This window comes from Hymenobacter segetis (assembly GCF_038448715.1).
Lineage (GTDB): Bacteria > Bacteroidota > Bacteroidia > Cytophagales > Hymenobacteraceae > Hymenobacter > Hymenobacter segetis.
Genome location: NZ_JBCEVZ010000001.1, coordinates 169,443 through 225,690 on the forward strand (window position 1 = coordinate 169,443; position 56,248 = coordinate 225,690).

Below are 56,248 nucleotides of genomic sequence, written 5' to 3' on the forward strand. Positions count from 1 at the left end.
CAATGGTCTGAATCAGCAGGGTTTTGGCCAAGCCGGGCACGCCTACCAGCAGGCTGTGGCCCTGCGAAAACACGGCGGTAAGCACCAGCCGCACCACCTCGTCTTGCCCCACGATGACCTTGCCGATTTCCTGGCGCAGCTTCTGGAAGGAGGCGGCCAGGGCATCGGCAGCTTCTTTGTCGTTTTGGAATTGAGCCATTCGGGATTTTAAGAGGAAGGAGGAAAATCAGTCATCCTGAGCGGAGCGAAGGACCTTATCACGTTTGCATCGATTGGTTTACTACAAACCGTTCAGTGGTGATAAGGCCCTTCGCTCCGCTCAGGATGACAGTGGAAACAAGACGAAGGTTATTTCTCCACCGCGTCCAGCACCTTGCACTGGGCGTATTCCGGCTCTACTTCGAGGTACACCGTGCCACGGTTTTTGGCAAACCACTCGTCCAGCGCCTTCGTCTTTTTCTCGTTGAGGGCGGCGGCGGCAATCTTCTGGTAGTCGTCCTGCAGGTTGGCCTGGTGGGGCGGGGTGTTCGATTTCAGCCACAGGATGCGCATGGCGTCCTTGCCGTCGTCGGTGCGGTAGGCCATCGGCGGGGTGATGTGGCCCACCTTCATCGTATCAATCGTGAAGAAGATGGCCGGGTCAAGCTTATCAAGCGGCAGGCGCGAGCCGCCGTCCTGGCGGTTGGCGAGCAGGCCGCCGTTGCTACTGCTGGTTTTATCCGAGGAGTTGTCCTTGGCCGCTTTGGCAAAAGTGATGCTGTCGGACAGAATCTGGCGGCGCAGCCGGGTCAGCAGCTTGGCCGAGGCACTGATATCGGATGAGCCAGTCTCTGGCTTCAGCAGGATGTGGCGCGTCGAATACGTGTTGCCCTTGCGCTCAATGAACTGAATAAGGTGGAAGCCGAACTGCGACTGCACCACCGGCGACATCTGGCCTGGCTCCAGCTTCATCGAAGCCGCCTCATATTCCGGCACCAGCTCGCCGCGCTTGAAAAAGCCCAGATATCCGCCTTCCTTGGCCGAGCCCGGGTCTTCCGAATTGGCCTTAGCGAGGGTAGCAAAATCAGCCCCGGCCAGCACCTGCGCCCGCAGGTCATTGAGCTTGGCGATGGCGGCCTGCTTGGCCTTGTCGTTCACCTGGGCCGGCACCACAATCTGGCCCACTTCCACCTCAGTGCTGAAGTATGGCAGGCTGTCCTTCGGAATGCGGGTAAAATACTGGGCTACTTCGCGCGGCGTCACCGCCACCTTGCCGGTGATGGTTTCCTGCATTTTCTGCTGCGTGAGCTGGTCCTTAATCTGGGGCCGCAGGTCGTCTTTCAGCGATTTGATGGACTTGCCGTACTGCTCCTCGAGGCGCTTCTCGGAGCCAATCTGCTGCGCGAAATAGGCCATGCGGCGGTCTACTTCGCTGTTCACCTGCTTGTCCTCCACCGTCACGGAGTCGACGTCGGCGCGGGCCAGCATCAGCTTGTTCAGCACCAGGCTTTGCAGGATTTTGCATTTCAAATCCGGTGCCACGGGCTTGCCTTCGGCCCGGGCCACCTCCTGGGCGTAAATGAGCTCCACCTCGGAGCGCAGCACAATCTGGTTGTCCACCTTCACAATGATGCCATCGAGCAGCTGCTGGCCCTTGGGCCGGCTGATGCCCAACTGGGCCTGGGAAGCGGGCACAAAGCCCAGTAGCAGCAATAGCGTAAGCAGGGCCGGCGCTATGGCGCGGTTCACATTAACAAGCATAAAGTCGTATTGAAAAGCCGGTGGACAGGTGCCCCGGCCTGGTCCGTGCGGGGCTAACACCCAAACGGGCCCACAAATTTCACCATAAATCCGTTGGCAGACAAAAACAAGGAGCCGAAGCCCGCCCGGAAGGTTGCAGTTAGGTACTGAGTGAATGAGGGAATGGCTGAATGAGCGAATGTTTAGTGGTCATTCACCCATTCAGCCATTCCCTCATTCACTCAATCATTACTTCGTTACCAGCTTGCTCACTTCGGCCTCGTTCACTTTCACGGGGCGGGCGGCGCGCATCTGGGCAATCCATTCTTTTTCTAGGTAGGTCTGGTAGTCCGACGTGGCCTGGCCACGAGCTTCAGCCAGGGTTTTGGGGCCGGCGGGCAGCGTGCGGTCGATGGTGACAGCGTAGTAGCGGCCATCCTTCTGCACGTTGTAGGTGCCGGGGCCTTTGGTCATCAGTTCGTCCATCACCTTGTTGTCGCCTTTCTGGAACACCTTCTGGGTGATTTGCACCGACAGCGGGTTCTGGTCGTTCATCTCCGACTCGATAGCAACCGGATTACCGCTGAATAGCGCCACCTGCGCCGCAGTGGTCGTGCCTGGCGTGGCCTGTACCGCTTTGCGAATGCGGCTGGCGGCCACGCCCCGGCGGCGGAGCTGGCGCACCGTCGAATCGGCGCGGGCGCTGGCCAGGCTGGCCTTTTCACCCTTCTTCACGCGGCCGGTGATGGTCACCTGCATGGTGGTGTCCTGGACCATGCGCTTGCTGATGTCATCCAGCGTCATGTTTCCTACTTTGCTTAGCGTGGTGCCAAAGTTGAAGGCCACGCCCTGGGGCACGTTGCGGGTGAGCGGGAAGCGGCCGGTTTTCATTTCCTTCTGCACGCGGGCCAGTAGGGCGGGGGTGGCGGCGCTTACTACGGTGCCCTGCACGCGCTGGTCCCACTGGTACTTGGCCTGGTTGTCGGCGAAGTATTTTTTCAGGCCCACGGTGTCCTCAATGGCCTTGCTCCACACCTTCTCGTCCATCAATTGGAAGAGCAGGATGCCGTCGCGGTACTCCTTCACCAGCATGCGGTAGTCCTCATACTTGGTGTCGAGGCTGTTTTTTTCGAAGTCGGTCAGGCTTTGCTCCACGTACTGGTCGTAGAGCTGCTGCATAGCAAAAGCCGGCTGCGCGCCCGTGCGGGGGCGCTGGTTTTGCTGCACGTAGGCCAGGAAATCCTTCACCAGATAAGGCTTGCCCTTGATGCTGAACAGGGTCGAGTTATCATTGGCAGTGCCTTTGGCGGCCTTCATCGTAGCAGCCGGAGCCGTGTACTTGAAGCGGCCGGCCACCAGCGCCGTATCGGCTTTGGCGAAAGCGTAAGTCTTAGCCGAAGCCACTTCTGAGAACTGGTCTTCCTGGCGCACGCGCTTCAGGAAAGCGGCTTTGTTGAGCTCCGAGCGGGAATCCTTGGCCACTTTGCTTTTCAGGCTGGGCTCCATGTCGGCGAACTTGGCCAGGGGCTGGCGCTCAATCAGCTTGATGATGTGCCAGCCGTAGGGCGTCTGAACCGGGGGAGCGAGGTCGCCGGGCTTTTGCAGCTTGAAGGCGGCATCCTCGAACGAGGGAATCATGCGGCCGGTGCCGAAGGGCGGCAGCTCGCCGCCATTGGCAGCCGAGCCGGCATCTTCCGAAAACTGGGCCACGAGCTTGTCCCAGTTCTCGCCCTTTTTCAGGCGGCTGTAGAGCTCGTCGATTTTCTTCTTGGCGGTGAGCGAGTCGGCCTTGGCGGCGTTGGCGTTCATGCGAATCATGAGGTGAGCCACCTTGATTTCGCCCTGCGCCGTGCGCTTGTCATTCACCTTAATAATGTGGTAGCCGAAGCGCGTGCGAATGGGCTGCGACACCTGCCCCACAGGCGTTTTGTAGGCCGCCGACTCAAACGGGTACACCATCTGCATGGCCGTGAAGTAGCCCAGCTTGCCGCCGTTCTCCTTCGCCGAAGGGTCTTCGCTGTTGGCGCGGGCCAGCTGGCCGAAATCGGTGCCGGACAGGGCCTGCTGGCGCAGCTTCTCAATCTTCTGATATGCCGTTAGCGTGTCCTGCGGTGTGGCATCGGGGGCCACGCGCACGAGGATGTGCGAGGCGTTCACCTCCTGGCTCATGCGGTCGTAGGCCTCGCGCACCAGCTGGTCGGTCACGCTCTTCTCGGTGAGGTAGGGCTGGGCCAGCTGCTGGCGGTAGCCCTCCAACTCGCGCTTGAAGGCCTGCGTGGTGTCGAGGCCCTTCTGCTCGGCTTCCAGCACTTTCAGGCGGAAGTTGGTGTAGAGGTCCAGGTAGTCGCTCACGCTCTGGCGGGTGCCATAGTCGGGGGCCGAGCTGTTGTTTTTCCGGTAGACGTAGGCAAACTCATTGGCTGGCACCGGGTACGTGCCCAGCGTTTCGACGGCCGGGCCGGTAGCAGTAGAACCCGTGGTAGCCGATGCGGCCGGTTTGGAAGTTTGGCAACCAGCCAGCAGCGTGACAACGGCCGCGCCGGCGTACAAAATGCGTTTATGCATAGGAAAAGTTAGAAGACAAAAGCGCTAAGCGAGTAGTAAGTAGCGGCGCGGGCATAAAATTACCGGTGCGAAATTAACTAATTTCCGGGGGGAATGGCGCAAGTTCTTCGCCGGATGAGCCGGATAAAAAAAAGACCGTCGTGTGGGGCACAACGGTCTCAAAAATAAGGTCTGAAAGTGTGGCTCAGGCCAGGTGCTTGCTGAGGTGGCACACGGTATGGTTGCCGCGTGTGAAAAACTCCACGCGGTCCATAAGTCGGTTCACCAGCGTCATGCCCATGCCGCCTTTGCGGCCCTGCTGGATATAGGCGTGGAAATCGGGACTGGTCGTGGGGCCAGGCAGGAAGATGGTGTCGCCGTTGTCGGCAATCTCCACGTTCAGGTCGTGCTGGTCAAAAGCCAGGGTGAGGTCCAGAAACTGGGTTTCGTCCTCGCCATTGGCGTGGATGATGAAGTTAGCCACTACCTCATCTACGGCCAGCACCACTTGGTTTACCGTCACTTCGGAAAGCGGCCGGGTGTTGAGGTAATTCCGCACGAAGTCGCGCACCTGTTGCAGGTGGGCACGCGAGCAGGCAATGCGGAGGGCAGACTTCATCAGTGAATGAGTGAATGAGTGAATGAGTAGGGTGAGCAGAAGGGTAAAGAATCGTCTAAGCAGTCAATTCTTTACTCATTCACTCATTCACTCATTTACTCATTGAAAACTAGGCGGCTTCGGCTTCGGCGAGGCTTGGAACGATGGTCATCAGCGCATCCAGGCCCAGGATTTCAAATACGTTGAACACTTTCTCCTGCATGTTGAAGAAAACCAGCTTCACGTTGGCATCCTGAAAGCGCTGGAGGTGCGAGATGAAAACTCCTAGGCCAGCCGAAGAAATGTAGCTTAGTTTGGCGCAGTCAATCAGGACTTTGCGGTAATTGAGGATGTCGGGTTTAGCCAGCTCAGTGTCAAGAACGATGGCGGAGCTGGCATCCAGCTCACCATCGAGCAACAGGGTAAGGGTATCAGCGGAGGGTTGTGCGGTAACTTTCATAATGAGGGCGATACGTCAGGCCTACGGCAGGGGTTGGGCCGACTTGAATTTAATCACGAGCAGGGTCTGGTCGTCGTGGATGGGGAAGCCGTGGGTAAAGCTGTTGAGGTCGTCGAGAATGAAGTTTTTAATGTCCTCAGCCTCCTGAAAATAACTTTCCTCCAGGCGCAGTTTGAGGCGGTCTTCGCCATATTCGTCGGTGCCGGAGCCGCCGCGTGCCTCCACAATGCCATCGGTGTAAATCACCATCACATCGCCGGGGCTGTAGTCGTAGAACTGGTTTTTGATGTGCTTCTCGTAGCTCTCGTTGCGGATGATGCCGAGGCCGAGGCCGGCGGAATCGAAGTAAAAAACCTCCTCGCGCAGGGCGTGATAATAGAGGGTATGGCAATGCCCGGCGCGGGCAAATACAAAACCACCCTGCTCATAGTCAATGATGTAGAGCGAGGAAGTGATGAACGACGACTTTTCCAGACAGTGGATGAGGGCGGTATTGGCCTGGGCCATAAACTTGCTAGGCACCGGGAATTTGTCGCGCTCGTTTTTGGCCAGCGGGTTTTCCTGCATCAGCGAGTGGAAAATCCCCTTCATCTGGGCCATGTGGAAGGCGGCAGTGACGCCCTTGCCGCTCACGTCGCCGATGATGACGGCCAGGCGCCGGCCCGGCAGGTGCAGGAAATCGTAGAAATCGCCGCCCACTTCCTTGGCCGCCAGCGAGTGCGAGCTGATTTCGAACCAGTTATCAGTCGGCAGGTTTTTCGGAATGAGGCTGTCCTGAACCTGCGAGGCAATTTTTAGCTCCTCCTGAGTGCGCTGGTTGGCCAGCGAAGTGCGCATCAGCTCCAGGTTTTCGATGCTGAGCACGGCCTGGCCGGTGAAGGTCTGGAGAATGCTAAGGTCTTCGCGGTTAAAAGTATTGGGCTCTGCTTTCAGCAAATACAGCGTGCCATAATTGAAGTGCAGGCCGTGCAGCGGCAGTTGAATGAGCGAGCGAAATGCCTGCGAGGTGCCCAGAAAGGCGGAATGCCGGTTCAGGTCGTTGGTCATGTACTCGCCCTCTACGGCGGGGTGGGCGCGGAGACCCTTGCGCAGGATATCGGCCTGCTCAGGCGTGAGGTTGTAGTACTGGGTAGCGTTGGTGTCGTCAGTGCCGGTGTGGTTGGGGTCGAGGTCAATCCAGGCAGCATCGGCCCGCACTGTTTCCACAGCCGACTCCAGCAACACACTATATACCTCGGTAGAGGTCTGGCCCCGCTGGACAATCTGGGCCAGGCGTTGTAAACTCAGCATTTCGCTCTCGCGGAGTGCGGCAGGGATTACATTGCTGGACGCAACTGGTGCTCGGAAAAATAGCTTGAACAGCACCGCAAGGGTGCCCAGGTCGGCCAGCAACAGTAACCAGATGGCCCACGACGCCGTCCCGGTGCCGCCGTCAGTCAGCAAGTTGCCAACGGCCAGCGCTCCGCTTAGCAGCGCTAATAGAAAACCAATGTACAGTAACGGATGACGCACAGACAGAACCTAGGAATAACACAAGCACACCAGCCCGCCGCGCCGTAGCCGACGCTCAACCGGCGTGCAAGATACAATCGGCTATCCGAAAAGGCTCCATCCGATATAAGGCATAAAAAATGGGCAATGCCGGCCGTAACCAGCATTGCCCATTGTGATTCAGCGCGCTACTTGGCCTTTGGCAAAGTAGCTGCCTGGCTAGCGGCTCGAATAATTCGGTGCCTCGCGGGTAATCTGCACGTCGTGCGGGTGCGACTCGCGCAGGCCGGCCCCGGTGATGCGCACGAACTGCGCCGCCTGCAGGGCTTCGATGTTGGCCGCGCCCACGTAGCCCATGCCGGCCCGCAGGCCGCCCGCCAGCTGGTAAATGACCTCCGAAACATTGCCTTTGAAGGGCACGCGGCCCACAATGCCCTCGGGTACGAGTTTCTTCACGTCGTCCTCGGCATCCTGGAAGTACCGGTCCTTGCTGCCGTCTTCCATCGCCTCTACCGAGCCCATGCCACGGTAGGACTTGTACTTGCGGCCTTCGTAGATAATGAGGTCGCCGGGGGCTTCCTCGGTGCCGGCCAGCAGCGAGCCCACCATCACGGCTGCCGCGCCGCCGGCCAGGGCCTTCACGAGGTCGCCCGAGAATTTGATGCCACCGTCGGCTACCAGCGTCACGCCGGTACCTTCCAAGCCCTTGGCGGCTTCGAGTACGGCGGAGAGTTGCGGTACGCCAATGCCAGCGATGATGCGCGTGGTGCAGATGGAACCCGGGCCTACGCCCACTTTCACGCAGTCGGCCCCGGCATCGGCCAGGGCGCGGGCCCCGGCGGCGGTGGCCACGTTGCCGGCCATCACGTCCAGCTTGGGGTAGGCGGCTTTGATGGCGCGCACGGCATCCATCACGCCTTTGGAGTGGCCGTGGGCGGTGTCGAGGCTCACGATGTCCACGCCAGCTTCGACCAAAGCGGCCACGCGCTGAAGCAGGTCGGGTGTGACACCCACAGCGGCGCCCACGCGCAGGCGGCCGAGGTGGTCCTTGCTGGCGTGCGGCGAGCGGCGGCGCTTGCGAATGTCCTTATAAGTCATCAGGCCGGCGAGGCGGCCTTCGCTGTCAACCAGCGGTAGCTTGTCGACTTTGCTATCGGTGAGCAGGGCTTCGGCGGCGGCCTGGTCGATGCCGGCGGGGGCGGTGACGAGGCGGGAGAGGGGCACCATCACTGTGGTGACGGGCTGGCTCATGTCTTTCTCGAAGCGCAGGTCGCGGCTGGTGAGGATGCCTTCGAGGACGTGGCCGCCATTCACCACGGGAATGCCGCCGATGTTGTGCTTGCGCATGAGCTGGCGGGCGTCGGCCAGGGTGGCGGTGGGCGGCAGAGTGAAGGGGTCCTGAATCAGGGCCGACTCGCTGCGCTTCACGCGGCGCACCTGCTCGGCCTGGGCCTTGATGGACATATTCTTATGAATGATGCCCAGGCCGCCTTCCTGCGCCAGCGCAATGGCCATGTCCGACTCCGTAACGGTGTCCATGGCCGCCGAAATAAGCGGGGTTTGCAGCCGGATGTTGGGGGTGAGGCGGGTGCCGGTGTCGCAGTCGCGGGGCAAAACCTCGGAGTACGCTGGGAGCAGCAGTACGTCGTCGTAGGTGAGGGCCTCGAAGGCAATTTTGGGGGTTGCGGAATCCGCCATGGCAAAAGGGGTTGGGGGTTGGTGCCTTTTGCCAGTCAAAGGTACGGCGGGAAGTTGGGTTGGACGCCCGCCGTACCGATGAAGACCGGATTATTCTTTGGTGAATTTGCTGGTGCCCACCGCGCTGCCGGCCGTGAGGCGCGACAAGTACAGACCCGAAGCCAGGCGGCTCACGTCCACGTTCTGGCCGTTGCGCACGCGGGTGCGCAGCACGGCCCGGCCCCGCGCATCACTGATTTCGAGCAACGCGTCGCCGGCCAGATTGGCGGGCAGCGACACGCGCAACTCGCGGGCGGCAGGGTTAGGGTAGAGGCTCACGGCGAGGGTTTGGGACGGGCGCGTCGCCGTGGCCGTGGCAGGCGCGTACAGCCAGGAGTAGCCGGCCGGAAACTCGCGCTTCCAGAACCATTCGGCGTGCTGGCCGTCGGCGCGGGTGTTGAAGTTGAGGTTGGTGGCCGGCACGCCGCCGCTCTGGAGCGAATCGCGCAGGGCCTGCATCTGGGGCACCATGGTGGTGCTTTCGGTGGTGCCGCTCACGAAGTAGAAGCGGGTGTTGGGGTTGGCCGGGTGCTGGTGGGCGTAGGCCGCCAACTGCGGGTAGGCAAACCAATATGCAGGCGAAAACGAGGCCACTTTGCCAAACACCGAAGGCTCGCGCAGGGCCGCGTAGGTGGCAATGAGCCCGCCCATGCTGGAGCCGCCGATGCCGGTGTTGGCGCGGTCGGGCAGGGTGCGGTAGTTGGTATCGATGTAGGGCTTGAGGGTTTGCACCAGGAAATCAATGTACAAATCGCCTTGGCCGCCGCCGTAGGCCGGGTTGTTCCAAGGCGAGTATTCATCGAGGCGGTTGGCGCTGTTATCGATGGCCACCACGATGCAGCCGGTCGGGTCCTGGCCGTTGGCGGCCAACAGATTCAGGGCCTCGTCCACGCCCCACTCGCCGGCAAAGGAGGTGGCGGCGTCGAACACATTCTGGCCGTCCTGCATATAGAGTACGGGGTAGCGGCGGCCGCTGGTAGCATAGCCGGGCGGCAAATACAGCCACACGCGGCGGGTACGGCCCAGCTGCGGCATGGCGAACGTGGTCGAAATCACGCTCACGTTGGCTGCTGCCGTGGAGGTTGGACCGCCGCCGCCGGGGCCGGCGAGGTCTTCCCAGTTCAGCACCTGGCACAGCACGGTGGCCGCGCCGGTGCCAAAAGTGTAGGTGCGATTGGGCACCGAACCGTTCGAAGCATTGGTTTCGACGGCGGCCCAGGAGCCGCGCGTAAACTTGTATTCCATGGTGCCGGTGGCGGCGGGCAGCGTGATTTGGTAGCTGCCGTCGGCGTTGTGGGTGAGGGCGTGAGCCGTGCTGCCAGGATTCCAGCTATTGAAAGTGCCGGCGATGTAGAGCGTGGCGTTGGCCGGCGTGTTAGCCGGCACGGCCGTGATTTTAAAGGTGACCTGGGCTTGGGCGGTGAAGCCAATGAGCGCCAGTAGCAGCGAGAAAAGCTTTTTCATAGGAAGTGGGTGGGATTGGATGGAAGTGAAAAATCGGGCCGCGAAGGTACGACGGGGGGGACGCGGGTAGAAAGAACGTCATGCTGAGCGCAGTCGAAGCATGACGTTCTGAGTGACGCTTCAACAGCCGTCGGCAAACAATTCGCCTCTCCAACCCGTCTTAGCACCTACCATTTCAACGAATGACTCCTTATGTCTGATTCCACTGCCAAAACCTGGTTTATCACCGGGGCCTCGTCCGGCTTCGGCGAAGCCCTGGCCGACTACGTGCTCGAAAAAGGCGACCGCGTGGCCGCCACCTTCCGCAAGCCTGAACAGGCCGACGAATTCACCAAAAAAGCCGAAGGACGCACCCTCGGCCTGGTGTGCGACGTGACCGATGAGGCCACCGTCAAAACCGCCATTGCCGATGCAATTGCCAAATTCAACCAGCTCGATGTTATTGTAAACAACGCCGGCTACGGCTCGATGGGCAGTATTGAAGAAGTGCCTGCCGAGGAAGTGCAGCGCCAGTTCGACGTGAACGTGTTCGGTGCGCTTCACGTGTTGCGGGCCGTGCTACCGCAGTTGCGCAAGCAGCGTTCAGGCCACGTCCTCAACATCACCAGCATCGGCGGGCTGAAAACCTTTCCCGGCGTGGGCATTTATAATGCTTCGAAATTTGCCTTGGAGGCCATTGGCGAGAGCCTGAGCCAGCAGGTAGGGCCGCTTGGCATTAAGGTGACGAACATCGAGCCCAGCGGTTTTCGCACGAAGTGGGCGGGCGAGTCGGCCACCATCGCCGATACCAAAATTGATGATTACCAAGCCACGGTGGGCGAAAACCTGCGCGGCATCCAGGGCTACAGCGGCCGGCAGCCCGGCGACCCGGTGCGCGCCGCCAAAGCCATGTACGACGTGGTGCAGCTTGAAAACCCACCGCTGCATTTGCCGCTGGGCAAAGCGGCCGTGAAGGGCGCCCGCGAGAAGTTTGCCGGTATCGCCAAGGAACTGGAGCAATATGCCGCAGTGGGCGACGCAGCCGATTTCCCGGCTGGCGAATAATTCTTGATTTCTTAAACTGAAAAAGCCCCGGGCTGCTCAGAAATGAGCGGTTTTCGGGGCTTTTTCGGTAGCTAACGCCTGCGGCCCGGCGTATCTTCGCCCCATGTCTCTTTCTGCCAACGACTACGAAGCCACCTCCTGGGAAGACCTCCAACGGCTGCTTTTCCAGGATACCTGGGATGCGCGCATTGGGCGGTTCCGGTCGCCGTTTGTGTACCGGGGCGGCCGCTCGCGCCACTTTCAGCTCGAAACCAGTTTGCAGCGTCTCGGCGGCGAGTACCAGAATCTGGAGCATCACTTGCTGCGCAATTTCCGCAAGTACGCCCGCGAAACGGGTATGCCTGCCGCCGCCGCCAGCACCTGGGACTGGCTGGCCTTGGCCCAGCACCACGGCCTGCCCACCCGCCTGCTCGACTGGACGTACTCGCCCTACGTGGCCCTGCACTTCGCCACCGACGACATCGCGGCCTACCACGAAGACGGCATTATCTGGGCGCTGAACTACGTGAAGGCCGCCGAGCACCTGCCCCAGCGCCTGCGCCAGGCCCTGCAAGCCGAAGGCTCCAACGTCTTCACCTCCGAACTGCTGCTGCCCGTGAGCAGCAGCCTGCGCGAGCTTGAGGAATTACAGGCCGAGCCCTACGTGCTGTTTCTGGAACCGCCCAGCCTCGATGCACGCATCGTGCACCAGTACGCGTTATTTTCCCTGATGAGCACGGCCCAGAGCGTGCTGCACGACTGGCTGGCCGACCGCCCGGAGCTGTATTTCCGCATTATCATTCCGGCCCGCCTCAAGTGGGAAGTGCGCGATAAGCTCGACCAGGCCAACATCACCGAGCGGGTTCTGCTACCGGGCCTCGGTGGCCTCAGCCGCTGGCTGCACCGCCACTACTCGCCCCGGGCTGATGGTAAGAACTTCCTGGATGAGAACGAGATGCGCTAACGTTCGCGGCTAGTCCTGCCAGGGCCAGTGCCAGCGGAAGCGGTGCTCTTTGGCGCGGTCCCGCTGGGTATGGTCGTGGCCCACGACCTGCACGTCCCACACCAGGCCCACGGCCCGCAGGCCCGCCAGCAGGTACCAGCCCAAGTCGAGTTCGTACCATTCGGTGCTCATTTTGGCCGAGCTGGGGTGGGCGTGGTGGTTGTTGTGGAAGCCCTCGCCGAAGGAAAGCGCGCCCAGCACCCAGCTGTTGTAGCCGTGCTCGGTGGCATCGTCGATGTCGTAGCGGGCGTAGCCGTATTTGTGCGTCATGAAGCCCACAAACCAGTGCCCCAGCATGCTCACGCTGACCCGCACCGGCACACAGATTATCATGGCCTCAAACCCAAAAAAGACCCAGATGAAGCCAGCGAGGCCGATAACGTGCAGGTACCAGGTTTTTTCCAGGAAAACGAGCCAGGGGTCGTACAGGTCCTCGGCGGGAATGTGGTAGCGGCTGAGGTCGCCGGGAACTAGGTCGAAGTGCAGGTTCCAGTAGTAGTCGCGGGCCAGGGAGTGGTCGTAGCGGAAGTAGGGCGGGCAGTCGAGGCGGTTCTGCCAGTAGTCGCGGAAGTAATGCACCCGCAGCCAGGATATTGGCCCACCCAGCCCCGATAATACTGCCAGATAGGCCAGCACGCCCCGCGTAATCCGCCCGCACCGGTAGGCGTGGTGGATGATGCCCCGGTGCAGCCCAATAGAGTGCCCCAGCCCCACCGTGAGCACCACCAGCCCCGCCGAAGCCAGTCCGCGCGGCCCCGACCAGCTCGACCAGCCCCAGCCTAAGGCGGCCGCCAGCATCAGGTACAGCCAGGTGTTGTGGAGCCAGCCGGGCGTGAGCCGGTCGCCGGCAATAACCGGCGCTTCGGAAGGAGCGGTAGAAGCCATGTAACAGTGGAAAAGGCCTGATTTTCTACGAAGTTACATGGCCGCCGGCCAACGCGAAAATGGTTTTTGGAGCTGCCGCGCACGCTTCTGCCGTGCTGTTTTTTGGCCGGGCGGCCCGAGGTGCCTGCGGCCCGTTTACTGCCCCAGCCGCTTCTTCGTCAGCCTAGTCGGGATATGCTCCATCGGCTTATCGGGCCAGGGATGACGGGGGTAGCGGCCCTTCAAATCCTTGCGCACCTCGAAGTAGCCCTTCTCCCAGAAGCTGCGCAAATCGCGCGTTACCTGCGCCGGCCGGCCGCCGGGCGACAGCAGATGCAGCAGCAGCGGCACGCGGCCGGCCGCCACGGTGGGCGTTTCGGTGAGGCCGAAGAGCTCCTGCAACTTCACGGCCAGTACGGGGGCGGTGGGGTCGCTGTAATCCAGGGTAATGTGCGAGCCGCTGGGCACTTCCAGTGCGGCGGGGGCAAGGCGGTCCAACTCCTGGCGCTGGCTCCAGCCGCCGGGCAGGCGCGCCAGTAGCGGTTCGTAGAGGTCGAGGCGCTGCACCTGGTCGAGGGTTTTGAGGCCGGTGAGGTGCGGGCCGAGCCAGTCAGGTAACTCTCGGGCTAGTGTGGCATCATCGAAAGCCGGCCACGGTTCCGAAGATTCAGTCGCGGGGAAGTGCTGCCGTAGGAACTCCAGCCGCTGCTGTAGCTGGCGGGCGGCGGGCGTCCAGTTCAGCTTGCTCACGCCGGCTTCCTGCAAATAGTCGAGCAAGGCCCGCGCCACCAGCGCCGCATCGGGCTGGCCGATGATTTTTTCATCAAGCAGCAATGCCCCCAGGCGGCGCACGCGGCGGCCGGTCACGCGCTGGGTGGCGGCATCGTAGCGCACTTCGTCGGTGGTCGTAATCTGGTCGGCAAAGGCCAGCTCTAACTCGTCCTGCCCGAGCGGGGCAGCCAATGTAGCGCGCGGGGCCGAGGCCGTGCCCGCTAAGTGAGCCACCGCGAAAAACGTGGCCTGCGGGTCCACGTCGGTGGTGTTCAGGCTCACGCGTTGGCCAGTCACGAGGCGCAGGCGGTCGTGGGTTTCGCGCTGGGCCAGCCGGTCGGGGTAAGCCAGGGCGGTGAGCAAGCCAATGGGTGAATGAGTGATTGAGTGAATGGGTGAATTTGCCGATTTGCCCATGCGGCCGGTGAGGTTGCGGGCCACGTCGCGCACCCGTTGCAGCGTGGCGTGGTGCAGGGCCAGGCCGGGCAGGGGCGGACGGCCGCTGGCCAGTGCTTCGAGGCGCAGGCGCAGGTCGGGTGGGGCGGGGCGGGTGTCGGTGGGGGCAGCCCAGCGCAGCAGGTCGCGCTCGGCCAGCAGGGCGGCTAGTGAGGCGGCGGCGGGGCCGTGGCCCAGTTCCTGCCCGCGCACTACGAGGTGGCCCAGGCGCGGCGGCAGGCCCAGCGCAGCCAGCTGCCGGCCGTGCGGTGTGGGTTGTGCTCCCGATTTATGTTCAACCAAAGCTCCCAACCGCAGCAACAAATCAGTAGCCTGAGCAAACGCCGCAACCGGCGGCACGTCTAGCCAGCGCAGGCTAGTAGGTTCGGCCACGCCCCACAGGGCCAGCTCCAAGGCAAGACTGCTGAGGTCGGCGGTGTGGATTTCGGGTGGGCGGTGGGTCGGTAGGTTGTGGTGCTCGGCTTCGGTCCAGAGGCGGTAGCAGGTGCCGGGGGCGAGGCGGCCGGCGCGGCCCCGGCGCTGGTCGGCGGCGGCGCGGGCCACGGGCACGGTTTCGAGGGTAGTGAAGCCGGTGCGCGGCACAAAGCGCGGCACCCGCGCAAAGCCGCCGTCAATCACCACCCGCACGCCCTCGATGGTGAGGCTGGTTTCGGCAATGCTGGTGGCCAGAATGACCTTGCGCCGGCCGCCGCCCACCGGACGCAAGGCCGCATCCTGCGCTTCGAGCGGCAATTCGCCGTGCAGCAGGTGCAGGTCGACGTGGTCGGGCAGGGCATCCTGGAGCTTGCGGGCGCTGCGCTGCAAGTCGCCCACGCCGGGCAGGAAAACGAGGATGTCGCCTTCGGGGTGCGCGTTTAAAGCCGCCTTTACCTGCGCTGGCACCAGCTCGGCCAGCCGCTCATTGGGCTTGTTGGGCAGGGCCGAGGCCCGGCGTGGGTCGAGGTAGTGCGTGTCAATCGGAAACAGAAAACCGGCCGATGACACCACCGGCGCGGGCAGCCACTGGCCCAGTCGCTGCGCCTCCAGCGTGGCGCTCATGATGAGAATGCGCAGCTCGGGCCGCAGCACGGCCTGTGCATCCAGCGCCAGCGCCAGGCCCAAATCCGCATTCAAACTCCGCTCGTGAAACTCATCAAACACCACAGCCGCTATGCCTTCCAGCGCCGGGTCGTCCTGAATCATGCGCGTGAGAATGCCTTCGGTGATGACTTCCACGCGGGTTTCCTGGCTCACTTTGCTATCCAGCCGCACGCGGTAACCGATGGTGCGGCCCACGGGCTCGCCCAGCAGCTGGGCCAAGCGGGCGGCGGCCCCGCGCACGGCCAGCTGGCGCGGTTCCAGCACCAGGATTTTATCGTCGGGGTTGCGCCACTCGGCGGCCAGCAGCTCCAGCGGCACCACCGTGGTTTTGCCCGCGCCGGGCGGTGCCTCCAGCACCACGCGGCTGTGGGCAGCCAGGGCGGCCCGCAGTTCGGGCAGCGCCGCGATGATGGGCAGGCTGGGGAGGGGCGGCAGGACGAAGGCGTTGGGCATTGGGCCAAAATTACGGCCTGAACCGGGGGCAGTGGTTTACTCCACTACCAAGCGCCGCACTTGCCCGCCACCGCACACCAGGTACAGGCCAGCCGATAGCTTTTCGGGCAGCACAAGGCGGGCCGTGCCATCTGCTTCCGAAGTAATGGCAAGCAGAACACGGCCCAATGGGTCAAGGACTTGGACAGGAGCGTGTGGCGCCAGCCCACTGAGCATAGAGCTGCCGTGGGAGGGGTTGGGCCAGAGCGATACACCGGTGCTGGAATACCCCCGGGCCGTTGCCAGGGCTGTGCTGCCGTTGAGCATGATGCTTACCGAGCGCCCCGGGCTGTTATTGGTCACCAAATCGAGGTCGCCATCCCCATCCGCATCACCGGCGAATACCTGGTCGGCAAAGTTGCCCACCGCAATGTCCTGACTGCCGCTAAACAGGCCGCTGCCGTTATTAATCCGCACGCTCAGTGTGCTGCTGCCAAGGCCGTTGGTGGTGGCCAGGTCGAGGTCGCCATCGCCATCTACATCAATTGCTGCCACGCTGACAGGGTGCGGGCCAACGCTTACTTCCTGCGTGCCGCTGAAGTTACCATTGCCATCGTTTAAGCGCACGCTAACGGTATTCAGCGACAGATTGGGGGCCAATAAATCGAGGTCGCCATCGCCGTCTACATCGCCTGCGGTGATGTGGTAAGCCGTTCCCGTTGCCACTTGCTGCGTGCCGGTGAAGTTGCCGCTGCCGTCGTTCAGACGTATAATAACGGTGTTCGCTGCGCCGGTAGCCAATACATCGAGGTCACCATCGCCGTCTACATCGCCGAGCAGGATGCTGTGGGCACTGCCCGCCTCCACTTCCCGCGTGCCGCTGAAAGTGCCCGTGCCGTCGTTCAGGCGCACCGCAATGTTGGTGGGGCCACCCGGGCGAGTAAAAAGCAGGTCGAGGTCGCCATCGCCGTCCACATCGCCCAGGGCCGCATCGTTGGCAGCACTGCTTGATGATACGAGCGGGATTTGCCGGCTGTCGCTGAAGACTCCGGCCCCATCATTCAGGTGCACACTGATACGGTACGGGCTGGAATTGACCATGTCGAGGTCGCCATCGCCATCCACGTCGCCAAGCAGCAAGGACGTGCCCGTTAGCACGGCTACTTCTGTGTTGCCCGCAAAATGGCCACGGCCGTCGTTCAGGCGCACACTCACGGTGGTACTCTGAGTAGCCACCAGTAGGTCGAGGTCGCCGTCGCCGTCTACGTCGCCCATGGCTCCACCATTGGCGAAGCCGCCTACCGTTGGGGCAGAGCCGAGACTAAAAATGCCGGTACCGGTGCCGCCCGCCACTGTAAACTGGCCAACCCGCGCTCGCCCGAGGGCCCCGCCCAGGCCGGCTGCTGCGGTCGTAACCGTGTATTGAACTGTTTCGCCGGGCATAAACGGATAGGCCGTGGGCGCAAAATTGAGCGTGCTGCCACTTACTGTAGCCGGCGCGGCCGCAGTGCGCCGCCCGCCCCGCTGGTTGCTGAACACCTGCAGTGCCCCCGCCGAAGCGGCCGTGAGCGGCTGGCTGAAGCTAACCGTGACCGGCCCGGTGCGTGTAGCCGCCAGGGCGTTAGCCATCGGAGTGGCGGTGGTAATGACAGGTGCCTGAGCCAGTGCGGCCCCTGCCGGGGCCAGTAGCAAGCCCGAGCGCAGGGCCAAACGAAAACGAACGGAAGAGTAGAAAAAATGCATAGCCGAGAATGATTAGTGGAAAGGAAAAGCAGGCTGGCTGGCCCGGCCAAAGATAGGTGGTTTCCCCAAGCGATATGGCTTTTTGGTGATAATATATATCGCTGACAGTCAGGGACATGTTTTTTTGAAAAAGCTATTGCCCCGTTCTGTGCTAAGTTTAAAAAAATGAACCCCTCATCATTGCCTTATGCCTTTCAAACTGCCTTCTTCGCGCCACCACTCGCCCCTGGCAGCCCTCGCCCACCTGCCCGCCATGCGGCAGTTTCTGGCCGAAATCGGCATCCCAACCCAGGAAGTCGAGCTCACTACTGACACCTTTCTGCCCGGCATCCTCATCGAAAATGGCGGCCTGCTGATTGACCCGGCCAAGCTGCTCTACCCTGGCGACATCCTCCACGAGGCGGGCCATCTGGCCGTGACGCCCGCCGCCGAGCGCATCCAGCTGGCCGGCAACGTGATGGCTGGCAAGCCCGACCAGCACGGCACCGATGGCGAGGAAATCGTGGCCATGCTGTGGTCGTACGCTGCGGCGCAGGCCATTGGAGTGCCGCCCGAAGTCGTGTTTCACCCTGCCGGCTACCGCAACTCCAGCAAATGGATGCTAAATAATTTCAGCCAAGGCATCTACCTCGGCCTGCCCTTGCTGGTCTGGATGGAGATGACGACAACCGAAGGCTTCCCCCAAATGACCCGCTGGCTGCGCGAATAGCGCCGCTCGCTACACCTGCTGCATGGGCCACAGCTCCACGCTTACGGGGCTGCCGGCGTGCACCACGGGCTTGCCGGACGGCGTGGGCAGGCCGTGGCCCTCAATTAGGTTCGATTCCAGATGCAGCACCTGGGCGGTGCTGAGCGGCCACGGCGCGTGGGCCACCCGGCCTCGGTAAAGCTTGGTTTGGGCCTTGTTGCTGGTGTAGAGCGCGTACCGCTCAGTGAGGAAAAATGCCAGCGAGCCCGGCTCTGAAGGTGGCAGCGGCGCGCCAATTTTCCAGGTGGCGCGGAAGCTGGCAGGCGGGGCCCCGCCGTGGGTGCGGGTGGCCGTGAACTGCCGCAAATCGGCGCTGGGCCGCTCCAGGCGCATGTCGGCACGCAAATAAGGCAGCCGGAAAAACGTGCGCGCCACCCACACGGCCAGCGCGTTGGTGGCATCGAGGGAGAAAAACCACACGCCCGGCACGCCGTCCAGATGCACGTAGGTGCGCACGTTCAGCTCCAAGAAGGCATTGGTGCCCGGCATTTCCGGCGTGAGGCGGGTGCGCACCTTGCTCATCTGAAACGGCACGACGGCCAGCCACGCCATGCCATCGTGAGTGTCGATTTTGAGGCGGGGCGGCAGATGCGGCTGTAGCAATTCGGCCGGCACTGCCCAGTGCAGAAACAGCAGCTCGCTCCACTGCTGGCGCAACAGGGGCTGGCCCATGGGCCGCTCGCGCAGGGCCAGCCGGTCCGAGAGGGTAGGAGCGAGGGGAGTAGGAACGGGGCTGGTGGGCAGCGGGAAATCGGGCATGAATAGCGGCAGCGGTTGGCAGGGATAACAACGAACCCCGGCAAGTGGCGGCCGCGGCTGGCCCTAATACGTGGGAAAAGCCGGGTCGACTCGTTCGGCCCAGGCGTCCACGCCGCCGCGCAGGTTGATGACGTTGGTGCGACCCAGGCGCTGGCGCAGGTAGCTCAGGGCGTGGGCCGAGCGCACCCCGTGGTGACAAATGACCACCACCGGCCCCTCGGTGCGGATTTCGGCGGCGCGGCGCGGCAGCTCGTCCAGGGGCAGCAGGAGGCTGCCGGGCAGGTGACAATACTCGAATTCCATTTCCTCGCGCACGTCGATGAGCTGAATATCGTCGCCGGCTTGCAGGCGGCGGTGCAGGTCTTCGGGGCTGATTTCTAGGGAGAAGCTGGACATGGAGCGGGGTTGAGGCCACAAAAATAGGCTCGCCGCGTTCTACCTTGCGGCTTCATACCAGGCCGTGCCCGCGTGTTTGCTTCTTTGTTGCTCGATATTCCGACCTCGTTTGTGCAGTATTGGCACGCTACCACCGTGCTGGAGCTGGTGGCCGTGGTCACGGGATTTGCCTGCGTGTGGCTGGCCGCGCGCGAGTCCATCTGGAACTTCCCGGTGGCCATCATCAGCTGCCTGCTCTACGTTTTCGTCTACTACCGGGCGCGGCTTTATTCCGACTGCTACCTCCAGGTCCTGTTCATTGCCCTGAGCATTTACGGCTGGTACGAGTGGCTGTATGGCGGGCGCAACGATACCGAATTGGGCGTGACGCACGCCACCCGCCGCGAATGGCTGGCCGGCGCGGCCTTCGCCCTGGCCTTCACGCTGGGCTTCGGCTACTATCTGCATTATAATACCGATGCCTCGCTGCCGCACCTCGACAGCTTCACCACCGCCGGCAGCATCGTGGCCCAATACCTGCTCACTCGCAAGCGCCTCGAAAACTGGCTTATCTGGATACTGGTCGACCTGATTTACGTGCCTGTGCTCTGGTACAAAGACCTTTACCCCACCAGCTTGCTCTACGCACTCTACTTGGGCCTGGCTGCCTACGGCTACTGGCAGTGGCGGCGCGAGATGGCCCGGCCCGTTTCCGCACTACCGGAACCGGCCAGCGTTTGAGCGGTTTTATAATGCCATCAAGTTGACTTGTTGCGCCGGGAGGCACCCGCATTATCCCCCAGATGATGACTTCCGGCTCTTGCTTACCCCTCGTTTCGTTTCTTCACTGCGTCCGTCCCCACCCCTTTTAAGTTGCTCCGCGTTTCCCTCACCGGCCCCGAGTCCACGGGCAAATCGACGCTGGCCGCCCAGCTGGCGGCGCACTACGGCACCTCGTTCGCCCCCGAGTTTGCCCGCGAATACCTCGCCCAGTCCGGCCCGCACTACACCCCCGAAGACCTGGAGGAAATAGCCCGCGGCCAGCTCGCGGCCGAAATCGCCGCCGCCGCCCGCGCCAGTAACGGCCTGTTTTTCTGCGACAGCGACCTGCTGGTGATAAAAATCTGGGCCGAGCATTCCTTCGGCTCCTGCCCCGAATGGATTCTGCGCACCATCGACCAGCAGCAGTACGACTTGGCCCTGCTCATGGGCATCGACCTGCCCTGGGAGCCCGACCCGCTGCGCGAACACCCGCACCTGCGCCAGCATTTCTACGACCTCTACCGCCGCGAGCTAAGCGAGCGGATGGCCAACTTTGCCGAAATTTCCGGCTCCGATGACCGCCGTTTTGCCCAGGCCCGCTTTCTGGTCGATGAGCTGCTGCGCACGGCTGTCCAGCCCACTACTTCCGTTTTAGAAGAACCCCGCATGGCCTACCACCCCACCCACTACACCCTCAACACGCTGGCCTGCCAGGCCACCTTTGCCGCCCACGGGGCCGAGCTTACCAGTCTGCGCACTACCGCCGACGACCTCGAATACATCTGGCCCGCCGACCCGGCAGTATGGGCCCGGCACGCGCCCGTGCTGTTCCCGCTGGTGGGCCGCCTGCCCGAGGATGCGTACTCCTACGAGGGCCGCGCCTACAAGCTGCCGCAGCACGGCTTCGCCCGCGACCAGGAGTTTGCCGTGGTGCGCCAAACTGCCACCGAGCTGGTGTTCCGGCTGCAGCACGACGAAACTACCCGCGCCGTCTTCCCTTTCGCCTTCGAACTCACCATCACCTACACTCTGCGCGACACCGAGCTCACCGTGCGCTGGGACGTGCGCAACCCCGCCGCCGATGCGCCGCTGCTCTTCAGCATCGGGGCGCACCCGGCCGTGCGCTGCCCCCTAATGCCCGATGAAAAATTCGAGGACTACTACTTCGAGTTCGACCACCCCGTGACCCTGGAGCGCCACCTGCTGCAGGGCGGCCTGCTCACGGGCCAGACGGCCCCCGTCCTCACCGAACAACAGGAATTGCCCTTGAGCTACGACCTGTTTGCCGATGACGCCCTGGTGTTCAAGCACTACGATTTCAGCGGCCTCACACTGCGCTCGCGCAAGTCGGCTCACTTCGTGCGCTTCCAGTTCGACGGCTTTCCCTACCTCGGCCTCTGGACCAAAGGTCCGGGGGCCAGTTTCGTGTGCGTCGAGCCCTGGCACGGCATCGCCAGCGCGGCCGGCAAGCCCGGCGACCTCAGCGAGAAAGAAGGCATCCTGACCCTGGAGCCCGGCCAGGTTTTCACCGCCGCCTACACCATTACCGTCGGCTGATTCGGTTTCAATTAGTAGCCAATGCCTGCCCCTTTTGACATTCGCTCCATCCGGCCCGAGGATACTTACGCCCTGCGCCATCAGGTGCTGTGGCCCGATAAGCCGCTGGATTATGTCAAAATCGAGGATGACGACGTGGGAAACCACTTCGGCGCTTTCCGTCACGATGAGCTGGTGGCGGTAATCTCCTTATTCGTAGAAAACCGGACGGCCCGTTTCCGCAAGTTTGCCACCCGGCCCAACTGCCAAGGGCAAGGCATAGGCAGCGCCTTGCTTCGGCACGTTTTCAGCGAGGCCCGGCGGCTGGGCGCTACCTGCATCTGGTGCGATGCCCGGCAGGACAGCGCCGGTTTTTACGCCCGGTTCGGCCTGCGGCCCGAGGGCGAAACGTTCTACAAAGGGCCTATTGCTTATGTGCGTATGGCCGTGGCGCTATGAGCAAAGGATAAACAAAGAGGAGCTAAAAGGCTAAATCCGCGTTTGACGGGGCTTTGGCCTTTCAACTCCTCTGTTCTTAAATCAACTGCCTAAATCTCCACCCGGCGGCGGTTGTAGTCGGGCTCCCAGTCGTTGATGGGGCGCGAGATGCCGGGGGGCAGGTCGAGGTCGGGCAGGCCGGGGTCGTGGGGTTCGCCACCATCGTCGTCGCCATCGCTGGGCGGGGGCGGGGGCACTACGCGGCGGCGGCGCGGCAGCACCAGGACGAACAGGAAAAAGGCGCAAAGAGCAACGGCGTAGACTAGGCTTAACATGGCGAAAGCGGCTAAAACGGTGCGGAACCTATAACATAGGCTCCCGGCCCTGCGTTCCGCCGGCCGACGTGCCTAAATTAACTGACAGTCAGCAAACCGCCACTGACCTAACCACCGAATAATAAAAAAAGATATGGGCCAGCGCGGCGGGCTATATCTTTGCGGCATGTTTAGGGGTGCTGATGTTGTGCACGACATCGGCTGAGATGATACCCATCGAACCTGAACCGGGTAATGCCGGCGAAGGGAATAAACAATCCACGGACGATTCCGCGGCCGCTCCGACCCCTGGGGCGACGGCGCGTTCCACTTTTTATACCACCCTTTTTTGAAAACTGTACTCCTTGCGGGGGCGGCGCTGTGTGCGCTGGCCGCCGCGCCGGCGTGGGCGCAAGTCCCCGTGTCCGGCACCGTGCCCAATGATACGACCATTGCCCGCCGCATCCTCACGCCCGGGGCAATCGTGACGGCCACCCGCGCCACCGACAAAACCGGCACCACCTACCAGAATGTGAGCCGTGAGCAGCTGCAAGCGCGTAATTTCGGCCAGGACATTCCCTACCTGCTCGACCAGACGCCGAGCGTGGTCACGACCTCCGACGCGGGCACCGGCGTGGGCTACACCGGCATCCGCATTCGCGGTACGGACGGCACCCGCATCAACGTGACGCTGAACGGCGTACCGGTGAACGAAGCCGAAAGCCACGGCGTGTTCTTCGTCGATTTGCCGGATTTGGCCTCGTCTACCCAGAGCATTCAGGTGCAGCGCGGGGCCGGGCCCAGCACCAACGGCGCAGGCGCTTTCGGGGCCAGCCTGAACGTGGAAACCCTCGGCCTGCGGCCCAAAGCCTACGCGGAGGTGAACAACTCGGCGGGCTCGTTTGGTACCTGGAAAAGCACGATTATGGCTGGTACGGGGCTGATAAACGGCCATTTTACGGTTGATGCCCGCGCCTCGCGGGTGCAGAGCGAGGGATATATTGACCGGGGCTGGTCGCGGCTGAAAAGCCTGTATCTGGCCGGCACGTATTCCGATGAGAAGACCCTGCTGCGCGCCCTCGTCCTCACCGGCTACGAAACCACTTACCAAAGCTGGTACGGCCTAGCCGATTCGCTGCTGCACAAAAACCGCCGCTACAACGAAGCCGGCACCGACGCCGGCCAGCACCCGTCGGCCTATAAAAACCAGACCGACAACTACCAGCAGGACTACTACCAATTCCTCATCTCGCGCCAGCTCACCAGTACGCTCAACCTGAGCGTGACGCCCTTCTGGACGCGCGGCGGCGGCTACTACGAGGAGTATAAGGCCAACCAGGGCTTCGCCAAGTACGGCATCAGCGGGCCTGTTTTTCAGCCCAATGCCAGTGGCAGCCTCGATACGCTCACGAGCACCGACGTTATCCGCCGTCGCTGGCTGAAAACTGATTTGTACGGCGCAACCTATGCCTTGCAGCTCCGGCCCACCGCCGGTCGCGTGACCGAGGCCACGCTGGGCGGGGCTTTCGTGGGCTACCGGGGCCAGCATTTTGATGAGCTCACCTGGGCCCAGCGCGGCACATTTATCCCCGAAACCGGCACCCGCTACTACGACGAGCCCAACGCCCACAAGACGGATTTCAACGTCTACGCCCGCGCCAACGTGAGCCTGACCGATGCGCTAGGCATCTTCGGCGACCTGCAGTACCGCACCGTGCGCTACGAGCTGTTTGCGCCCGATGGCCGCCCCGACGGTGCCAAGAGCCAGCAAGTCATCAACTTCAATTTCCTGAATCCGAAGGCCGGCCTCACCTACCAGCTCACGGGCAGCACGCAGGCCTACGCCTCGTTTGCCGTGGCGCAGCGCGAGCCCACCCGCACCGACTACACCGACACGCCCGCCGAGCGCCGCCCCACCGCCGAAACCCTCTTCAACTACGAAGCTGGCCTGCGTCGCACCGCCGGCAAGGTGCAGGCCAGCCTGAACGGCTACTACATGCGCTACCGCAACCAGCTCGTGCTTTCGGGCCACCTCGACGACGTGGGCAACCCTATCCACACCAACGTGGCCGACTCGTACCGCGCCGGGGTGGAGGGCCAGATTGCCTGGCAGCCGGTGTCCAAACTCACGCTCACGGCCACGGCCACGGCCAGCCGCAATAAAATCGACAACTACACCGATTACCTGGCCGACTATGACAAGGGCGGCGAAAAGGCCACGTATTTCAAGCAGACCAACATCGCCTTTTCGCCCGACCTCACCGCTGCCTACACCGCCGAGGTAGAGCCCGTGGCCGGCCTGAAGCTGGCGGCGCTGGCCCGCTACGCCGGCCGCCAGTACCTCGACAACACCAGCACCGAGAGCCGCAGCATCGCACCCTACTACGTGCAGGATGTGCGCCTGCGCTACCTCTGGCACCCAACGGCCTTCGCTGGCCTGCGCGAAGTAGAAATGGCGGTGCTGGTCAACAACGTTTTCGCCACCGAGTACGTGAACAACGGCTACACCTACGGCTACGTGTACGGCGGTCAGACGCAGTATTTCAACTACGTTTACCCGCAGGCCAAAACCAATTTCCTGGCCTCGCTGAATCTACGTTTCTAGACCACGGATTCGCTCGGATTTTTCGGATTAATCGGATTTTGTGGACGACTCAGAAGCCACATTCCCAAACAAAAAGGCCGCTCATTGAGCGGCCTTTTTTGTTGATGCTGTCCGGGTTTGCCGCTACACAGCGCTGTCCACAAAATCCGATTAATCCGAAAAATCCGAGCGAATCCGTGGTCAGATGATGAGCCGCACCCCGCCCAATTCCGAAATCTGGTACGGAAACCGGTCCCCCGGCGAGCCGATGAACATGAAGTTTTTGGGGATATTCCACCGCTTTGAGAGCTCCTCAATCAGGTCCGGGCCGAAGTGGCCTTCCATGGTCACGAAGTCTACTTCAATCTGCTCGTAGGCGCGGTCCAGCACTTTGATATCGTTCAGCAGCTCCTCGGGGAATTTCTCGCCGGGTTTGAGCAAGGTCACGATTTTCAGGCGGTTGGTAAACTCATTCTCCACCACGTAGGTCATCACCTTGTTGAGGTTGGCCACGTTGTCGCCTTTGGTGAAAAACACGAATTCCTGTCGGGCCAGCTCGCGCAGGTGGCGCTGGATTTTAAGGCGGGCCAGGCGCGCCACCCGTGGCAGGTGCTGCACCAGCCACTCGGCCGCCAGTAGCAGCAGCCGCAGAATGGCCATGCGATTGAGCATGATGGACACCACCGCCATGGCCGGCAGGAAGTATTCGAGGAACACAATCAGGTATTCGGGGTGAATCTTGACGTTGCCGAACAGGGCCAGCAGTACACCCACCAGCGCCAGCGTGACGGTGAGAATGCCCGCGTACACCGGCCGCGGCAGATTAGGCCGTTTGCCCTTCAGCAGGAAATTGCCGAGGGCGAAGAAGGCCATCACCGACAGAAACGAAATGGTGTACACGCCCGCCAGCGGCCCCAGTTGCCCGTTGGTGATGAGCAGCACCGAAATGCACAGCAGAAAAAAAGCGCTTAGGATGAGGTAATTGCTGCCCCGGCTGTTTTCCTTGAGGAAAAACTGCGGCAGAATCCGGTCCAGGGTCATGCGCTTCATCAGGCCGCTCACGCCCACGAAGGATGTGAGCACGGCCCCGCTCAGCACGGCCACGGCATCGACCGAAATGGCCGTGCCCAGCCAGCTGCCCCCCGTGACGGTGCCCAGGTACGAGAGCAGCGTTTCGGTGTGCTGGCCCACCGCCACCAGCGGCAGCACGGCCACGGCCAGAAACGCAATGAGCGGGTTGAACACCGTGACCACCACCCACATGTTGCGCAATGTTTTCTGAAACACACCCTGGGCCTGCTCCTCCACGAAGTTGGCCGAGCTTTCGAACCCCGAAATGCCCAGCATGGCCGCGCTAAACCCAAAAAACAGCGCATTCAGGATGCTGCCGCCCTTCACGGGCAGCGCAAAGTTGAGAGACAAATTGTGCAGGCCGTGGGTAGCTAGGTACCACCCCGCCACGCCCACCAGCAGCGTGAGCGAGGCCAGGTGCGTGATGAAAATGATGACCGCCACAATCGCCGATTCGGACATGCCCAGAATGGTGAGGGCCAGAAACAGCCCCAGCAGCCCCATGGTGGCCCCGATGATGGGCAGCCCGTGCCACAGCGTGTGCAGGTAGTGCATGGCCTCGTTGGCCGAGAGCACGGCCGTGGCCATGTACGACAGGATGGTGAGCGAGGCGGCCAGCGCGGCGTTGCGCTTGCTTGTGGTGTTCAGCAGCACGTTGTAGGCCCCGCCGTTCAGGGGCAGGGCACCCACTACTTCGCCGTAGATTTTGCGGAATAGGAACAGCACCGCGCCCACTATCAGCAGGGCCAGCCAGGCGTATTGCCCGGCGTAGGAAATGGCCAGCGCCGACACGTACAGGCACGACGAGGAAATGTCGTTGCCGCAAATGGCGGTAGCTTCCAGCTCGCTGAGCTTGGGCGGGTGGTGGGTGGGTATCGGGTTGGGCATAGCGCGGCGGGCAGAAAGACGGGCAGTTGGCTTTAAACGAAGTTGGCGAACGGGAAGCCGTGCGGCAGCCCGGCAAAGGTGGCGAAATGTAAGGCGCCCGTTCCGGCCTCGCCCGTCGCGCCAACTCCCGGCGGCTCCGGCCCGCCTGTTATCTTTACCCGCACATTCCCACCCCTCACCCCAATCCCCGCCCCATGTCATCCGAAGCCGACGTTCTCTCCCCCCAGTCGAAAGCCCACACTGCCCAGAAAGGCAGCACCAACGCCAACGGCTTCACCGATTATTTTGACCTCGACGGCCTGCTGACCGAGGAGCACCTGCTCATCCGCCAGTCCATCCGCGACTTCGTAAAAAAGGAAATCAGCCCCAGCATCGAGAAATGGGCGCAGGACGCGCACTTCCCGAGCGAAATCGTGAAGAAGTTTGGCGACGTAGGCGCGTTCGGTCCCACCATCCCGCAGGAGTACGGCGGCGGCGGCCTCGACTACATCAGCTACGGCCTCATCATGCAGGAAATTGAGCGCGGCGATTCCGGCATGCGCTCCACGGCCTCGGTGCAGGGCTCGCTGGTGATGTTCCCGATTTACGCCTACGGCTCCGAGGAGCAGCGCAAAAAATACCTGCCCAAGCTGGCCTCCGGCGAGTGGCTGGGCTGCTTCGGCCTCACCGAGCCCGACCACGGCTCTAACCCCGGCGGCATGACCACCAACATCAAGGACATGGGCGACCATTACCTGCTGAACGGGGCCAAGCTCTGGATTTCGAACTCGCCCGAGTGCCAGGTGGCCGTTGTCTGGGCCAAAAACGAGCAGGGCCGCATCAAAGGCGTCATCGTGGAGCGCGGCATGGAAGGCTTCAGCACCCCCGAAATTCACAACAAGTGGAGCCTGCGCGCCTCCTGCACCGGCGAGCTGGTGTTTGAGGACGTGAAAATCCCCAAAGAGAACATCCTGCCCAACGTCGACGGCCTCAAAGGCCCGCTCTCCTGCCTCGATTCGGCCCGCTTCGGCATTGCCTGGGGGGCCATCGGCGCGGCCATTGATTGCTACGAGTCGGCCCTGAAATACTCCCTGCAGCGCGAGCAGTTCGGCCAGCCCATCGGCGGCTTCCAGCTCCAGCAGAAGAAGCTGGCCGAGATGATTACCGAAATCACCAAAGCCCAGCTCATGGCCTGGCGCTTAGGCGTGCTCAAAAACGAAGGCAAAGCCACCAGCGCCCAAATCTCCATGGCCAAGCGCAACAGCGTCGACATGGCCCTGCACGTAGCCCGCGAAGCCCGTCAAATCCACGGCGGCATGGGCATTACCGGCGAGTACCCTATCATGCGCCACATGATGAACCTCGAATCGGTGATTACCTACGAAGGCACGCACGACATTCACCTGCTCATCACGGGCGCGGATATCACCGGCATCCAGGCCTTCAAGTAAGCCCCTGTAGCACATGCTTTAGCTTGTGCCCCGCAACAACGAAAAACGGCCGCTCCAGCAATGGAACGGCCGTTTTTGTTAGCAAAAGAAGCCCTTACCGCCGCTCCATCATGTACACGGTTTCGGTGGTGGCCCCGACGCCTACGGTGCTTTGGGCCACGCTCACTAGCCGCCAGCCTTTGGCGGCCAGGGCATTTACCTGGAGCAGTTCGGCGTGGTGCAGGGCCACGGCCACGTCGGTACTGGTGCGGTCGGTGCCGACTCTTACATTGGTCAGGCGCTGCACCTGCTGCTTGCCATCGGGCTGAATGGTAATGATTTCGGGTACGTAGGATTCATTGCCCGGGCGGCCGCTGCCCACCACCATCAGGTAGCCGGTGGTGGCGGGGGCCGCATTGGGGTAAAACGCCCAGGAGCCGGCCACGGCCAGTGACAACGAAGTCAGGAGAAGGAATTTCTTCATAAAAAGGGAGCTGAAATGAATGCCCCCGCAACTTACGCAGCGTCAGGATTCCGCTCGCTACTCCACCACCAGGCGGCGCACCTGCCCGCCGCTGCGCACCAGGTACACGCCGGCCGGCAGTCCGGCGGGCAGGGCCAGCCGGGCCGTGCCGGCGGCATCGGCGGTGGCGGTGAGCAGCACCCGGCCCAGGGCATCGAGCACGGTGAGGGGGGCATTGGGCACCGCCCCGGTGAGGGTGGTCGGGCCGTGCCCGGCAGGGGCGGGGTTGGGGGACAGGGCCAGGGCCGGGGCGGCGGGGCGGCCGGCGGCGGCGGCCAGGGCGGTGCCGCCGTTCAGGCGCACGGTCACGGTGTTGGACGAGCCATTGGTCGCCATCGCGTCCACGTCGCCGTCGCCGTCCACATCGCCGACGGCGAGGCCGCTGGGCAGCGCGCCCATGTCGGAGTTGGCGTTGGTGGCGGGGGGCGTGAAGAGGCCCTGGCCGTTGTTGAGGCGGACACACAGCAGGCCGTACTGATACGGGAAGCCAGCATTTTGCCGGGTGGCCAGCAAGTCGAGGTCGCCGTCGCTGTCCACATCGCTCAGCGCGATGGCAGTCGTAACGCTGCCGACTCCCACTGCTAGTTGGTTCGGATTGGTGGGCGGGCTGGTGAAATTGCCCAGGCCGTCGTTCATCCGGATGCTGATGGTGTAGTCCGACATAGCCAGCAAATCCAAGTCCCCGTCGCCGTCGATATCGCCCAGGGCTACGTGGATGGGGAGGGAGGCTACGCTTGGATTCGGATTGGAGCCGGCCGCCGTGAACGTGCCGTTCCCGTTATTGAAACGGACACTGACGGTGGCGTTGTTGCCGTTGGCCGTGATAACGTCCAGGTCGCCATCGCCATCGATATCGCCGACGGTTAGCCCGTAGGGCATGTCGCCCACGGCAATGTCCGGCGTGGTGGCGGAGGCGGCAAAGACCGCGGCCCCGTTGTTGAGGCGGATGCTCACCAAGTTGTTGCCGGTGGTGGTACACAGCAGGTCGAGGTCGCCATCGCCGTCCACATCGCATAAGGCGGCGGTGGCCGCCATCGTGCCCACCGCTATTTCCGGGCCGGTGCCGGGCGCGGTGAACGTGCCGGAGCCATCGTTCAGCCGCACGCTGACGGTGCCGCCCTCGCGGTTGACGGCCGCAAAATCGAGGTCGCCGTCGCCATCCATATCGCCCAGCACGAGGCTGCTGACATTGCCCACCACATTGCCCACCGCCACCAACGAACTTCGGGTAAAGGCGCCGCTGCCATCGTTCCGAAGCACGGCTATCGCATTGTAGTAATTCGTGGTAATCAAATCGAGGTCCCCATCGCCATCCACATCCCCAATGGCAATGCTTTTGGGACTGCCGACGTTGGTGTTAGGAGGGGTGGCCGGGAGCACAAAGTCCCCGCGGCCCGCGCCGCCCGTGGCCGTGGTGAACTGCCCCACCCGGCCTTGCGCCAGCACCCCGCCGGTGCCGGCCGCCGCCGTGGTCGCGGTGTACTGCACCGTCTCGCCGGGCATAAACGGATAAGCCGAAGGTGCAAAGCTGAGCGCACTCCCGCTCGCCACGGCCGGCGTGGTGCCGCGCGAGCGCAGCCCGCCGCGCTGGGCCGAGAAGACCTTGAGCGCCCCCGCCGAGGCGGCCGTGAGCGGCTGATTGAACGTGACCGTGACCGGGCTGTTGCGGGCCGCCGCCCGGGCATTGGCCATCGGAATAACGGAGCTGATGACGGGGGCCTGGGCCAGGGCGGCCCCGAGGGGGGCCAGGAGCAGGGCGGCGGGCAGCGCCCAGAGGGCGCGGGAGTAGGAATGGGGCATGGGAGGTTGGAAAAGAAGGGGGGAAAAGAGTTAAGGATTTAACGATTTCACGCAGTGTTTCGCAGGGTTAAAACCCCAGTGTCCCGCAGTGCTGTTCTGGGACAACACTGCGGAACACTGCGGTTTTAACCCTGCGAAACACTGCGTGAAAGCAGAAAAGGGCGGCGCTACCCGCGCACGCGCCAGCCGCCGGCGGCCAGCTCGCTGGTTTGCAGCACCAGCAGGTAGGGCTCGGTGGCGGCCGTGCCGAGGGTTGAATAGTCGCTCAGGGCCACTTTCTTGCCGTTTTTCACCAGCACGCCCTGGCCGGGGCGGGGGCGGCTGGTGGGCGTGGCGCCGAGGTAAAACACCACGTCGTGGCCGCGCCCGCCGGTGTTGTAGAGGTTGGGGGTGGGCACGCTCTCGTCCAGGATATTGAACACCAGTTGGGGCTCGTTGTAGGGCGTGAGGCCCTTGGCCCGGAACTGGTGGGTGGCCGGGGTTTTGGGCAGGCGGCGCAGGGCCTCGTACTGCGTCACGAGGCCGGCATAGGCAAAGCGCTGGGCGTTCACCAGCTTGTCCAGGCGCAGCAGGGTGGCGTCGATGCCGGCAAAAAGCGGGGGCAGGCCGTCGGTGACGGCCTTGGTGCCGGCTTGCAGCAGCACGGCCTGGCCGTCGGTATCGGCCAGGGCTTTCAGGTCCTTGGCGAGGATGTCCAGTACCTCGGGCTGGTAGCCGGCATCGGCCAGGTCTTCGGCCTGGATGGTGCCCACGGCCTCGGCAATTTTTTGGGCGTAGGCCAGGAAGGCCGTATCGGGGCTGTAGAGGTAGCTGCCCACGGTTTTGGCCAGGGCGGCGGCCAGCACATCGTCGGAGGTGAGCACCAGCACGAGGCCGCGCAGCACTTCGGCCTTTTCGGCGGCTTCCTTCTTCACTTCGGTGCGGGTGCGCGTCACGCCCGTGGTGGGGGCCAGCTGCAGGGCGGCTTGGGCATCGAGGCCGGCCACGGCCGTGGTCACCTCGCCTACCAGCGTATTTATCAGCTTTATTTTTAGCAGCGGCGTGCCCGCGTGCCCGTACCAGGCCAGCACGTTGCCATACATCTTGCGATGATTTTTTTGTTCTTGATTCATGAAAAAAGTGGGGTGGAAGGAAAGGCCGCTGAAAACCAGCGGGTATTGCCGCTTGAAATATAAGAGAAGAAAACAATACCGGATTGCATCGGGCACCCGCCTAGCCCTGCCGAATCGGTACTTGGTGCCACCAAGCAGCTGCTTGGGGCCATCGAATGACCATTTGGCCCCATCGAGCAGCTACTTGGGTCCCCCGAGGAATCATTTGGCCCCCCCGAGCGGCCACTTGGGGTGCCCGAGCAGCCATTTGGGTATCCCGAGCAGCCATTTGGGTATCCCGAGCAGCCATTTGGGTATCCCGAGCAGCCATTTGGGGTGCCCGAGCAGCCATTTGGGGTGCCCGAGCGGCCATTTGGGTACCCCAAGTCACTACATGTCGCTGGAAACGGCCTTTTTCGGCCGCCGCTTACTCGGCCAGCAGCGCGGCCAGGCGTGAGATTTCGGCTTTGGCTTCGGCCACTTCCTCGTCGTCGGGGTGGTTCACTTCCACCACTTCCACGAAGCCGCCCATCATGGCCAGCATCACTTCGCGGGCGTGGTGGGCCATCGCGGCCATTTCCTCCGGGGTTTCCTCGTCGTCGGCCGCCGCGTCGCGCATCACGTCTTCGAGGCTGCCGGTGGCCAGCACGTCGGTCACGGTGCTCAGAGCGCACACCTGCGCCGCCTGGTAGAGGCGCAGCAGCTCGGAGCGGCTCAGGCTGAAGGGCTCCTCGGCGCTGGAGGCGGCCAGGCGGGCGGCCAGGCGCTCCAGGGCCTTGCGGCGCAGGCGGCGCACGCCGCCCAGGGCGCGGCCAAAAGGCGTTTCGGCCAGCTCGGCCAGGATGTAGGGCAGGCGCAGGGCGGTGCCCAGCGTCACGCGCTGGCCTTCGTTGAAGGTGACGTGCACGGCGGGCTCCTCCGCGTCCTCGGCCTCGTCGGCAGCATCCATCGACTCGGCTTGGATTTCCTCGGGCGAGTGGCCAGGCGGGTAAAACGGCCGCAGCGTGTCATCGAGGCGGGCAAAGATGCTTTCGGTTTGCAGCCGGCGCAGGCGCAGCTCCTCGGCCAGGTCGGCATCGCCGGCGGCCAGGTATTGGGCAATGTTTTCGAGCAATGACTCGCCAAAGGTGAGCATGTACTCGCGCGGCCCGGTAAAATCTGCTTCGGCGGCCTTGTTGCGGCCCAGGTAGGCCTGCAGGGGCTCGTTGATAGCGCTTTCGTACACCAGCCGGCCCACCACCACAAAGTCGAACAGCTGGAGGGTGTGGGCGGCCATCACGCGGGCCAGGCTGGGGTTGTCGGTCACGCCGGTTATCACTTTCAGCGTGTCGAGGTCGTAGCCCAGCAGCTCTTTCAGGGCCAGGGGCACGGGGTCTTCGTCGTGGCCCAGCAGCATGTAGTTGGCCACGCTGCCCAGCAGCAGCAGCGGCTGCATGGTTTGGTATAGCTCGGGCGGGAGCAGGGCAATCTGGCGCTGCAATTCGGCTTCGAACTGCGCGGCCTGCGCGGCATCGTCGTTTTCTTCTTCGGAATTGGTGTCCGGGTCGTCGTCCTCAAAATCGGCCATGGGAAGGAGGGCTAGGCTGCCACGCACGATGGCCGCGGTAAATTGGGAAAGAAAACCTGAAAACGCATCCGGCCCGGCCATGCCGGCGCGGCAAAACCGCTAGCCGTGCCGTAGTTTTACCCTTTGGGACGCCGCGTTAGGCGCGCAAAACCCTCATCACAAGCTTTCCCCCGCCGGGCCTGATGGCCCGGTCATCCCGCGCCATCAGGCCCGGCCACCGCCACCCTACCCCGTGGCCGGCCGCCCATTCTACCCAACCATTTAACCCAGGCGGGCGCAGTCCCGCCCCCCGCGCCTTCATGATTAAACCGCTCACCTCGCTCCGGTTTTTGTTTGCCCTCATGGTGTTTTGCAGCCACCTGCAGTTCGTGGATGGCAACGAATACCCCACTTTCAAGGATGTCACGGGCGAAGGCTTTATCGGCGTCAGCTTCTTCTTTATTCTGAGCGGGTTCATCCTGTCGCTGAACTACGACGACAAATTGCTGGACCGACGGGTAACCTTCCGCGAGTTCTGGGTGGCCCGCATTGCCCGCGTGTATCCCCTGCACCTCGTGACGCTGCTGCTGGCCGTGGGCCTGGTCATCGACTGGGCCCCGGGCTGGAGCGAATTCTTCGTGGACCCGGCCGCTTCCACCGTCATGTTTCTGAGCAACGCCACGCTCATCCACGCCTTCATTCCCGTCAACGACTACTTTTTCTCCTACAATTCCCCTTCCTGGAGCATCTCCGATGAGATGTTCTTCTACTTCGCGTTCCCGTTCATCATAACCCTGTTTGTGCGCAACAAGGCGCTGCTGCGCTACGGCTGGCTCCTGTTTCTAGCCGTGCCGGTGGTGATGAACCTTTCCCACGACGACGGTTACCACCGCTTCATGTACATCAATCCCTTCTTCCGGATTGTTGATTTTGTGGTGGGCATTACGCTGCACCAGGTCTACAAGCGCGGCTACCTCCGGGGCTTGTATAAGTCGAAGCTCGGGGCCACGCTCATGGAGCTGCTGGCGTTTGGCGTGTTCGGCGTGGCGGTCTACTTCCGGGGCGAGGTGGCGATGGGGTACCGGTATTCGGCCTACTACTGGCTGCCCATGGTGCTGATAATTTTCTCGTTTGCGCACCAGAACGGTTACTTATCGGCGGTGTTTTCGACCCGCATCTGGGTCTGGCTGGGCGAAATCAGCTTCAGCTTCTACCTCATTCACCAGCTGATAATCCGGTACCTGCTCACGCTCAATGACCGGCACGCCCTCGGGGCCAGCAACTGGGTGCTGGGCATTACGATGTTCGTGCTGTCGCTGGGCCTGAGCTACCTGCTGCACCGGTTTGTGGAGCTGCCCGGCAACCGCTACATCAAGGCCCGGTACAAGCAGAGCCGTTTCGCGCCGGGCGCGCCGCTGAGCGTGCCAGCCGTAGCCGCCGTGCCGGTTGTGGCTGCCGTGCCGGTAGCAGAAGCCATCCCGGTGCCGTAATTTGGCCCCATGATGAAAATCGTCCCCTCGTCCGAACCCCTCGTGCTGCTCGAATGCCTCGTGGCCGGCACCTCGCACCGCCCCAACCTGGAGAAGTACGAGCCCAAGCTGAAGGTCGGCCAGGCCCTGCACCTGAGCCGCGAAGCCGACAACCACTACGACGACTGGGCCGTGCAAGTGCACACCGCTCCCGCCACCGACCCCGCCAACGTCTGGCTTGGCTACCTGCCCGAGGGCCGCAACGAAACCGTGGCCCGGCTCCTCGATGCCGGCAAGCACCTCTCCGCCCGCCTCAACCACAAATCCTGGGAAACCGACTGGCTGCACTTGGATATCGAAGTGCTGCTGCACGAGTAGGAGCTTTTTGAGAACAGAAAAGGCCGTCATGCTGAGCGAAGTCGAAGCATCTCTACCGCAATAGTAAATAATTACTGCTGCGGTAGAGATGCTTCGACTTCGCTCAGCATGACGTTCTTTGTGTAAAGCTGTTTTTTCTACTCCCCACGGAGCTTTTTTGCGCCCCCAACCGTTACTCATCCGCTTAGCAAGCGCCGACCAATCATTTTAGCAATATCATTATGCGCGAAGCCTATCTCTCCGGCGGCACCGACGGATTCGATGCCACCGACAAGGACATCGACAAAGCCCTCCGTCCGCTCAGTTTCGACGATTTCACGGGCCAGGACAAGATTCTGGAAAACCTGAAAGTCTTCGTGGCAGCCGCCAAGATGCGGGGCGATGCCCTCGACCACGTCCTGCTGCACGGTCCTCCCGGCCTGGGCAAAACCACGCTCTCGCACATTATTGCCAACGAGTTGGGCTCGGGCATCAAGATGACCAGCGGTCCGGTACTGGATAAGCCCAGCGACCTCGCCGGCCTGCTCACCAACTTGGAGCCGCACGATGTGCTGTTCATCGACGAAATCCACCGCCTCAACCCCGTGGTGGAGGAATACCTCTACTCGGCGATGGAGGACTACCGCATCGACATCATGCTCGATTCGGGCCCGAATGCCCGCTCGGTGCAGATTTCGCTGTCGCCCTTCACGCTCGTGGGCGCTACCACGCGCTCGGGGATGCTCACGGCGCCGCTGCGCGCCCGTTTCGGCATCTCGGCCCGGTTGGAATACTATGATTCCAAGCTGCTGACCACGATTGTGCTGCGCTCGGCCGAAATCCTGGGCACGCCCATCCACGAGGATGCGGCCTACGAAATTGCCCGCCGCTCGCGCGGTACGCCCCGCATTGCCAACAACCTGCTGCGCCGCACCCGCGACTTTGCCCAAATCAAAGGCGACGGCACCATCACGGTCGAAATCGCCCAGTTCGCCCTCAATGCCCTCGACGTAGACGCCCGCGGCCTTGATGACATGGACAAGCGCATCCTTACCACCATCATCGACAAGTTCAAGGGCGGCCCGGTGGGCATCAGCACCATCGCCACCGCCTGCGGCGAGGAAGGCGAAACCATCGAAGAAGTGTACGAGCCGTTCCTGATTCAGGAAGGCTACATCAAGCGCACCTCGCGTGGCCGCGAGGCCACGGAAGCCGCGTACCAGCACCTGGGCCGGTTATTGCCGCAGAATATGCGTGGCAACTCGGGCAGCTTGTTCGATGAGATAACGTCGTAGAAATGTAGCGCGGACTTTGTAGTCCGCGTGTGCTTCGCACATACACGGACTACAAAGTCCGCGCTACAACCCCACGGAACGCGCCGCCCCCAGCGGCGCGTTTCCTGTTTCTTTGCAGCTCAGTTACTCCGTTGCCCATGCTTCCCCAGTCCCAATGGGCCCCCTTCATCAAGCGCCGCGCCGCCGAGCTCGGCTTCATGGCCTGTGGCATTTCCAAGGCGGAATTCCTGGAAGAAGAAGCCCCGCGCCTCGAAACCTGGCTCACGCGCCGCATGAACGGCAAGATGGGCTACATGGAAAACCACTTCGACAAGCGCCTCGACCCGCGCCTGCTGGTGGACGGCGCGAAATCGGTGATTTCGCTGCTCCTCAACTATTACCCCGCCCCCGAAACCCAGCAGCCCGACGACACCCTCAAAATCAGCAAATACGCCTACGGCCGCGACTACCACTTCGTCATCAAAGACAAGCTGAAAACGCTGCTGGCTGATATGGAAGCCGAAATAGGAGCCATCAGCGGGCGCTGCTTCGTCGATTCCGCACCGGTGCTGGACAAGGCCTGGGCTAAGAAATCCGGCCTCGGCTGGGTGGGTAAGAATTCCAACCTCATCACGCCCGGCAACGGCTCGTTTTACTTCATCGCCGAGCTGATTGTGGACGTGGAGCTGCCCGCCGACGGCCCCATCCGCGACTACTGCGGCACCTGCACCAAGTGCGTGGACGCCTGTCCCACCCAGGCCATCACCGAGCCCTACGTAGTGGACGGCAGCAAGTGCATCAGTTACTTCACCATCGAACTCAAGGACCAGATTCCGACCGAAGTATCCGGCCAGTTCGGCAACTGGGTCTTCGGCTGCGACATATGCCAGGACGTGTGCCCCTGGAACCGCTTCTCGAAGCCGCATAACGAGCCGCAGTTCAACCCCGCGCCCGGCCTCAAGGACCTGACGCCCGGCGACTGGCGCGAAATCACCCACGAATTATTTACGGAGCTGTTCCGTCAGTCGGCCGTGAAGCGCACGGGGTACGAAGGGCTGAAACGCAACATCAGGTTTGTGGCCGAGTAGCGCCGGCCCACGCGAGGGCTGCCTTATGCCAGGCCGATTTCCGGCGTGGTGCTGGCAAATACCCGTTTCAGTACCCGGCGGTAGAGGCGGGCAAACTGCCGGTAGCACCAAGTGCGGAAATCGGGCAGCTCGACGGGCTTAATCATCTTCAGTGCTTTACGCAATTCTTTCTCGAACAGGGCTTTGTTGAAGCTGACCTTGGTCAGAATCATTTTCATGTAATCTAGCATAGAGCAGGGAAAAAGGATGGTGAAATAGTAAGCGCGAAAAACAGCAAGTTTAATAGTTTGGCTTAGCTGTTGGATATTAAAGATACTATATATACTTAAGATTTTCACAATCCATAAGGCTTCCGAAGGGGAGCATTAGCTGGCCGAATACGCAAAAAGAGCAGCCAGGGCCACTCTTTTTGGATGAAAAGCCAAAATTTTATAACTGCGATTACACGAACAAATTCAGGGCGGTCTGGGCTACTGCGCTGCTTACCGGCTCATCGAAGGATTCGGCCAGGGCCGGGTCGTGAATGGCCGTGTTGCTACTGATGAGCAGGAAGGAGGCGAACGGTACCGGCACGCCCGGCGTCACGTACTGCACGCCGTTTTCCTCGCCGCCAGTGGCGGCTGCGGTCAGGGCCTGCGCGGCAGTAGGGCGCACAATAGCGGCATCTTCCTCGCTGGGCCAGTTTTGCACCACTGCCCCCCGGCCCTTACGTAGCCCGCGGATGTGGGCCGAATGCTGGGCCTCAACGGCGTGAATGCGCAGGGCGGCCCGGAACAGCTGCGGGTCGTTGATGTTAACGGTCTGGGTCTGGTAGAGGCGCACGCTCAGGTCTTCCAGCTGCTGGGCCACGGCTAGGAAGGCATCGTAGTTCGTGAGCACGTTGGGAAACAGCTCCGGGTTGGCGGCCACGTTGTGCTTGCCGCTGAAATCGAACTGAGGCAGGGCGGGCACAAGGGCTCCAGCATCCTGAAGGGCTTTGAGGAGCAGGGCGGCGTGCTGGGTCTGGTGGGCCAGCAGGCGCTGGAAGTCGGCGGTTTGGGCTACCGGGATGAGGCCGGCCGCGGCCAGGGCCTGGGTGTAGAGTGCTACCTGCGTGCGCTCGAGCTGGAGCAGCTGCGTCACGGCATCAAATGAGGTATCGGCCGGGGCGGCGGCGGCGGGCAGGGCGACACCCAGCGGCAGGGCCGCCACGGCAGCCCGGCCCAGCTGGGCCAGCAGGGCGCGGCGGGGGGCCGGCGCGGCAATAGCGGGCGTGGCCGCCAGCTGGTCAAGAATGGAAATCAGCTTCATACAGGAACAGCCAGGCTGGCCACGGAAATAACGTAAGGGGCGAAGTAGGGGGCCAGGGCCGTTATCACTTCGGTAGGGGTTTTGGTGAGCAGCTGGCCGTTGCTGCCCACCACGTCGCTGTTGGCAAACGAGCCGGGCGTGAGCATGTCGCGCACGGCCGCGGCCTGGCGGGCCTGCACCGACGACATCTTGAGCAGGATGGTGCGCTGCGGCGCGCTGCTGCTCGTGAACAAAGGCAGCAGCACCGGATAAGCGGCGGCCACGAGGTCGGCAATCTGCTGAGACGCGGCCAGCACGCCGGCGCGGGTGGTTAGCGTGAACTTGCTGAGGCTGAACGCGAAATCGGTGGGAGCCAGCTGGGTAGCGCCCGTCGGGTCGATGAGGTAGGCGATGGTTTTCTGGTGCACCACCTCATGGTCGCGCAGGTCGGCGAAAACGGCCCGCTCGGTGGTGGTCAGGTCCGTGGGCGGGGCATCTACTACTTTCTGGTAGAGCGTTACCTGGGCCAGGGCCATCAGGTAGGCGTAGTACAGCAGGCCCGAGTCGCCGGCCGGCAGGGCCAGCTGGTAGGGGTCGGCGGCAGTGGGCGTGGTGGTAGTACCCGAGCAGCCGGCCGCAATCAGGGCCACTGAGGCGGCCGAAGCGGCCGAAACCCGTAAAAACACGCGTCGCCCCAGCGACTGCTCCCGCCAGGCGGGTAAAAAGGTGTGGTCAGACATTCGTAAAGTATTCAAGCCAGCCCGCTAACCCGAGAAGCCGGGCCCCAGCCATTACAAAGGTACTCGCTACCCATCCATTGGTTGCAAAGCCCTAAAAAACAAAGCCGGTCCTGCGCGGGGGCAGAACCGGCTCGCGGCCGAAAGAGTGCCGCTCATACCTTGTCATTCCGACGCAGGAGGAATCTGGATAAAACCGTTGGACTGCTTTTCTCAGATTCCTCCTGCGTCGGAATGACCAAGCTACGCCAGCAGCCCCCCGGCGCGGGAAGAGTCCAGTACCTCGGCAGCCTGCAGGGGCTCGTCGAAGGCGGCAGCGGCATCGTCGGGCAGATACGTGGTGGCCCCGATGCCCGCCGTGATGAGCACGGCGGCGTTTTTGCCGGCAGCCCCCTGCTGCTGGTTGCTTTCCGGCGGGCTGGGCTGGGCCGGGTTATAGGCCGGAATGCCGTAGGTGGTGCCCCCAAGGGCAACGACGGTCTTCGTGCTGCTGGCCACGCCGCTGGTGTAGGCTGCTTTGTATAGCGGGTCGGTGGCCAGGTCGTCGCCGAGGCTCACCCAAGGCTGCTGGGCGCGCATGGTGCGAATATGCGCCGCGTGGCGGGCTTCGATGGAGTGAATCTGGAGCACCGGCGTGAGCAAATCGGTGCCAATCAGCTCGGCGGCGCGGCCCTTGTAGGCGCGCACGCCGGTATCTTCCAGCACCTGGGCGTATTTCAGCTGGTCGGCGTAGGTGGCGGGTAGCAGGTTGGGGTTGAAGCGGATGCCGGTTGTGTTCGAGCCCGCGACCGGTGTGCCCCCCATCTTAATGATGGCATCGTGCAGGTAGGTTACGTGCGCGTCCTCGTGGGTTTTGATGAGGGTGATGGCGTCGCGGGCCGCACCGGCCGGAATCTGGCCGGCGGCGAGAAACTGGCGGTAAAAGTCGGCTTCGAGCAGCTCCAGCGTGAGGGCGTAGTTGAGAATATCGGTGGGCACCGAAGCCGTGCCGGCGTAGGCTTTCTGGAACAAAGCCCCCAGAAAGAGGGGCGAGGTGGCCAGGGCTGCGCGCTGGGCCACGGTGCCCAGCGAGTTGAACACGGCGCGGCGCGAGCTGAAACGGTCCAGTACGTCGGGGTCAGCTTCCGCCAGCAGGTCGATGATGTTGAAAAAATTCATGGCAAAAAAGAAGTCGGAAGAAGAAGGTTACTGGCCGATGGTGCTGCCGTTGAGCGTTTGCTCCACGAAAGTCTGGGCGATGGCAAGCACGGCGGTCGGGGCCAGCTGGCGGTCGAAGCCGAGCACGTCGGTGCCCTCGTTGGTGGCGAAGGAGCCGGGCGTAATCAGGTCGCGCACGTAGGCCGCGTGCCGCGCCTCAACCGACACAATCTGGCCCGCGATGCCCAGGTACACCGCACTTTTGAACAGCTTGGCCGCGCCATTGTAGGCGGCCACGCCCAGGTCCTCGAAGGCCTTGGCGGCATCGAGAATGCCCAGCTTGGTATCGGTGGTGGCCTTCACGCGCTTGGTGAAGTCGATGCTGTCGAACTTCGGCGTAAGGTCGGGGATGAGGGTGCCGCTGAAGTCGCGGTTGATGGCCGTGCGCAGGAAGTCGCGGTGAATGGCTTCGTGGATGGCCACTTTGGCGAAGTACGGAATTTCGGCGGGCAGCAGGGGCGAGGTGGTGAGAGCTACCACTTTGGCGTAGAAAGCGGCTTCGAGCTGCTCCAGGGCGTAGGCGTAGTTGAGCAAGCTGGCATCGCCGGTGCCGAAGCTCACGGCGCTGGTGGCGGCGGTGTCGGGCGTGGTTTCGTCCTTCGAGCAGCCGGCCAGGGCCAGCGCCGTGACCCCAGCCGTAGCGCCGGCATACATAAAGAAGGACCGGCGCTTGATGCGTGCCAGCAGGGGCTGCCCCGGCTGCGGGCTTTGAGAGTCGGTGGGCCGAAGCGTATCGGACATAAATAACGAGTGTTTGATGAGCAAAAGAAGGGGCAACTACGAAAGCCGGCGGCCCGGGCCGGGCCAGTGCGAAACCCGCGACCAGCTCACTACCCCCGAATACCGAAGCGGATTCCACAGGAAGATGCCGATACAAAGCTAACTCGTTGCAAAGCCCGGAAACGAAACCCCGGCCCCGGCGGGCATTATAAACAGCAAAGCCGGCCCCGCGTGTGCGGAACCGGCTTTGCAACAACCCCATTGCGGGGCCAAACGGAATTACTTCTTGAACACCGAAGCCAGCGTGGTAACGGTAGCCGAATCCAGGGGCTCATCGAATGCCTCGGAAGCCTGGGCGGCCGTGACGTTGGGCGTGGAGTTGGTGATAATGGGGACCATGGCCTGAGTGGTGAGGTCTTCGCCGGCGTAGTAGCCCGACGTTTTCGTCGGGTCCGGGCCGCCGCCGTCGGTGCCTGAAATCCAGCTCTTGGGCGAGGCGCTGAGGCTGGGCGTGCCGGCTATGCCACCGGCCAGGGCGCGGCGCATGGTGCGGATGTGCGAGGCGTGACGAGCTTCGACTGAGTGAATGTTCAGGGCTGCGGTCAGAATGTCCGGGCTCACTTTCAGGGCCGGGGCACCGCCTTTGTAGGCGCGCACGCCGGTGTCTTCCAGCGTTTGGGCTACTGCCAGAAAAGTGGCGTAGTCGGTGAATACGGTGGGGAATACTGGGGCCTGTGCCCCACCCTTGGCACCGGTGAAGTCGAATGGAGCCGCGCCCATGTCGGCCGGGGCTACTGTTGGACCGCCCAGCGCCGTGCGCAGGAAGTTCTTATGAGCCGCCTCGTGGCCCTGAATGGTGGTAATGGCCTTCAGGCCGTCGACACTAAGCGCGTTTTTGATAGCCGTAGCGGCCAATGCCTGGGTGTAGAACTGGTACTCCAGGTCCTCAAGGCCCAGAGCAAATTCTAACACGCCCTTAACGGCAGCAGGCAAGGTGCTGGTCTGGCCGTAGGCTTTGCTGAACAGGGCCGACAGGGCCAGCGGAGCAGTAGCCAGGGTAAGTTTCTGACCGATGCCGCGCAGGGAGTTGAACACTGCCCGGCGGGAATCGAGGCGGTCGTACACTTCCGGGTCAACCTTCTCGATTTCTTCGATGATTTGGAAAAAATTCATGATGCGATATTTTAGAAAGAAAGAAAAAGAGGAAGGCCGTTAGACCAGTTTCGTAGCACTGATTTTCGAACCGTCTTTCAGGTAAGCATTCACGGCCGTGGCCACATCCTGCGGCTTGGCCGATTTCTCCAGGCCATCGGCGGTGAGGTCATCGGCGAAAGTGCCGTTCGAAATCAGGTCGCGGATAAGCGCCGCGTGCCGGGCTTCTACCGAAACAATTTTTCCCGCCAGCGTCAAATAGGCATCAGTGGTGATGTAGCGGGCGGCCCCGTTGTAGGCCGAAACGCCGGTGTCCTCGAACAGCTTGGCCGCGCCCAGTACCGATGTTTTGTCGCCGAAGTTGATTTTAGAAAAATCAGGCTCCAGTGCCTTGATTATTTGCGTAGGAGCGGCGCCAGTCAGGGCCGTCTTGAAGAAATCAGCGTGGATTTTCTCGTGGGCGGCAATGTCCGAGAAAATGTTTTTTATATCTGTTGTCGCACTAGCGTAGTAAGCGCCGGCCAGCACTTGCGCATAGAAAGCCGATTCCAGCTGTTCTAGGGCGTATGCGTAGTTGAGCACGCCCACATCGCCAGCGCCCACGTCAATCAGGTTGGCGGAGGGAGTGGTGTTGTCGCTGTCTTTCGAGCAACCAGCCAGCACGAGGGCCGTGGCCCCGGCCGTAGCACCGGCATACATGAAGAACGAACGGCGTTTGATGGGAGTGTACAGCGGCTGGGCGAACGAAGTATCGTCGGCACCGCGGGGCTGGAGGTTATCAGACATGAGAGTGAAGTAGTTAGGTGGAAATTGAAACCTGCGGAGAAGGCAATGCAATTCCGGACAGCGCCAGAAGCCTGTCAGTAAGTGGAAAACCGCAACCGTATAGGTGGTGTGTGAGCAGATACGGCATTAACTGGGGATAGGGATTGATTATGCCCTAATTTTTTGTTATAACCCCGGCCGAGGGCAGGGAAATGCTGAAGTATGGTTTTCGCTGGAATGACTGAATCCAGCGTTTTGAGCTACTTTTAGCGGGTGATAATGCGCTAGTGACTATGGGAGGACTTTTTTGGGTATTGGGGCTGCTGCCGGGGCTATTGCAGGCCGGTCCGGGCCAGGCGCCGCCGGTTGCCCCGCCCAAGCCCGCTCAGGCCGCGCCGGCCGCTCAGCCCAAGCCCCCGGCCACGCTGGCGGCCGATGTAGAACTGCTGCCCGGGCCGGCCTCGCTGCCCGTCACGGGCATATTCACGCTGGCTTTCCGGCTGCGCGGCGGCGCACTGGACAAGTATTCGGAATTTCCGGAGCTGGAAGGCTTCAAGAAAACCGGCAAAACCAGCACCACCACCACGCGCATCGTGCAGGGCCGGCGCTTTTCCGACCTCACCATTACCCAGCGCTACGTGCCCTACGGCGAGGGCGAAATCGTTATCAAGCCCTTCCAACTCACGGTGAACGGGGTGCTGCTGCGCAGCAAGGCCGCCACCGTTCGGGTTGGGCCGGCTGCCCCGCCCAATCCTAGCGCCATCACCAAACCAGTGAACCCCACCGCGCCGCTGCAAGCCGTGGGCGACCTCGACAAGATGTTTGGCAAGCCCAAGCCCGTGCTGTATGAGGAGCGGGCCGACCACGCCTTCCTGGCCGTGGTGGCCGACCGGCCGCGCGTGTTTGTGGGCGAGGGCGTGCGCGTGGGGCTGTATTTCTACCTCAAGCCCGAAGACCAGGCCCTGTTGGCCTTCCACGATTTCACCGACCAGCTGCCGCCGCTGCTGCACGAGCTGCACCAGCCCACCGCCTGGCAGGAGCCCGGCCCCGAACCCAGCGTGACGCCCGACACCGTGCGCCACCTCGGCCAGAAATACCTACGCTTCCGGCTGGCCGAAAACCTCTACTATCCCCTCACAGCCCAGCCCCTGCGCTTCCCGCCCCTGGCCCTGACGATGGTGAAGTTCAAGACGCTGAAAAAGCCCGAGCCCGGCCAGGACAACCGCCTGGCTGGCTACAAAACCTATACTGCGCCCGGCCTGGCAGTAGCGGTGCAACCGCTGCCGACGGCCGCGCCCGGTGGCCCGGTGGCGGTGGGCCGCTTCGAGATGCAGGAGGCCATCAGCCGTACCAAGTTTCGGGTGGGTGAGTCGTTCACCTACTCGTTTGGCGTGGCGGGGCAGGGCAACCTGGCGGCGGTGCTGGCCCCGACGGTGGCGGCGTGGCCCGGCTTGGATGTGTACGGCTCCGACATGCGCGAGGAGCCCGCGCCGGGTGGCGGGCGCAAGGTGTTTCGGTATCGGATGGTGGTCCGGCGGCCCGGCGTGCTGCCCTTGGATAGCTTGTTGAAATTGGTGGTATTCAACCCCGCTACTGGCCGCTACGACGTGTTGCGGCCCGGCCTGCGGCCGCTGGTGCAGGGCGTGGTGGCAGCCGTGGAACCCCTGGCCCGGCCCGAGGATGACCCCTTCTACGGTCCGGCGCTGGCCGGGGCCGACACCACCATGCAGGCGCTGGACGTGTACCGCGACGTGCGCCGCTACGCCGACTGGCTGCTCATCGCGCTGGCGGGCGTAGCCGGCTTCGGTTGGTGGCGGGCCGGGCGGCGGGCGTAGTTTTGCGGGGACTTGTGGCTGGCCACCTGTCATCCTGAGTACCAAAACCAAGCACCATAAAATGTCCAATACTTTCGGCTCCCTCTTTCGCATCACCACGTTTGGCGAGTCGCACGGGGCGGGCATCGGCGTGATTATCGACGGCTGCCCGGCGGGCGTGGCCGTGGATGCCGCCCACATTCAGGCTGCTCTCGACCGGCGGCGGCCCGGCCAGAGTGACCTCACCACGCCGCGCAAGGAGGCTGATACCGTACACATTCAGTCGGGCCTGTTCGAGGGCGTGACCACCGGCACGCCCATCAGCCTGTTCATCCCCAACGCCGACCAACGCTCCGACGACTACTCGCACATCGCGCATGCCTACCGCGCCAGCCACGCCGACTATACCTACGACGCCAAGTACGGCCGCCGCGATTACCGCGGCGGCGGCCGCAGCTCGGCCCGCGAAACGGCCGCCCGCGTGGCGGCCGGTGCCGTGGCGGCAAAACTGCTGGCCCATTTCGGCATTGAAACGTTAGCCTACGTATCGGCTGTGGGCGAGGTAGAAGTGCCCGTGGGCTACGAATTGCTCGATTTGAGCCTCATCGACAGCAACCTGGTACGGTGCCCGCACCCCGAAACCGCTGCCCTCATGGAAGCTCGCATCCGGGCCGCGCAGGCCGCGCACGACACCGTGGGCGGCGTGATTACGGGGGTCGCACGCCACGTACCCGCCGGGCTGGGCGAGCCGGTGTTTGATAAGCTACCGGCCTTGCTGGGCCACGCCATGCTTAGTATTAATGCAGTGAAGGGCTTCGAGTTTGGCTCCGGCTTTGAAGGGACGAAATTGCCCGGCTCGCTGCACAACGACGAATTTTACACCGATGCTGTGGGAGCCGTGCGCACCCGCACCAACCACAGCGGCGGCAGCCAGGGCGGCATTTCCAATGGCCAGGATATTTATTTCCGCGTCGCGTTCAAGCCCGTGGCCACGCTGCTCCAGCCCCAGCAAACCATCAACGACCAGGGCGAGGCTATCACGCTGGTGGGCCGGGGCCGCCACGATGCCTGCGTGCTGCCCCGCGCCGTGCCCATCGTGGAAGCCATGACCCAGCTGGTGCTGGCCGATTTGCTGTTGCGCGCCCGCGCCAACCGGGTATAACTGAAATGATGTAGGTACATTTGCAACCTCTGCGGCCCCGTCGCGGTTGTACCTTTGCAGCTGCCGCCCCGGCGGCGCTTCCCCCTGATTTTAAGCCCCGAAACTATGTCTGCTGTTTCCATTTATGCCGAAGCTTCTCCCAACCCGGAGAGCATGAAGTTCGTCCTCAACCAAAACCTGCTGGTGGACGGCGTGAGCGTGGATTACCCCAACCTCGAAGCCGCCGCCAACTCGCCGCTGGCGCAGGAGCTGTTCGGGTTCGACTACGTGGGCCGCGTGTTCATCGCCCAGAACTTCGTCACCGTCACCAAATCCCAGCCCGAATTGGCCTGGACCCAGCTCATCCCCGAGCTGCGTCAGTTCCTGAAAAGCTACGTGGAAGCCGGCGGCCCCATTTTCCTAGTGGACCCCGCCGCTGAGCAGAAGGCCGCCCAGGCTGCCACCGCCGGCGACCCCACCCAGCAGGAAGGCCAGATTGCCCAGAAAGTCATCGACCTGCTCGATAACTACGTGCGCCCCGCCGTGGAGCAAGACGGTGGCAACATCACCTTCAAAAGCTACCACGAAGGCATCGTGACCGTGAACCTGCAGGGTTCGTGCTCCGGTTGCCCCTCGGCCACGGTTACCCTGAAATCTGGCATCGAGAACCTGCTCAAGCGCATGGTGCCCGAAGTGCAAAGCGTAGTAGCTGAAGGTATTACGGTTTAATTAATCTGTCATTGCGAGGAGGCACGACGAAGCAATCCGTCCTGTCAAAACCAGAAATGCCTTTTATCAGAAAGCCCCGATACTTCGCAGTATTGGGGCTTTCTGCTGTTGAAAAAAGAGCCTTGTCACATCTAAAGGCTTGTCGCTGAGAGAGGACGGATTGCCACGGGCTACGCCCTCGCAATGACAGTTACTGCCCTCATTTCAACTGCGATTTGACCGTGAAATTCCTTACCACCGTGAAGCCGAAGTAGATGTCGCCGTTGAAGAAGTCGCCGCTGGTTTGGGGAACGAAGAACTTCTCTGTCATGCCTTGGGCGTTGGTGACGTGCAGCTGGAAGACGTGGCCGCCGGTTTCAATGTCGAACCCTGCGCCGAGGGCGTTGCGGAAATTATCCGCCGCGTAGCCGGGTAACACGTAGAAATAATCGGCGGTGAGGGCGATGCGCTTGGTGAGTTTCTGGCGCAGGCCCCCGCCGATGGAATACACGTCGTTCTGCATGCCGGCCAGGGGCACGTAGTTGCGGTGGATGAGCGTGGGCATGAGCTGCAACGACAGGCCCGAACTAACCTTGCGGGCAATGAGCACCTGGTAGGTATAGTCAAGGCGCGAGGCTGTGGTGCGCTCCGTAGGCAAGGTGCCGAATTTAAGCGTGGTGATGGCCGCCGACCCAAACAGCGTGACCGATACCGGCATGGGCCGCGCCCCGCTGGTTTGCCGCAAAGCCCGGTATTTCAGGAAGCCATCGAAGGTTTTTTCGATGTTGCTGCGGCCGATGCCCACGGCCAGCCGGTTGGTCAGGCCGTACTCAAAGCTCAGGCGCAGCACGGCTTGGTCGAGGCCGAAGAAGTTATACGCCCCGCTATTCAGCGTGCCGAAGCGGTGCTGAATAAGGAAGGCCAGCGTGCCCTGGCCCGGCGTTTCGACCGACTGCGAGTTGATGATGTGCGTGCCCTTGAACGTGGCGGCCACCACCTCGCGCTTGGTCGAGTCGGCGGTTTGTCTTTCGAGGTCCTGCAGCAGGTCGGTTTGGGCGCGGGCGGGGCTGGCCAGCGCCAGCAACCCAGCCAGCAGCAGGCCGAGAAAACCACGGGAGGGGTAAAGATTTTGAGTCATAATGAAAGCGGGAAAGAAAGCGACGAACGGAATGACGGCCGACTAGTGGGGCGCGGTAGTGGCACCCACAGCACCTGCCACGGGGTCGCAGGATAGGGCCACGCGCACGGTCACGACCTTGGCAATGTTGTTGCGCACCAGCAACGGAATCTCGATGTTATAGTCGGCTGACGCAACCGGAAAGGTAGCAAAAGCCAGTAATTGGCCGCTTTTCAGCTCCACGCTGGCGGGCACCGTTATGCGGTGCGTCACGCCGTGCACGGTCAGGTCGCCCTCCACCTGCACGTTGTGCGGGCCGGCGGTGGCCAGCGTAGCGGCATCAAACCCCACAAAATGCCCCGTGAAGGTGGCCTTCGGGAATTTGTCTGACTCCATGTAGTTCTCGTTGAAGTGCTCCTGCATGAGGGTGCGCTTGAACACGAAGCTTTTGATGGGCACGGAAAAGGCTAGCTGGCCCGTCCCGAAATCGAGGATGGCCGCCGTTTGCTGGCTTTTGGCTTCGATGTCCTCAATCGGGGTGGCCGAAAAGAACGACACACGCCCCGTTTTGGTCATGTACTTGCTCTGCGCCTGTGCGCCCGCGAGCGCAGAGAACAACAGGCAGACCGATAGCAGAAAAAAGGAGCGTTTCATAGCAAAGAGGGGAGGAAGTGGGGTTACTGGGGTTTGCCCTTGGCGTACCAGGCTTCGATGCGGGCAATGTCGCAGTCTGATATTTTGCTGCCGTCTTTGGGCATGAAATCGTAGCCGATGCTGTGCTTGATGGAGCCCAGCAGGCTGGCCTGCGGGTAGCTGCTGATGGTGGCGTAGCTGCTGAAATCATTGCCGCCGCCCAGCGTGGTGTACACCGTCGAGCCGTGGCAGCGGCGGCAGTTGGCATCGAAAATGGGAGAAATGACCCCGGTGTAGGTGATGGTTTCGGTGGATATATCGCACGCCGGAGCCGGGTCGCCGTGCGAGTAAGTGCAGCCGGCCGCCAGGCCCAGCAGCGTCGTGGCCACGCCTACCAGGGCCGGCCGCAGCCAGGCAGAAAAAGAACGAACGTCGAACATAGAAAGTGTCGAATATGTGATGGAAAATGAAATGGAAGGAGCGGCCGGAAAGGCGCACTGGCCGGAGCACGGGCAGTGCGTGGCGCTTAGAAGCCGTATTTGACCCCTAAAAATACTCCGGCGCTAGTGAGCCGGATTTTGCCGGTGCCCACGCCGGCCAGGGGGAGCTTCAGGTAGGGCTCGGCTTGCAGGCTCCAGCGGGAGCTGAGGGCGCGCTCGTAGCCGGCCGATAAATTCAGGATGCTGAAGTAGTGCTGGTTCTGGTTGGTGGCCGAGCCGGTCCAGTAGCTTGGTACGCCGGTGGCGGGGTTGGGATATTCGTAGGAATAGGCTTCGTGCTGCATGAAAAACGAGGAGAGGCCCGCGCTGCCAAAGACCCGGTACCGGGGCCGGACTATGAGGTCGTAGCGCAGGTTCAGCGGCACATCGAACACGGTGCAGGACCCTTCCACGTCGGTAAAATCGCGCTGGTACACGCGGGCCGTGTTGGCCCCGAAGTCATAGTCCTCGCGCCGGGCCGTGTACTGCTTGGTGGAGCGCAGCAGGCCGGTATTCACGCGCACGCGGCTGCTGAGGCGGTATTCCAGCACCAGTCCCACGTTGGGCATGGGCTTCTCGATGCTGGCGAATTTCACCGTGCTCACATCGGGCGCTCCTACCAGCGCCACGTAGAAGCGCGGCTCGCGGGCGGGTTTGGGTAGTTCGGGCTGGGGCGGCGTTTCGGCCAGTGCCACAGTGGCCAGGGGCGTGGGCAGCGGAACGGGCTTAGCCGCCGGAGACACTACCGGGCGCAGGCCGAGCGGGGCAAAACCAGTTGCAACAACATTGGCCTCATCAGCATCAGCGCTACGGGGGGAGGTGCTGGCTGCATCAGCCGGAGCATCGGTAGCTGCCGGAGTAACAATAGCATTTGCCGCGTGGGTACGCAGGGAGTGAGCAGTAGCCGGTTTGTGGGCTTCTACCGCCACCGGGTAGCTCGCCCTTGCAGCAGCAGTATGCCGGCGGCTGGCATTCGAATTCAGGGGGGGGCTGGCTTCCGAATGGGTTTTAGCAACACTCCCAGCTGGTGCGGTCGTAGCCTTGGGCTGTCCGGCCGTTGTCAGGCGCTCGCGGGACAGGTGTGCAGATTTGCGCGGTCGGGTAGCTACCACAAACCCATTCGCGGCGCTTTGCTGGCGGGCCGGGGCTTCCGCATTCGTTCTGCTGGCTCGGCTACGCTCGGTAAGCGCCGTAGTAGGCGTTACCGCAAGCGGGTGGGCTTTGGCAATGGGAGCAGCTGTCGGCGCTACGGCAACGGCCGAGACAGTAGAAGAAGCGGTTGGTGAAGCGGCTGAGGAGGTATGGAGTGTGCGGGAATCGGCAGTCGAAGCAGAGGTTTCCGGGGTTGGGGATAACGCAGGGTTCGGAGAGGCAATCGGTGACTTTTTAATTGAAGTTGAAGCCACCGGATGGATTGTTTCTTTGGCCAGATGCCCGGCCACCGGAGCGCTGGCAGCCGACTGGGCCGCCGGCTGCCCAGCGAGTGCCGTGGCATTTGGGGCGGTTGGGACCATCGCCGCCGGCCGGAGCAAAAGCCAGCCCAGCCCAATCACTAATACCACGGCCACTTCGGCCACAAAAAACTGCCACAACCGCCGCCGGACGGCGCGCTCAATCACCGCCTTGTCCAGCTGGCTTTCCAAGCGCAGCCAGGCATCCAGCGGGAACGGGGTCGGCTCCGGCTCCGGCGGGTTTAGCCGTTGGAACGCGTTATCTATATCGTTATCAGACCACATATCGAATTGCTGAGGAAGTAGTAACCTGGGCCAGCATGGCCCGCAAATGGGCACGGGCTTTAAATAAATTAGACTTGGAAGTGCCCACGGAAATATGGAGCTGCTCAGCAATCTCCTCGTGGCCGAAACCATCAATCACGTTCAGGTTGAACACCGCCCGGTAGGCGGGCGGCAGGCGCTGCACAAGGGTCAGCAGCTCGTCGTAGCTCAGCGTATCGAGGGGCGTCGGGCCTTGGTCGGCCTGGTTCAGGGTCGCGTCGTCGAGCTCCTGCTGGTGCTGGTGGCGCTCGTTGGCGCGGTAGTGGTCGATGGCGGTGTGAATCATGATGCGCTTGAGCCAGCCCCGGAACGAGCCCAGCACGTCATCGGGGTGGCGGGTGGCATCGAAGCGGTACAAGTCGCGGAATACTTTCAGAAAGCCGTCGTTGGCTGCCTCCAGGGCCTGGTCGCGGTCGCGGGCGTAGCGCAGGCAAATGCCCATCGCAAAGCCATGAAACTGGCCATAGAGCCGGCGCTGGGCCACCCGTTCCTGGCGCACGCAGGCAGCCAGCAGCTCGGGCAGCGGCAGCGGGGCAGAATAGGGTGGCGAAATGTGCAGCATCGACGGCGGGTGGCAGGCTTCTACTGACCACTCGGAAGGTAAGCAAATTCGGTTGCTTCGATACAAAAAAAGCCCGGCACAGGGCCGGGCTTCTTCAGAATGACTCAGGGCGTTTTGCGTCCTGATAAGGGGATTCGTTACACGTTAGCCGTGCTCAGCTTGGGTGCGTCGCCGGGCAGGCCGGTCACGTCCTCGCCAGCGGCTTTGCGCTCACGCTCCTCTTTCTTGCCGTAGGTGTCGAGGATAATCGGGGTGGCGATGAACAGCGACGAGTACGTGCCGAAAATCACGCCGATAATCATGGCGAAAGAGAACGAGCGGAGGGTTTCGCCACCGAACACATACATCACGAACACCACCAGGAACACCGTGGTGAACGTAATCATAGTGCGCGAGAAGGTCGAGTTCAGAGCCGGGTTCACCACCTGGGCGAAGGTCAGCTTGGGGTTTTCGCGCAGGTACTCGCGGATACGGTCGTAGATAACCACCGTGTCGTTCATCGAGAAGCCGATAACCGTGAGCAGCGCGGCCACAAAAATCTGGTCCATCTCGTAGTTCAGGCCGAAGAGGCGGGCAATCGGGAAGGCGGCAATCACGAGCAGGGCATCGTGGAACAGCGCGACCACGGCAGCCATCGAGTACTGCCACCGCTCGAAGCGGAACAATACATATACGAAGATACCCAGCAGCGTGAGGCCCAGCGAGAGCACCGAGGTGCGCTTGATGTCGTCGGCGATGGTGGCACCTACTTTCGAAGTCGACTTGATAACCGGCGCGTCGGCGCTATAGGCTTGCAGGCCCTGGTTCAGGGCGGCTACTACTTTGGCGTCGGCCACGGGGCTTTCATCCTCGGCGAGGTAGCCGGTGGTGATGCGCAGGCGGTCAGGAGCGCCGTACTGCTTCACTTCGAGGCCGGCATCCTGGAAGGCGGGGCGGATTTTATCGGCCACGTCAGAAGCTACCATCGTTTTGTTGAAGTCAACCACGTAGGCGCGGCCACCTTTGAAGTCCACACCCAGGTTCGGGCCGCCCTGCACGTACATCAGCACGAAGCCGATGATGATGAACACGGCCGAGAACGTATAGGCAATTTTGCGCTTGCCCACGATGTCGAAGTTCAGGTTCTTGAACAGGTTGCGCGAAATCGCGGTGCTGAAGGTCATCGGGTGGTTCTCATTGCCCTTCACCATCCACTCGATGATGAGGCGCGACACGAACACGGCCGACAGGAACGAGGTGAGTACACCGATACCGAGGGTAACCGCGAAGCTCTGCACCGGACCCGTACCGAAGAAGCCGAGAATCACGGCAATCAGCATGGTCGTCACGTTCGAGTCAAAGATGGCCGAGAAGGCGCGCGAGTAGCCTTTGTTGATGGCATCGGTCAGGCCGAGGCCGTGGTCCAGTTCTTCCCGGATTCGTTCGAAAATCAGTACGTTGGCATCTACCGAGGTGCCCATTACCAGAATCAGACCGGCGATGCCGGGCAGCGTGAGGGCCGTGCCAAACTGGGCCAGTACGCCCAGAATCAGGAAGATGTTGAAGAGCAGGGCAATGTCGGCCACGATACCGGCGCGGCCATAGTAGAAGGCCATGAACAGCATGATAATCACCACGCCGGCCAGCGACGAGTACAGGCCCTGGTTGATGGCTTCCTTGCCGAGCGACGGACCTACTACGGCCTCTTCCACGATGCGCGTGGGAGCGGGCAGCTTGCCGGCTTTCAACTGGTTAGCCAAGTCCTGGGTGTCTTCCACCGCAAAGCTGCCGGTGATGCTGGTGCCACCGCCCGAAATCTCGCTCTGCACCACGGGGGCCGAGCACACGTAGTTATCGAGCACCATGGCCACCTGCTTGCCAATGTTGGCGGCGGTCATTTTCTGCCACTTGCGAGCGCCCGAGGGCGTCATGCTCATCAGCACTTCGGGCTGGCCGTTCTGGCCGAGGTCGGCGCGGGCATCGCTTACTACTTCGCCGCCCAGGGGAGGCACGCCGTCGCGGGTTTTGCGCACCGGAATCAGCTCCAGGTACTCCTGCTTGTCGATGGTAGTGGGTTTCAGGCTCCAGAGCAGGGCCAGGGTGGGGGGCAGGGTGGCTTTGGCTTCGGCCGAACTCAGGATTTTGTTCATCGCCGAGGTGTCGCGCAGGTTCACGCCCAGGCGGCCGGGCATGGTGAAGAGCTTGGCGAGGGCGCCGCCCTTGTTGGCAGCCGAAGAGTCAGCGGCCGATTTGCCGTCTTTGCCTTTCTTGGCAAGCTGGGCAGCCAGCGAAGTTGAGTCGCCAGCGGCGGCGGTAGCGGTAGTGTCGGTGGTAGTAGCGGCAGCGGGGCCGGCTTTCGCAACGGCATCCTTGGCTTGCAGCTGCTTGTCGAGGGCCACCAGGTAGGGGCCGATTTCGTTCTGGTTCCATACTTCCCAGAACTCCAGTTTGGCCTGGCCTTGCAGCAGTTTGCGCACACGGTCGGGGTTGTCCACGCCAGGCAGCTCGATTTGCAGACGGCCGGTGCCTTTCACGCGCTGGATGCTGGGCTGGTTCACGCCGAACTTATCGACGCGGGTGCGCAGAATGTTGAACGAGCGGTCAATGGCTTCCTCCACTTCCTTGTCAATCGCGCCAATCACCTTCTCGTTCGAAGAGTTGATATCGATGTTGCGGCTCTTGTTCGTCGTGTTGGCGAAGATGCTAGCCAGCGGCTTGCCGGCGGCGTTCTGCTGCCAGGCCTGGGCAAAAAGGGCCGTGAACGGCGTGCCCGAGTTGGTTTTCTGAGCTTCCTGCGCATCGGCCAGCGACTTGTTGAAAGCCGGGTCTTTGCTGTTGCCGCTCATGGCGCGCACGATTTCCACCGGCGAAACTTCCAGCGTCACGTGCATGCCGCCTTTCAAGTCAAGGCCGAGGCCGAGCTCGCTCTGGCGCACCTCGCGGTAGGTGAAGGGGCCGAATACCGGTGCGCGCCACACCGAATCAAGGTAGTGCTGGCGCTGGCCTTCGTCGAGTTTGCCGTTTTTGGTGGCGTAGGCCACGGCCTTCTGCTGCACCCCACGCGAGACGTAGGTGAAGAAGAGGAAGTACGCGCACAACGCCGTGACGACGAGGGTGAGCGCGATGATTAATCCTTTGTTACGCATTATTAAAAGTGTTGAATGTTAGATATTGAGGGTTGAATTCCCGAAGTGGAAAGCGGAGAATAAGCGAAGCGGAAAAGAAAAGGGTTGGATGTTGCGTGAGCCGCCAGCCCTTCGGCCAACACCCATTCAACACTCAACCCTCAAAATTCAACACTACTTAGGGAGCCTGCGGCGATAGCGCCACAGCCAGCAGCCGTGCCCGGAAAATCTCGCCGGCGCGAATGCCCGCCAACAGGCGTGGCGCGGCCAGCTGCCAGCGCAGCGTAGGCAGCCACAGGGTGGCGGTGGCCGGCAAAGGCAGCCAGGCGGTGCCCAGCGGGGTTACAAAATGCTTGACCGTGCCGGTGGCTTCGAGCAGCACTTTTTGCTTGACGACGGTGGCGCGGGTGGGCGCAGCCCAGCGCGTTTCGGCCTTGCCCAGGGGGCGCAGCACGCTCACGGCCCGCTGGTTCAGGCCCAGCACCAGCAGCACCGTGGCGGCAAGCCAGGCGAAGCGGAGCGAAAACCAAAAACGAGCAATCAGTTGGGACATGGCGGCAAACGGGGTCTGCAAAGATACCACTTTGCTGGAAAAGCCAGCAAGTGCGCCTTTAATCCAGTTTGAGGTCCATAAACCGCACTATTTCAGCGCTTCAAACGAATACTGCGCATCGGCCCAAAACGCATCCAGCGCCACGAGCCGGGGCTTGAAGAACGAAATCAGCGCCGGCCAGTCGTCGCGGCTGAAGAGGTTCACGCCTGGCAGGTCGTGGTAGATGCGGCTCAGCGGCTGGCCCTGGGCATCGGTGGCATCGGCCTCCCAGGCCCAGGTTTCGCCCAGAGTTTCGTGCAGCAGGGTTTTCAATTCCAGAAACTGCTCCCAGAACAGCTCGCGGATGCCCGCGTCGGGGTGCGTGAGCTCGATGCCGATGCTGGCCCGGCGGTTATCGGCCTGCATGCGAAAATACACGTTTTTGACGCCCGTCTTGTAGTTTATCCAATTGGTGGTGTCGCCCTCAGCCGAGGGTACCGGGGCCATATATTGCCCAAATGCCGTCCAGAACGCCTGGCGCAATCGGGTGATTTCTGCTTTGCTATACATTCGATAGAGTGAGGACAAAAAAAGAACGTCATGCTGAGCGCAGCCGAAGCATCTCTGCCGCAATAGTAAACCCACTCGCTGGGTTAGTTGTGCGGTAAAGATGCTTCGACTGCGCTCAGCATGACGTGCCGGCGGTGCGGTTCGTTGCCAGTGCTGCTTACAGCGGCGTGGCCCACCAGCCGGCTTCGTTGTTCTGAATGGCCACACCACCGGCGTTGTGGTAATATTCTTCCACGCACTCCCGGAAGCCCGGATTGTAGGTGCTGGCAAAGCACACGGCGTGGTCGGCCACGGGCAGCGGGCCGGTGTGCACAGCAAACACGCTGCCGCGCTCGGCCTTGGTGATGATGAGGTAGGTGGTGTCGCTCAGCTTGCGGGTCGACTCTTCAAACGCCTGGTCGTACTCCTTGTCGGGCGTCACGGCCACGCGTAGGGCCGCGTTTCCCGGCGGGTGTTGCAGCACGCCGGACTGGCCGTTTTTGTCACAGCTGCTCAGCGCAGCCAAGCCTGCCACTGCCAGCGCCGCTAGTTGAAAAGAACCTTTCATCGTTGTAAG

The 56,248-nt window shown here is 62.3% G+C and carries 50 protein-coding genes and 1 riboswitch (1 of these 51 running past the window's edge); of the genes, 15 read left to right on the top strand and 35 right to left on the bottom strand.

The window, feature by feature from the left end; translation table 11 throughout:
• From AAFH49_RS00670 to AAFH49_RS00705, 8 genes are all read right to left on the bottom strand, one after another.
• Positions 1 to 199, bottom strand: the 5' portion of a protein-coding gene (locus tag AAFH49_RS00670; protein WP_342295219.1) for an AAA family ATPase. Its footprint begins 767 nt before the window's first position; only the first 199 of its 966 coding nucleotides appear in the window; its start codon is at positions 197 to 199; its stop codon lies off the left edge, out of view.
• Positions 200 to 348: 149 nt separating this feature from the next.
• Positions 349 to 1,740 (bottom strand): peptidylprolyl isomerase, encoded by a 1,392-nt coding sequence (locus tag AAFH49_RS00675; protein WP_342295220.1) that lies wholly within the window; start codon positions 1,738 to 1,740, stop codon positions 349 to 351.
• Between the two features lie 228 nt (positions 1,741 to 1,968).
• The gene (locus AAFH49_RS00680; RefSeq protein WP_342295221.1) at positions 1,969 to 4,284 is read right to left on the bottom strand and encodes a peptidylprolyl isomerase; all 2,316 of its coding nucleotides are present in this window, start codon (positions 4,282 to 4,284) and stop codon (positions 1,969 to 1,971) included.
• 184 nt (positions 4,285 to 4,468) lie between these two features.
• Positions 4,469 to 4,882, bottom strand: coding sequence for an ATP-binding protein (locus tag AAFH49_RS00685; protein WP_342295222.1), 414 nt, complete (start codon positions 4,880 to 4,882; stop codon positions 4,469 to 4,471).
• 109 nt (positions 4,883 to 4,991) lie between these two features.
• Positions 4,992 to 5,321 carry an STAS domain-containing protein gene (locus AAFH49_RS00690; protein ID WP_342295223.1) on the bottom strand — a complete coding sequence of 110 codons (330 nt, stop codon included), beginning with the start codon at positions 5,319 to 5,321 and terminating at the stop codon, positions 4,992 to 4,994.
• A 21-nt stretch (positions 5,322 to 5,342) separates the two neighbouring features.
• Positions 5,343 to 6,833: a PP2C family protein-serine/threonine phosphatase gene (locus AAFH49_RS00695; RefSeq protein WP_342295224.1), complete on the bottom strand. Its 1,491-nt coding sequence runs from the start codon at positions 6,831 to 6,833 to the stop codon at positions 5,343 to 5,345.
• A 198-nt stretch (positions 6,834 to 7,031) separates the two neighbouring features.
• Entirely contained in the window at positions 7,032 to 8,510 is a 1,479-nt protein-coding gene (guaB, locus tag AAFH49_RS00700) for an IMP dehydrogenase (protein WP_342295225.1), read from the bottom strand.
• A gap of 90 nt (positions 8,511 to 8,600) precedes the next feature.
• Complete coding sequence (locus AAFH49_RS00705; RefSeq protein WP_342295226.1) at positions 8,601 to 10,013, bottom strand: alpha/beta hydrolase-fold protein; 1,413 nt, start codon at positions 10,011 to 10,013, stop codon at positions 8,601 to 8,603.
• Between the two features lie 192 nt (positions 10,014 to 10,205).
• Between AAFH49_RS00705 and AAFH49_RS00710 the strand changes: the two genes are divergently transcribed.
• A complete protein-coding gene (locus AAFH49_RS00710; protein ID WP_342295227.1) occupies positions 10,206 to 11,057 on the top strand; it encodes an oxidoreductase in 852 nt (283 codons plus the stop codon).
• Between the two features lie 103 nt (positions 11,058 to 11,160).
• Positions 11,161 to 12,000: an FRG domain-containing protein gene (locus AAFH49_RS00715; protein WP_342295228.1), complete on the top strand. Its 840-nt coding sequence runs from the start codon at positions 11,161 to 11,163 to the stop codon at positions 11,998 to 12,000.
• Positions 12,001 to 12,009: 9 nt separating this feature from the next.
• On the opposite strand, the gene AAFH49_RS00720 is transcribed toward AAFH49_RS00715, so the two are convergent.
• The 3 genes from AAFH49_RS00720 to AAFH49_RS00730 form a co-directional block, all read right to left on the bottom strand.
• The gene (locus AAFH49_RS00720) at positions 12,010 to 12,924 is read right to left on the bottom strand and encodes a fatty acid desaturase (RefSeq protein ID WP_342295229.1); all 915 of its coding nucleotides are present in this window, start codon (positions 12,922 to 12,924) and stop codon (positions 12,010 to 12,012) included.
• A 135-nt stretch (positions 12,925 to 13,059) separates the two neighbouring features.
• Positions 13,060 to 15,663: an ATP-dependent helicase HrpB gene (hrpB, locus tag AAFH49_RS00725; RefSeq protein WP_342295230.1), complete on the bottom strand. Its 2,604-nt coding sequence runs from the start codon at positions 15,661 to 15,663 to the stop codon at positions 13,060 to 13,062.
• 36 nt (positions 15,664 to 15,699) lie between these two features.
• Complete coding sequence (locus AAFH49_RS00730; protein ID WP_342295231.1) at positions 15,700 to 17,385, bottom strand: Ig-like domain-containing domain; 1,686 nt, start codon at positions 17,383 to 17,385, stop codon at positions 15,700 to 15,702.
• Positions 17,386 to 17,572: 187 nt separating this feature from the next.
• Here AAFH49_RS00730 and AAFH49_RS00735 point away from each other — a divergent pair, with 187 nt between their 5' ends.
• Positions 17,573 to 18,094 (top strand): hypothetical protein, encoded by a 522-nt coding sequence (locus AAFH49_RS00735; RefSeq protein WP_342295232.1) that lies wholly within the window; start codon positions 17,573 to 17,575, stop codon positions 18,092 to 18,094.
• A 9-nt stretch (positions 18,095 to 18,103) separates the two neighbouring features.
• On the opposite strand, the gene AAFH49_RS00740 is transcribed toward AAFH49_RS00735, so the two are convergent.
• A complete protein-coding gene (locus tag AAFH49_RS00740; RefSeq protein WP_342295233.1) occupies positions 18,104 to 18,892 on the bottom strand; it encodes a YqjF family protein in 789 nt (262 codons plus the stop codon).
• 63 nt (positions 18,893 to 18,955) lie between these two features.
• Complete coding sequence (locus tag AAFH49_RS00745) at positions 18,956 to 19,288, bottom strand: rhodanese-like domain-containing protein (protein ID WP_342295234.1); 333 nt, start codon at positions 19,286 to 19,288, stop codon at positions 18,956 to 18,958.
• A 72-nt stretch (positions 19,289 to 19,360) separates the two neighbouring features.
• On the opposite strand from AAFH49_RS00745, the gene pnuC reads away from it, so the two are divergent.
• The 3 genes from pnuC to AAFH49_RS00760 all read left to right on the top strand — a co-directional run bounded on the left by pnuC (position 19,361) and on the right by AAFH49_RS00760 (position 22,024).
• Positions 19,361 to 20,008 (top strand): nicotinamide riboside transporter PnuC, encoded by a 648-nt coding sequence (pnuC, locus tag AAFH49_RS00750; RefSeq protein WP_342295235.1) that lies wholly within the window; start codon positions 19,361 to 19,363, stop codon positions 20,006 to 20,008.
• Positions 20,009 to 20,140: 132 nt separating this feature from the next.
• Positions 20,141 to 21,586 carry an aldose epimerase family protein gene (locus AAFH49_RS00755; RefSeq protein ID WP_342295236.1) on the top strand — a complete coding sequence of 482 codons (1,446 nt, stop codon included), beginning with the start codon at positions 20,141 to 20,143 and terminating at the stop codon, positions 21,584 to 21,586.
• 21 nt (positions 21,587 to 21,607) lie between these two features.
• On the top strand, positions 21,608 to 22,024 hold the full coding sequence (locus tag AAFH49_RS00760) for a GNAT family N-acetyltransferase (protein ID WP_342295237.1): 417 nt from the start codon (positions 21,608 to 21,610) through the stop codon (positions 22,022 to 22,024).
• 89 nt (positions 22,025 to 22,113) lie between these two features.
• Here the strand turns inward: AAFH49_RS00760 and AAFH49_RS00765 are convergent, their stop codons facing one another.
• On the bottom strand, positions 22,114 to 22,338 hold the full coding sequence (locus tag AAFH49_RS00765) for a hypothetical protein (RefSeq protein ID WP_342295238.1): 225 nt from the start codon (positions 22,336 to 22,338) through the stop codon (positions 22,114 to 22,116).
• A gap of 162 nt (positions 22,339 to 22,500) precedes the next feature.
• Positions 22,501 to 22,604, top strand: a riboswitch (TPP riboswitch).
• Positions 22,605 to 22,666: 62 nt separating this feature from the next.
• Here AAFH49_RS00765 and AAFH49_RS00770 point away from each other — a divergent pair.
• On the top strand, positions 22,667 to 24,922 hold the full coding sequence (locus AAFH49_RS00770; protein ID WP_342295239.1) for a TonB-dependent receptor: 2,256 nt from the start codon (positions 22,667 to 22,669) through the stop codon (positions 24,920 to 24,922).
• 180 nt (positions 24,923 to 25,102) lie between these two features.
• Here the strand turns inward: AAFH49_RS00770 and AAFH49_RS00775 are convergent, their stop codons facing one another.
• Complete coding sequence (locus AAFH49_RS00775; RefSeq protein WP_342295240.1) at positions 25,103 to 26,860, bottom strand: APC family permease; 1,758 nt, start codon at positions 26,858 to 26,860, stop codon at positions 25,103 to 25,105.
• Between the two features lie 194 nt (positions 26,861 to 27,054).
• Between AAFH49_RS00775 and AAFH49_RS00780 the strand changes: the two genes are divergently transcribed.
• Positions 27,055 to 28,290: an acyl-CoA dehydrogenase family protein gene (locus AAFH49_RS00780; protein ID WP_342295241.1), complete on the top strand. Its 1,236-nt coding sequence runs from the start codon at positions 27,055 to 27,057 to the stop codon at positions 28,288 to 28,290.
• 94 nt (positions 28,291 to 28,384) lie between these two features.
• Here the strand turns inward: AAFH49_RS00780 and AAFH49_RS00785 are convergent, their stop codons facing one another.
• The 4 genes from AAFH49_RS00785 to AAFH49_RS00800 all read right to left on the bottom strand — a co-directional run bounded on the left by AAFH49_RS00785 (position 28,385) and on the right by AAFH49_RS00800 (position 33,250).
• Positions 28,385 to 28,753, bottom strand: coding sequence for a DUF4177 domain-containing protein (locus tag AAFH49_RS00785; protein ID WP_342295242.1), 369 nt, complete (start codon positions 28,751 to 28,753; stop codon positions 28,385 to 28,387).
• A 57-nt stretch (positions 28,754 to 28,810) separates the two neighbouring features.
• Entirely contained in the window at positions 28,811 to 30,592 is a 1,782-nt protein-coding gene (locus AAFH49_RS00790; protein ID WP_342295243.1) for an FG-GAP-like repeat-containing protein, read from the bottom strand.
• A gap of 167 nt (positions 30,593 to 30,759) precedes the next feature.
• Positions 30,760 to 31,704 carry a hypothetical protein gene (locus tag AAFH49_RS00795; protein ID WP_342295244.1) on the bottom strand — a complete coding sequence of 315 codons (945 nt, stop codon included), beginning with the start codon at positions 31,702 to 31,704 and terminating at the stop codon, positions 30,760 to 30,762.
• 406 nt (positions 31,705 to 32,110) lie between these two features.
• A complete protein-coding gene (locus AAFH49_RS00800; RefSeq protein WP_342295245.1) occupies positions 32,111 to 33,250 on the bottom strand; it encodes a hypothetical protein in 1,140 nt (379 codons plus the stop codon).
• Positions 33,251 to 33,549: 299 nt separating this feature from the next.
• Between AAFH49_RS00800 and AAFH49_RS00805 the strand changes: the two genes are divergently transcribed.
• The 4 genes from AAFH49_RS00805 (at position 33,550) to queG (ending at position 37,417) form a co-directional block, all read left to right on the top strand.
• Positions 33,550 to 34,719 (top strand): acyltransferase family protein, encoded by a 1,170-nt coding sequence (locus AAFH49_RS00805; protein WP_342295246.1) that lies wholly within the window; start codon positions 33,550 to 33,552, stop codon positions 34,717 to 34,719.
• A 9-nt stretch (positions 34,720 to 34,728) separates the two neighbouring features.
• Positions 34,729 to 35,076, top strand: a complete 348-nt coding sequence (locus tag AAFH49_RS00810) for an HIRAN domain-containing protein (protein WP_342295247.1) — start codon at positions 34,729 to 34,731, stop codon at positions 35,074 to 35,076.
• 221 nt (positions 35,077 to 35,297) lie between these two features.
• Entirely contained in the window at positions 35,298 to 36,350 is a 1,053-nt protein-coding gene (gene ruvB / locus AAFH49_RS00815) for a Holliday junction branch migration DNA helicase RuvB (RefSeq protein ID WP_342295248.1), read from the top strand.
• A 137-nt stretch (positions 36,351 to 36,487) separates the two neighbouring features.
• Positions 36,488 to 37,417, top strand: a complete 930-nt coding sequence (queG, locus tag AAFH49_RS00820) for a tRNA epoxyqueuosine(34) reductase QueG (RefSeq protein WP_342295249.1) — start codon at positions 36,488 to 36,490, stop codon at positions 37,415 to 37,417.
• 23 nt (positions 37,418 to 37,440) lie between these two features.
• Here queG and AAFH49_RS00825 read toward each other — a convergent pair whose 3' ends face one another.
• The 7 genes from AAFH49_RS00825 to AAFH49_RS00855 form a co-directional block, all read right to left on the bottom strand.
• Entirely contained in the window at positions 37,441 to 37,647 is a 207-nt protein-coding gene (locus tag AAFH49_RS00825) for a hypothetical protein (RefSeq protein WP_342295250.1), read from the bottom strand.
• A gap of 211 nt (positions 37,648 to 37,858) precedes the next feature.
• The gene (locus AAFH49_RS00830; RefSeq protein WP_342295251.1) at positions 37,859 to 38,707 is read right to left on the bottom strand and encodes a ferritin-like domain-containing protein; all 849 of its coding nucleotides are present in this window, start codon (positions 38,705 to 38,707) and stop codon (positions 37,859 to 37,861) included.
• Positions 38,704 to 39,426: a ferritin-like domain-containing protein gene (locus AAFH49_RS00835; protein ID WP_342295252.1), complete on the bottom strand. Its 723-nt coding sequence runs from the start codon at positions 39,424 to 39,426 to the stop codon at positions 38,704 to 38,706. Before AAFH49_RS00835 ends, AAFH49_RS00830 begins: the two co-directional genes overlap by 4 nt.
• A gap of 240 nt (positions 39,427 to 39,666) precedes the next feature.
• On the bottom strand, positions 39,667 to 40,581 hold the full coding sequence (locus tag AAFH49_RS00840; RefSeq protein ID WP_342295253.1) for a ferritin-like domain-containing protein: 915 nt from the start codon (positions 40,579 to 40,581) through the stop codon (positions 39,667 to 39,669).
• Between the two features lie 27 nt (positions 40,582 to 40,608).
• Positions 40,609 to 41,361, bottom strand: a complete 753-nt coding sequence (locus AAFH49_RS00845; protein ID WP_342295254.1) for a ferritin-like domain-containing protein — start codon at positions 41,359 to 41,361, stop codon at positions 40,609 to 40,611.
• A 258-nt stretch (positions 41,362 to 41,619) separates the two neighbouring features.
• Positions 41,620 to 42,513 carry a ferritin-like domain-containing protein gene (locus AAFH49_RS00850; protein WP_342295256.1) on the bottom strand — a complete coding sequence of 298 codons (894 nt, stop codon included), beginning with the start codon at positions 42,511 to 42,513 and terminating at the stop codon, positions 41,620 to 41,622.
• Positions 42,514 to 42,552: 39 nt separating this feature from the next.
• Complete coding sequence (locus AAFH49_RS00855) at positions 42,553 to 43,278, bottom strand: ferritin-like domain-containing protein (protein ID WP_342295258.1); 726 nt, start codon at positions 43,276 to 43,278, stop codon at positions 42,553 to 42,555.
• Positions 43,279 to 43,550: 272 nt separating this feature from the next.
• Here AAFH49_RS00855 and AAFH49_RS00860 point away from each other — a divergent pair, with 272 nt between their 5' ends.
• The 3 genes from AAFH49_RS00860 to AAFH49_RS00870 all read left to right on the top strand — a co-directional run bounded on the left by AAFH49_RS00860 (position 43,551) and on the right by AAFH49_RS00870 (position 46,941).
• Positions 43,551 to 45,092: a BatD family protein gene (locus AAFH49_RS00860; protein WP_342295259.1), complete on the top strand. Its 1,542-nt coding sequence runs from the start codon at positions 43,551 to 43,553 to the stop codon at positions 45,090 to 45,092.
• Between the two features lie 61 nt (positions 45,093 to 45,153).
• On the top strand, positions 45,154 to 46,233 hold the full coding sequence (gene aroC / locus AAFH49_RS00865) for a chorismate synthase (RefSeq protein WP_342295261.1): 1,080 nt from the start codon (positions 45,154 to 45,156) through the stop codon (positions 46,231 to 46,233).
• Positions 46,234 to 46,338: 105 nt separating this feature from the next.
• Complete coding sequence (locus AAFH49_RS00870; RefSeq protein ID WP_198069922.1) at positions 46,339 to 46,941, top strand: NifU family protein; 603 nt, start codon at positions 46,339 to 46,341, stop codon at positions 46,939 to 46,941.
• 199 nt (positions 46,942 to 47,140) lie between these two features.
• On the opposite strand, the gene AAFH49_RS00875 is transcribed toward AAFH49_RS00870, so the two are convergent.
• From AAFH49_RS00875 to AAFH49_RS00915, 9 genes are all read right to left on the bottom strand, one after another.
• Positions 47,141 to 48,058: a DUF5777 family beta-barrel protein gene (locus tag AAFH49_RS00875; RefSeq protein ID WP_342295262.1), complete on the bottom strand. Its 918-nt coding sequence runs from the start codon at positions 48,056 to 48,058 to the stop codon at positions 47,141 to 47,143.
• A gap of 42 nt (positions 48,059 to 48,100) precedes the next feature.
• Entirely contained in the window at positions 48,101 to 48,691 is a 591-nt protein-coding gene (locus AAFH49_RS00880) for a YceI family protein (protein ID WP_342295264.1), read from the bottom strand.
• 23 nt (positions 48,692 to 48,714) lie between these two features.
• The gene (locus AAFH49_RS00885) at positions 48,715 to 49,110 is read right to left on the bottom strand and encodes a c-type cytochrome (RefSeq protein WP_342295266.1); all 396 of its coding nucleotides are present in this window, start codon (positions 49,108 to 49,110) and stop codon (positions 48,715 to 48,717) included.
• Positions 49,111 to 49,196: 86 nt separating this feature from the next.
• Positions 49,197 to 50,078 carry a porin family protein gene (locus AAFH49_RS00890; protein ID WP_342295268.1) on the bottom strand — a complete coding sequence of 294 codons (882 nt, stop codon included), beginning with the start codon at positions 50,076 to 50,078 and terminating at the stop codon, positions 49,197 to 49,199.
• 796 nt (positions 50,079 to 50,874) lie between these two features.
• Positions 50,875 to 51,486 (bottom strand): RNA polymerase sigma factor, encoded by a 612-nt coding sequence (locus AAFH49_RS00895; RefSeq protein WP_342295270.1) that lies wholly within the window; start codon positions 51,484 to 51,486, stop codon positions 50,875 to 50,877.
• Between the two features lie 137 nt (positions 51,487 to 51,623).
• Positions 51,624 to 54,611: a protein translocase subunit SecDF gene (gene secDF / locus AAFH49_RS00900; RefSeq protein ID WP_342295272.1), complete on the bottom strand. Its 2,988-nt coding sequence runs from the start codon at positions 54,609 to 54,611 to the stop codon at positions 51,624 to 51,626.
• A gap of 157 nt (positions 54,612 to 54,768) precedes the next feature.
• The gene (locus AAFH49_RS00905) at positions 54,769 to 55,143 is read right to left on the bottom strand and encodes a hypothetical protein (RefSeq protein ID WP_342295273.1); all 375 of its coding nucleotides are present in this window, start codon (positions 55,141 to 55,143) and stop codon (positions 54,769 to 54,771) included.
• Positions 55,144 to 55,230: 87 nt separating this feature from the next.
• Positions 55,231 to 55,692 carry a DUF4268 domain-containing protein gene (locus AAFH49_RS00910; RefSeq protein ID WP_342295275.1) on the bottom strand — a complete coding sequence of 154 codons (462 nt, stop codon included), beginning with the start codon at positions 55,690 to 55,692 and terminating at the stop codon, positions 55,231 to 55,233.
• A 157-nt stretch (positions 55,693 to 55,849) separates the two neighbouring features.
• Entirely contained in the window at positions 55,850 to 56,239 is a 390-nt protein-coding gene (locus tag AAFH49_RS00915; protein WP_342295276.1) for a hypothetical protein, read from the bottom strand.
• Positions 56,240 to 56,248: the final 9 nt, after the last annotated feature.

Excerpts from the sequence above, each read along its gene's own strand:
- AAFH49_RS00675 (WP_342295220.1), bottom strand. The coding sequence starts at position 1,740 with ATGCTTGTTAATGTGAACCGCGCCATAGCGCCGGCCCTGCTTACGCTA.
- AAFH49_RS00680 (WP_342295221.1), bottom strand. The coding sequence starts at position 4,284 with ATGCATAAACGCATTTTGTACGCCGGCGCGGCCGTTGTCACGCTGCTG.
- AAFH49_RS00685 (WP_342295222.1), bottom strand. The coding sequence starts at position 4,882 with ATGAAGTCTGCCCTCCGCATTGCCTGCTCGCGTGCCCACCTGCAACAG.
- AAFH49_RS00690 (WP_342295223.1), bottom strand. The coding sequence starts at position 5,321 with ATGAAAGTTACCGCACAACCCTCCGCTGATACCCTTACCCTGTTGCTC.
- guaB (WP_342295225.1), bottom strand. The coding sequence starts at position 8,510 with ATGGCGGATTCCGCAACCCCCAAAATTGCCTTCGAGGCCCTCACCTAC.
- AAFH49_RS00705 (WP_342295226.1), bottom strand. The coding sequence starts at position 10,013 with ATGAAAAAGCTTTTCTCGCTGCTACTGGCGCTCATTGGCTTCACCGCC.
- AAFH49_RS00710 (WP_342295227.1), top strand. The coding sequence starts at position 10,206 with ATGTCTGATTCCACTGCCAAAACCTGGTTTATCACCGGGGCCTCGTCC.
- AAFH49_RS00715 (WP_342295228.1), top strand. The coding sequence starts at position 11,161 with ATGTCTCTTTCTGCCAACGACTACGAAGCCACCTCCTGGGAAGACCTC.
- AAFH49_RS00720 (WP_342295229.1), bottom strand. The coding sequence starts at position 12,924 with ATGGCTTCTACCGCTCCTTCCGAAGCGCCGGTTATTGCCGGCGACCGG.
- hrpB (WP_342295230.1), bottom strand. The coding sequence starts at position 15,663 with ATGCCCAACGCCTTCGTCCTGCCGCCCCTCCCCAGCCTGCCCATCATC.
- AAFH49_RS00730 (WP_342295231.1), bottom strand. The coding sequence starts at position 17,385 with ATGCATTTTTTCTACTCTTCCGTTCGTTTTCGTTTGGCCCTGCGCTCG.
- AAFH49_RS00735 (WP_342295232.1), top strand. The coding sequence starts at position 17,573 with ATGCCTTTCAAACTGCCTTCTTCGCGCCACCACTCGCCCCTGGCAGCC.
- AAFH49_RS00740 (WP_342295233.1), bottom strand. The coding sequence starts at position 18,892 with ATGCCCGATTTCCCGCTGCCCACCAGCCCCGTTCCTACTCCCCTCGCT.
- AAFH49_RS00745 (WP_342295234.1), bottom strand. The coding sequence starts at position 19,288 with ATGTCCAGCTTCTCCCTAGAAATCAGCCCCGAAGACCTGCACCGCCGC.
- AAFH49_RS00760 (WP_342295237.1), top strand. The coding sequence starts at position 21,608 with ATGCCTGCCCCTTTTGACATTCGCTCCATCCGGCCCGAGGATACTTAC.
- AAFH49_RS00765 (WP_342295238.1), bottom strand. The coding sequence starts at position 22,338 with ATGTTAAGCCTAGTCTACGCCGTTGCTCTTTGCGCCTTTTTCCTGTTC.
- AAFH49_RS00775 (WP_342295240.1), bottom strand. The coding sequence starts at position 26,860 with ATGCCCAACCCGATACCCACCCACCACCCGCCCAAGCTCAGCGAGCTG.
- AAFH49_RS00780 (WP_342295241.1), top strand. The coding sequence starts at position 27,055 with ATGTCATCCGAAGCCGACGTTCTCTCCCCCCAGTCGAAAGCCCACACT.
- AAFH49_RS00785 (WP_342295242.1), bottom strand. The coding sequence starts at position 28,753 with ATGAAGAAATTCCTTCTCCTGACTTCGTTGTCACTGGCCGTGGCCGGC.
- AAFH49_RS00790 (WP_342295243.1), bottom strand. The coding sequence starts at position 30,592 with ATGCCCCATTCCTACTCCCGCGCCCTCTGGGCGCTGCCCGCCGCCCTG.
- AAFH49_RS00795 (WP_342295244.1), bottom strand. The coding sequence starts at position 31,704 with ATGAATCAAGAACAAAAAAATCATCGCAAGATGTATGGCAACGTGCTG.
- AAFH49_RS00800 (WP_342295245.1), bottom strand. The coding sequence starts at position 33,250 with ATGGCCGATTTTGAGGACGACGACCCGGACACCAATTCCGAAGAAGAA.
- AAFH49_RS00805 (WP_342295246.1), top strand. The coding sequence starts at position 33,550 with ATGATTAAACCGCTCACCTCGCTCCGGTTTTTGTTTGCCCTCATGGTG.
- AAFH49_RS00810 (WP_342295247.1), top strand. The coding sequence starts at position 34,729 with ATGATGAAAATCGTCCCCTCGTCCGAACCCCTCGTGCTGCTCGAATGC.
- ruvB (WP_342295248.1), top strand. The coding sequence starts at position 35,298 with ATGCGCGAAGCCTATCTCTCCGGCGGCACCGACGGATTCGATGCCACC.
- queG (WP_342295249.1), top strand. The coding sequence starts at position 36,488 with ATGCTTCCCCAGTCCCAATGGGCCCCCTTCATCAAGCGCCGCGCCGCC.
- AAFH49_RS00825 (WP_342295250.1), bottom strand. The coding sequence starts at position 37,647 with ATGCTAGATTACATGAAAATGATTCTGACCAAGGTCAGCTTCAACAAA.
- AAFH49_RS00830 (WP_342295251.1), bottom strand. The coding sequence starts at position 38,707 with ATGAAGCTGATTTCCATTCTTGACCAGCTGGCGGCCACGCCCGCTATT.
- AAFH49_RS00835 (WP_342295252.1), bottom strand. The coding sequence starts at position 39,426 with ATGTCTGACCACACCTTTTTACCCGCCTGGCGGGAGCAGTCGCTGGGG.
- AAFH49_RS00840 (WP_342295253.1), bottom strand. The coding sequence starts at position 40,581 with ATGAATTTTTTCAACATCATCGACCTGCTGGCGGAAGCTGACCCCGAC.
- AAFH49_RS00845 (WP_342295254.1), bottom strand. The coding sequence starts at position 41,361 with ATGTCCGATACGCTTCGGCCCACCGACTCTCAAAGCCCGCAGCCGGGG.
- AAFH49_RS00850 (WP_342295256.1), bottom strand. The coding sequence starts at position 42,513 with ATGAATTTTTTCCAAATCATCGAAGAAATCGAGAAGGTTGACCCGGAA.
- AAFH49_RS00855 (WP_342295258.1), bottom strand. The coding sequence starts at position 43,278 with ATGTCTGATAACCTCCAGCCCCGCGGTGCCGACGATACTTCGTTCGCC.
- AAFH49_RS00860 (WP_342295259.1), top strand. The coding sequence starts at position 43,551 with ATGGGAGGACTTTTTTGGGTATTGGGGCTGCTGCCGGGGCTATTGCAG.
- aroC (WP_342295261.1), top strand. The coding sequence starts at position 45,154 with ATGTCCAATACTTTCGGCTCCCTCTTTCGCATCACCACGTTTGGCGAG.
- AAFH49_RS00870 (WP_198069922.1), top strand. The coding sequence starts at position 46,339 with ATGTCTGCTGTTTCCATTTATGCCGAAGCTTCTCCCAACCCGGAGAGC.
- AAFH49_RS00875 (WP_342295262.1), bottom strand. The coding sequence starts at position 48,058 with ATGACTCAAAATCTTTACCCCTCCCGTGGTTTTCTCGGCCTGCTGCTG.
- AAFH49_RS00880 (WP_342295264.1), bottom strand. The coding sequence starts at position 48,691 with ATGAAACGCTCCTTTTTTCTGCTATCGGTCTGCCTGTTGTTCTCTGCG.
- AAFH49_RS00885 (WP_342295266.1), bottom strand. The coding sequence starts at position 49,110 with ATGTTCGACGTTCGTTCTTTTTCTGCCTGGCTGCGGCCGGCCCTGGTA.
- AAFH49_RS00895 (WP_342295270.1), bottom strand. The coding sequence starts at position 51,486 with ATGCTGCACATTTCGCCACCCTATTCTGCCCCGCTGCCGCTGCCCGAG.
- secDF (WP_342295272.1), bottom strand. The coding sequence starts at position 54,611 with ATGCGTAACAAAGGATTAATCATCGCGCTCACCCTCGTCGTCACGGCG.
- AAFH49_RS00905 (WP_342295273.1), bottom strand. The coding sequence starts at position 55,143 with ATGTCCCAACTGATTGCTCGTTTTTGGTTTTCGCTCCGCTTCGCCTGG.
- AAFH49_RS00910 (WP_342295275.1), bottom strand. The coding sequence starts at position 55,692 with ATGTATAGCAAAGCAGAAATCACCCGATTGCGCCAGGCGTTCTGGACG.
- AAFH49_RS00915 (WP_342295276.1), bottom strand. The coding sequence starts at position 56,239 with ATGAAAGGTTCTTTTCAACTAGCGGCGCTGGCAGTGGCAGGCTTGGCT.